The organism is Duganella sp. Dugasp78 (assembly GCF_059491455.1).
The window spans coordinates 2101549-2157380 of sequence record NZ_CP168506.1 but is presented as its reverse complement, the minus strand read 5'-3'; the positions used below and the strand labels follow the sequence as shown (position 1 = coordinate 2157380).

Annotated in this window: 54 protein-coding genes (2 of these 54 only partly in view); 16 read left to right on the top strand and 38 right to left on the bottom strand. The window is 63.8% G+C overall.

What is annotated here, in order from left to right:
• The 14 genes from hisC to ACEN9O_RS09595 all read right to left on the bottom strand — a co-directional run.
• Window positions 1–720, bottom strand: partial view of a histidinol-phosphate transaminase gene (gene hisC / locus ACEN9O_RS09660; protein WP_495617345.1) — the 5' portion only. It extends 375 nt beyond the left edge of the window; only the first 720 of its 1095 coding nucleotides appear in the window; the start codon lies at window positions 718–720; its stop codon lies off the left edge, out of view.
• Between the two features lie 13 nt (window positions 721–733).
• Window positions 734–1552 carry a DNA-methyltransferase gene (locus ACEN9O_RS09655; protein ID WP_495617344.1) on the bottom strand — a complete coding sequence of 273 codons (819 nt, stop codon included), beginning with the start codon at window positions 1550–1552 and terminating at the stop codon, window positions 734–736.
• Entirely contained in the window at window positions 1549–2865 is a 1317-nt protein-coding gene (gene hisD / locus ACEN9O_RS09650) for a histidinol dehydrogenase (protein WP_495617343.1), read from the bottom strand. The genes ACEN9O_RS09655 and hisD overlap by 4 nt, the downstream gene beginning before the upstream one ends.
• A 6-nt stretch (window positions 2866–2871) precedes the next feature.
• The gene (gene hisG, locus ACEN9O_RS09645) at window positions 2872–3534 is read right to left on the bottom strand and encodes an ATP phosphoribosyltransferase (protein WP_161095264.1); all 663 of its coding nucleotides are present in this window, start codon (window positions 3532–3534) and stop codon (window positions 2872–2874) included.
• 111 nt (window positions 3535–3645) lie between these two features.
• On the bottom strand, window positions 3646–4896 hold the full coding sequence (gene murA / locus ACEN9O_RS09640) for a UDP-N-acetylglucosamine 1-carboxyvinyltransferase (RefSeq protein WP_495617342.1): 1251 nt from the start codon (window positions 4894–4896) through the stop codon (window positions 3646–3648).
• A 2-nt stretch (window positions 4897–4898) separates the two neighbouring features.
• Window positions 4899–5135 carry a BolA family protein gene (locus ACEN9O_RS09635; RefSeq protein WP_495617341.1) on the bottom strand — a complete coding sequence of 79 codons (237 nt, stop codon included), beginning with the start codon at window positions 5133–5135 and terminating at the stop codon, window positions 4899–4901.
• 15 nt (window positions 5136–5150) lie between these two features.
• The gene (locus ACEN9O_RS09630) at window positions 5151–5918 is read right to left on the bottom strand and encodes an ABC transporter permease (protein WP_495617340.1); all 768 of its coding nucleotides are present in this window, start codon (window positions 5916–5918) and stop codon (window positions 5151–5153) included.
• The gene (locus tag ACEN9O_RS09625) at window positions 5915–6829 is read right to left on the bottom strand and encodes an ABC transporter ATP-binding protein (protein ID WP_495617339.1); all 915 of its coding nucleotides are present in this window, start codon (window positions 6827–6829) and stop codon (window positions 5915–5917) included. Before ACEN9O_RS09625 ends, ACEN9O_RS09630 begins: the two co-directional genes overlap by 4 nt.
• Window positions 6830–7003: 174 nt before the next feature.
• Window positions 7004–7429, bottom strand: coding sequence for an STAS domain-containing protein (locus ACEN9O_RS09620; RefSeq protein WP_495617338.1), 426 nt, complete (start codon window positions 7427–7429; stop codon window positions 7004–7006).
• Window positions 7430–7438: 9 nt separating this feature from the next.
• Complete coding sequence (locus tag ACEN9O_RS09615; protein ID WP_495617337.1) at window positions 7439–8083, bottom strand: MlaC/ttg2D family ABC transporter substrate-binding protein; 645 nt, start codon at window positions 8081–8083, stop codon at window positions 7439–7441.
• 31 nt (window positions 8084–8114) lie between these two features.
• On the bottom strand, window positions 8115–8966 hold the full coding sequence (locus ACEN9O_RS09610) for an MlaA family lipoprotein (RefSeq protein ID WP_495617336.1): 852 nt from the start codon (window positions 8964–8966) through the stop codon (window positions 8115–8117).
• The gene (gene mlaD, locus ACEN9O_RS09605; protein ID WP_495617335.1) at window positions 8963–9433 is read right to left on the bottom strand and encodes an outer membrane lipid asymmetry maintenance protein MlaD; all 471 of its coding nucleotides are present in this window, start codon (window positions 9431–9433) and stop codon (window positions 8963–8965) included. Before mlaD ends, ACEN9O_RS09610 begins: the two co-directional genes overlap by 4 nt.
• A gap of 37 nt (window positions 9434–9470) precedes the next feature.
• Window positions 9471–10256, bottom strand: a complete 786-nt coding sequence (mlaE, locus tag ACEN9O_RS09600; protein ID WP_495617334.1) for a lipid asymmetry maintenance ABC transporter permease subunit MlaE — start codon at window positions 10254–10256, stop codon at window positions 9471–9473.
• Window positions 10253–11071 carry an ABC transporter ATP-binding protein gene (locus ACEN9O_RS09595; protein ID WP_495617333.1) on the bottom strand — a complete coding sequence of 273 codons (819 nt, stop codon included), beginning with the start codon at window positions 11069–11071 and terminating at the stop codon, window positions 10253–10255. The genes mlaE and ACEN9O_RS09595 overlap by 4 nt, the downstream gene beginning before the upstream one ends.
• Window positions 11072–11332: 261 nt before the next feature.
• On the opposite strand from ACEN9O_RS09595, the gene ACEN9O_RS09590 reads away from it, so the two are divergent.
• Genes ACEN9O_RS09590 through ACEN9O_RS09580 form a run of 3 tightly spaced genes read left to right on the top strand, consistent with a single transcriptional unit; the run spans window position 11333 to window position 14906 of the window.
• Window positions 11333–12154: a PEP-CTERM sorting domain-containing protein gene (locus ACEN9O_RS09590; protein WP_495617332.1), complete on the top strand. Its 822-nt coding sequence runs from the start codon at window positions 11333–11335 to the stop codon at window positions 12152–12154.
• 18 nt (window positions 12155–12172) lie between these two features.
• Window positions 12173–13048 (top strand): GNAT family N-acetyltransferase, encoded by an 876-nt coding sequence (locus ACEN9O_RS09585; RefSeq protein WP_495617331.1) that lies wholly within the window; start codon window positions 12173–12175, stop codon window positions 13046–13048.
• Window positions 13032–14906 carry a tetratricopeptide repeat protein gene (locus ACEN9O_RS09580; protein ID WP_495617330.1) on the top strand — a complete coding sequence of 625 codons (1875 nt, stop codon included), beginning with the start codon at window positions 13032–13034 and terminating at the stop codon, window positions 14904–14906. Before ACEN9O_RS09585 ends, ACEN9O_RS09580 begins: the two co-directional genes overlap by 17 nt.
• A gap of 68 nt (window positions 14907–14974) precedes the next feature.
• On the opposite strand, the gene ACEN9O_RS09575 is transcribed toward ACEN9O_RS09580, so the two are convergent.
• From ACEN9O_RS09575 to ACEN9O_RS09545, 7 genes are all read right to left on the bottom strand, one after another.
• A complete protein-coding gene (locus ACEN9O_RS09575) occupies window positions 14975–16438 on the bottom strand; it encodes a glutamate synthase subunit beta (RefSeq protein WP_495617329.1) in 1464 nt (487 codons plus the stop codon).
• 114 nt (window positions 16439–16552) lie between these two features.
• Entirely contained in the window at window positions 16553–21280 is a 4728-nt protein-coding gene (locus tag ACEN9O_RS09570; RefSeq protein ID WP_495617328.1) for a glutamate synthase-related protein, read from the bottom strand.
• Window positions 21281–21473: 193 nt separating this feature from the next.
• The gene (locus ACEN9O_RS09565; protein WP_495617327.1) at window positions 21474–22175 is read right to left on the bottom strand and encodes an REP-associated tyrosine transposase; all 702 of its coding nucleotides are present in this window, start codon (window positions 22173–22175) and stop codon (window positions 21474–21476) included.
• Window positions 22176–22232: 57 nt separating this feature from the next.
• Complete coding sequence (locus ACEN9O_RS09560) at window positions 22233–23828, bottom strand: methyl-accepting chemotaxis protein (protein ID WP_495617326.1); 1596 nt, start codon at window positions 23826–23828, stop codon at window positions 22233–22235.
• 102 nt (window positions 23829–23930) lie between these two features.
• Window positions 23931–24611 carry a response regulator transcription factor gene (locus ACEN9O_RS09555; protein WP_161089562.1) on the bottom strand — a complete coding sequence of 227 codons (681 nt, stop codon included), beginning with the start codon at window positions 24609–24611 and terminating at the stop codon, window positions 23931–23933.
• A gap of 54 nt (window positions 24612–24665) precedes the next feature.
• A complete protein-coding gene (locus ACEN9O_RS09550) occupies window positions 24666–25799 on the bottom strand; it encodes a PAS domain-containing sensor histidine kinase (protein ID WP_495617325.1) in 1134 nt (377 codons plus the stop codon).
• Window positions 25800–28949 (bottom strand): DEAD/DEAH box helicase, encoded by a 3150-nt coding sequence (locus ACEN9O_RS09545; protein WP_495617324.1) that lies wholly within the window; start codon window positions 28947–28949, stop codon window positions 25800–25802.
• A gap of 226 nt (window positions 28950–29175) precedes the next feature.
• Here ACEN9O_RS09545 and ACEN9O_RS09540 point away from each other — a divergent pair, with 226 nt between their 5' ends.
• Window positions 29176–31524 carry a Tex family protein gene (locus tag ACEN9O_RS09540; protein WP_495617323.1) on the top strand — a complete coding sequence of 783 codons (2349 nt, stop codon included), beginning with the start codon at window positions 29176–29178 and terminating at the stop codon, window positions 31522–31524.
• On the opposite strand, the gene ACEN9O_RS09535 is transcribed toward ACEN9O_RS09540, so the two are convergent.
• Together ACEN9O_RS09535 and ACEN9O_RS09530 are read right to left on the bottom strand one after the other, a co-directional pair.
• Window positions 31521–32084, bottom strand: coding sequence for a DUF2812 domain-containing protein (locus ACEN9O_RS09535; RefSeq protein WP_495617322.1), 564 nt, complete (start codon window positions 32082–32084; stop codon window positions 31521–31523). The genes ACEN9O_RS09540 and ACEN9O_RS09535 overlap by 4 nt on opposite strands.
• Window positions 32085–32093: 9 nt before the next feature.
• Window positions 32094–32417, bottom strand: coding sequence for a PadR family transcriptional regulator (locus tag ACEN9O_RS09530; RefSeq protein WP_495617321.1), 324 nt, complete (start codon window positions 32415–32417; stop codon window positions 32094–32096).
• Between the two features lie 149 nt (window positions 32418–32566).
• On the opposite strand from ACEN9O_RS09530, the gene grxD reads away from it, so the two are divergent.
• Together grxD and ACEN9O_RS09520 are read left to right on the top strand one after the other, a co-directional pair.
• A complete protein-coding gene (gene grxD, locus ACEN9O_RS09525) occupies window positions 32567–32878 on the top strand; it encodes a Grx4 family monothiol glutaredoxin (protein WP_008443113.1) in 312 nt (103 codons plus the stop codon).
• The gene (locus tag ACEN9O_RS09520; protein WP_495617320.1) at window positions 32871–33482 is read left to right on the top strand and encodes a UbiX family flavin prenyltransferase; all 612 of its coding nucleotides are present in this window, start codon (window positions 32871–32873) and stop codon (window positions 33480–33482) included. Before grxD ends, ACEN9O_RS09520 begins: the two co-directional genes overlap by 8 nt.
• Window positions 33483–33510: 28 nt before the next feature.
• Here the strand turns inward: ACEN9O_RS09520 and ACEN9O_RS09515 are convergent, their stop codons facing one another.
• From ACEN9O_RS09515 to ACEN9O_RS09505, 3 genes are all read right to left on the bottom strand, one after another.
• Window positions 33511–33681, bottom strand: coding sequence for a hypothetical protein (locus ACEN9O_RS09515; RefSeq protein WP_020703835.1), 171 nt, complete (start codon window positions 33679–33681; stop codon window positions 33511–33513).
• A 247-nt stretch (window positions 33682–33928) separates the two neighbouring features.
• The gene (locus tag ACEN9O_RS09510; RefSeq protein WP_495617319.1) at window positions 33929–34336 is read right to left on the bottom strand and encodes a hypothetical protein; all 408 of its coding nucleotides are present in this window, start codon (window positions 34334–34336) and stop codon (window positions 33929–33931) included.
• A 243-nt stretch (window positions 34337–34579) separates the two neighbouring features.
• Window positions 34580–35620 carry an MBL fold metallo-hydrolase gene (locus tag ACEN9O_RS09505; RefSeq protein WP_495617318.1) on the bottom strand — a complete coding sequence of 347 codons (1041 nt, stop codon included), beginning with the start codon at window positions 35618–35620 and terminating at the stop codon, window positions 34580–34582.
• Between the two features lie 88 nt (window positions 35621–35708).
• Here ACEN9O_RS09505 and ACEN9O_RS09500 point away from each other — a divergent pair, with 88 nt between their 5' ends.
• The 6 genes from ACEN9O_RS09500 (at window position 35709) to ACEN9O_RS09475 (ending at window position 42508) form a co-directional block, all read left to right on the top strand.
• Complete coding sequence (locus tag ACEN9O_RS09500; RefSeq protein WP_495617317.1) at window positions 35709–36113, top strand: MerR family transcriptional regulator; 405 nt, start codon at window positions 35709–35711, stop codon at window positions 36111–36113.
• 184 nt (window positions 36114–36297) lie between these two features.
• On the top strand, window positions 36298–37482 hold the full coding sequence (locus tag ACEN9O_RS09495) for an isovaleryl-CoA dehydrogenase (protein ID WP_495617316.1): 1185 nt from the start codon (window positions 36298–36300) through the stop codon (window positions 37480–37482).
• Window positions 37483–37604: 122 nt separating this feature from the next.
• Entirely contained in the window at window positions 37605–39428 is a 1824-nt protein-coding gene (gene aceK / locus ACEN9O_RS09490; protein ID WP_495617315.1) for a bifunctional isocitrate dehydrogenase kinase/phosphatase, read from the top strand.
• Window positions 39421–40620 carry an acetyl-CoA C-acyltransferase gene (locus ACEN9O_RS09485; protein WP_495617314.1) on the top strand — a complete coding sequence of 400 codons (1200 nt, stop codon included), beginning with the start codon at window positions 39421–39423 and terminating at the stop codon, window positions 40618–40620. Before aceK ends, ACEN9O_RS09485 begins: the two co-directional genes overlap by 8 nt.
• A 4-nt stretch (window positions 40621–40624) precedes the next feature.
• The gene (locus tag ACEN9O_RS09480; RefSeq protein ID WP_495617313.1) at window positions 40625–41293 is read left to right on the top strand and encodes an SDR family oxidoreductase; all 669 of its coding nucleotides are present in this window, start codon (window positions 40625–40627) and stop codon (window positions 41291–41293) included.
• 87 nt (window positions 41294–41380) lie between these two features.
• The gene (locus ACEN9O_RS09475) at window positions 41381–42508 is read left to right on the top strand and encodes an acyl-CoA dehydrogenase family protein (protein ID WP_495617312.1); all 1128 of its coding nucleotides are present in this window, start codon (window positions 41381–41383) and stop codon (window positions 42506–42508) included.
• A gap of 139 nt (window positions 42509–42647) precedes the next feature.
• Here ACEN9O_RS09475 and ACEN9O_RS09470 read toward each other — a convergent pair whose 3' ends face one another.
• The 8 genes from ACEN9O_RS09470 to ACEN9O_RS09435 all read right to left on the bottom strand — a co-directional run bounded on the left by ACEN9O_RS09470 (window position 42648) and on the right by ACEN9O_RS09435 (window position 49493).
• On the bottom strand, window positions 42648–42941 hold the full coding sequence (locus ACEN9O_RS09470; protein WP_495617311.1) for a GIY-YIG nuclease family protein: 294 nt from the start codon (window positions 42939–42941) through the stop codon (window positions 42648–42650).
• Between the two features lie 150 nt (window positions 42942–43091).
• Window positions 43092–43682, bottom strand: a complete 591-nt coding sequence (locus tag ACEN9O_RS09465) for a flavin reductase family protein (RefSeq protein ID WP_495617310.1) — start codon at window positions 43680–43682, stop codon at window positions 43092–43094.
• Window positions 43683–44387 carry an arsenical resistance protein ArsH gene (gene arsH, locus ACEN9O_RS09460; RefSeq protein ID WP_495617309.1) on the bottom strand — a complete coding sequence of 235 codons (705 nt, stop codon included), beginning with the start codon at window positions 44385–44387 and terminating at the stop codon, window positions 43683–43685.
• Between the two features lie 9 nt (window positions 44388–44396).
• The gene (locus tag ACEN9O_RS09455) at window positions 44397–45677 is read right to left on the bottom strand and encodes an arsenic transporter (RefSeq protein ID WP_495617308.1); all 1281 of its coding nucleotides are present in this window, start codon (window positions 45675–45677) and stop codon (window positions 44397–44399) included.
• The gene (locus ACEN9O_RS09450) at window positions 45677–46159 is read right to left on the bottom strand and encodes an arsenate reductase ArsC (protein WP_495617307.1); all 483 of its coding nucleotides are present in this window, start codon (window positions 46157–46159) and stop codon (window positions 45677–45679) included. Before ACEN9O_RS09450 ends, ACEN9O_RS09455 begins: the two co-directional genes overlap by 1 nt.
• Window positions 46156–46470 (bottom strand): ArsR/SmtB family transcription factor, encoded by a 315-nt coding sequence (locus tag ACEN9O_RS09445; protein ID WP_495617306.1) that lies wholly within the window; start codon window positions 46468–46470, stop codon window positions 46156–46158. The genes ACEN9O_RS09450 and ACEN9O_RS09445 overlap by 4 nt, the downstream gene beginning before the upstream one ends.
• A 372-nt stretch (window positions 46471–46842) precedes the next feature.
• The gene (locus ACEN9O_RS09440; RefSeq protein ID WP_495617305.1) at window positions 46843–47760 is read right to left on the bottom strand and encodes a YihY/virulence factor BrkB family protein; all 918 of its coding nucleotides are present in this window, start codon (window positions 47758–47760) and stop codon (window positions 46843–46845) included.
• A 20-nt stretch (window positions 47761–47780) separates the two neighbouring features.
• Window positions 47781–49493, bottom strand: coding sequence for an ABC transporter substrate-binding protein (locus tag ACEN9O_RS09435; RefSeq protein ID WP_495617304.1), 1713 nt, complete (start codon window positions 49491–49493; stop codon window positions 47781–47783).
• 108 nt (window positions 49494–49601) lie between these two features.
• Between ACEN9O_RS09435 and ACEN9O_RS09430 the strand changes: the two genes are divergently transcribed.
• Together ACEN9O_RS09430 and ACEN9O_RS09425 are read left to right on the top strand one after the other, a co-directional pair.
• A complete protein-coding gene (locus ACEN9O_RS09430) occupies window positions 49602–50840 on the top strand; it encodes a nucleoside recognition domain-containing protein (protein WP_495617303.1) in 1239 nt (412 codons plus the stop codon).
• 11 nt (window positions 50841–50851) lie between these two features.
• Window positions 50852–52444 carry a D-alanyl-D-alanine carboxypeptidase/D-alanyl-D-alanine-endopeptidase gene (locus ACEN9O_RS09425; RefSeq protein ID WP_495617302.1) on the top strand — a complete coding sequence of 531 codons (1593 nt, stop codon included), beginning with the start codon at window positions 50852–50854 and terminating at the stop codon, window positions 52442–52444.
• On the opposite strand, the gene ACEN9O_RS09420 is transcribed toward ACEN9O_RS09425, so the two are convergent.
• Window positions 52411–53292 carry a LysR family transcriptional regulator gene (locus tag ACEN9O_RS09420; RefSeq protein ID WP_495617301.1) on the bottom strand — a complete coding sequence of 294 codons (882 nt, stop codon included), beginning with the start codon at window positions 53290–53292 and terminating at the stop codon, window positions 52411–52413. The genes ACEN9O_RS09425 and ACEN9O_RS09420 overlap by 34 nt on opposite strands.
• Before the next feature lie 128 nt (window positions 53293–53420).
• Between ACEN9O_RS09420 and ACEN9O_RS09415 the strand changes: the two genes are divergently transcribed.
• Window positions 53421–54398 carry an aldo/keto reductase gene (locus tag ACEN9O_RS09415; protein WP_495617300.1) on the top strand — a complete coding sequence of 326 codons (978 nt, stop codon included), beginning with the start codon at window positions 53421–53423 and terminating at the stop codon, window positions 54396–54398.
• A gap of 90 nt (window positions 54399–54488) precedes the next feature.
• Here the strand turns inward: ACEN9O_RS09415 and ACEN9O_RS09410 are convergent, their stop codons facing one another.
• Window positions 54489–54686 (bottom strand): M15 family metallopeptidase, encoded by a 198-nt coding sequence (locus tag ACEN9O_RS09410; RefSeq protein WP_495617299.1) that lies wholly within the window; start codon window positions 54684–54686, stop codon window positions 54489–54491.
• Here ACEN9O_RS09410 and ACEN9O_RS09405 point away from each other — a divergent pair.
• Entirely contained in the window at window positions 54669–54833 is a 165-nt protein-coding gene (locus tag ACEN9O_RS09405; protein ID WP_495617298.1) for a hypothetical protein, read from the top strand. The two genes, ACEN9O_RS09410 and ACEN9O_RS09405, sit on opposite strands and share 18 nt — an antisense overlap.
• Window positions 54834–54923: 90 nt before the next feature.
• On the opposite strand, the gene ACEN9O_RS09400 is transcribed toward ACEN9O_RS09405, so the two are convergent.
• Both ACEN9O_RS09400 and ACEN9O_RS09395 read right to left on the bottom strand, forming a co-directional pair.
• Entirely contained in the window at window positions 54924–55535 is a 612-nt protein-coding gene (locus ACEN9O_RS09400) for a M15 family metallopeptidase (RefSeq protein ID WP_495617297.1), read from the bottom strand.
• Window positions 55536–55552: 17 nt separating this feature from the next.
• Window positions 55553–55832: the 3' end of an N-acetylmuramoyl-L-alanine amidase gene (locus ACEN9O_RS09395; protein ID WP_495618451.1), read on the bottom strand. 602 nt of this gene lie beyond the right edge of the window; only the last 280 of its 882 coding nucleotides appear in the window; its start codon lies off the right edge, out of view; the stop codon is at window positions 55553–55555.

Genomic DNA, 55832 nt, shown 5'->3' with positions numbered 1-55832 from the left:
TTGCGGCGCCGCCGACATGTAGCCCAGGCGGATGCCGGCCAGGCCCAGCTTCGACACGGTGCGCATCACGACCAGGTTGTCGAACTCCGGCAGGCGGTGCATGAAGGTCTGCTGCGCGAACGGCTCGTAGGCTTCGTCGACCACGGCCAAACCGAAGCCGTCCAGCGCCTTGATGATGGCGACGATGTCGTCCGCCGCGAACAGGTTGCCGGTCGGGTTGTTGGGATAGGATAGGAACACCAGCGACGGCTTGTGCTCCCTGATCGCGGCCAGCATGGCCGGCAGGTCCAGCGTCAGGTCGGCCTTGAGCGGCACGCCGACGTAATCCATGCCGGCGAATTGCGCCGAGCGCTGGTACATGACGAACGACGGCGTCGGCGCCAGCACCACGGCGCGGCGCTCCTGCAGCGCGCAGCCCATGCACAGGATCGAGATCAGTTCGTCGGAGCCGTTGCCCAGCATGACGTCGTAGCCGGCCGGCACGCCCAGTTTGGCGCACACGCTTTGCTTGATGGCGGCGTAGGAGGCCACCGGGTAGCGGTTCAGCGTCACGTCCACCAGGCGGCGGGCCAGCTCCTCGCGCAGATGATGCGGCAGGTGGTAAGGGTTCTCCATCGCATCCAGTTTGATATAGCCACTCGCGTCGGCGACGTGGTAGCCATGGATGGCGCGCACGTCGGAGCGGATGGTGGTGTTGACCAGGGTGTCGATGGAAGACATCTTACTAAGGCTCCTATGAGTTGACTAAACTTCGTTTAACAGCGGGTTTTTTCTTCTTTTCGGGCGGCGCCGGCACTTCCGGCATCGCCAGGCGTTCGGCGATGATGGCGCAGTAGTCGGGATTGAGTTCGAAGCCGACGAAATTGCGGCCGCAGCGCTTGGCGGCGATGGCCGTCGTGCCGCTGCCCATGAACAGGTCCAGCACCACGCCGTCCGGCGGGCACGAGGCCTTGACCATGCGCTCGATGATCTCCAGCGGCTTCTGCGTCGGATGGTCGGCGCGCTCGGGATGCTCGCGGTGCAGGCGCGACACGCTCCACAAATCCTTGGGGTTGTAGCCTATTTCCAGCCATTTGGCGCCGACGAAGATCGAGCGCGAACGGGCTTTCTTGGTTTCGGCGTCGTACGGGATGCGCACCGCATCGAGGTCGAAGTAGTAATCCTTGCGGCGCACGAAGAAGCCGATGGTGTCGTGCACCGACGAGTAGCTGCGCACGCTGCCGCCCATCGACGGCACGCGGCGGTCCCAGATAATCTCGTTCATCATCGTCATGCGCTTTTTCAGCAGCACGAAGATCTCCGGCGAAAAGCGCCAGGTCAGGAAGATGTACAGGCTGCCGTTGGGCTTGAGCTTGGGCAGCGCGGCGTCGATCCACTGTTCGGTCCAGCGCAGGTACTCCTCCACCGTTTGCGAGTCGGAGTCGTTGCCGTAGTCCTTGCCCAGGTTGTACGGCGGGTCGGTCAGTATCAGGTCGATGGAACCATCCGGGATGCGCGCCAGGCCGGCCAGCGCATCCTCACAGAAGACCTGATTGATCCACGCTTCGCTCATTTGAGGCGCAGCTCCGCGCTGCGGGCGTGGGCCTGCAGGCCTTCGCCGTAGGCCAGTTCCGCCGCGACCTTGCCCAGCGTTTGCGCGCCGGCTTCGCTGACGTGGATGATCGACGAGCGTTTCTGGAAATCGTACACGCCCAGCGGCGACGAGAAGCGCGCGGTGCGCGACGTCGGCAGCACGTGGTTCGGACCGCAGCAGTAGTCGCCCAGCGATTCGGACGAATAACGGCCGAGGAACATGGCGCCGGCGTGGCGGATCTGGTCGGCCCACTGCTGCGGGTTCTCGGCCGAGATTTCCAGGTGCTCGGCGGCGATGCTGTTGGCGATGGCGCAGGCTTCGGCCATGTCGCGCACTTTCACCAGGGCGCCGCGGTCGGTCAGCGAGGTGCGGATCGTTTCCGCGCGCGGCATCTGGGGCAGTAATTTTTCTATGCTGGCCTCCACCTTGGCGATGTAGCCGGCGTCGGGGCACAGCAGGATGGCCTGCGCCAGCTCGTCGTGCTCGGCCTGCGAGAACAGGTCCATCGCCACCCAGTCGGGATCGGTGGTGCCGTCGCAGACGATCAGGATTTCGGAAGGGCCGGCGATCATGTCGATGCCGACGATGCCGAACACGCGGCGCTTGGCGGCTGCCACGTAGGCGTTGCCGGGGCCGACGATCTTGTCGACCGGTGCGATGGTCTCGGTGCCGTGCGCCAGCGCGGCCACAGCCTGCGCGCCGCCGATGGTGATGACGCGGGTGACGCCGGCGATCGCGGCGGCGGCCAGCACCATCTGGTTCTTCACGCCGTCCGGGGTCGGCACCACCATGATGATCTCTTTAACGCCGGCGACGTGCGCCGGAATCGCGTTCATCAGCACCGACGAAGGATAGGCCGCCTTGCCGCCGGGGACGTAGATGCCCACGCGGTCCAGCGGCGTGACCTTCTGGCCCAGCACCGTGCCGTCGGCTTCGGTGTAGGTGAAGCCGTTCAGTTCCTGCTTCTGGCGCTCGTGGAACACGCGGATGCGTTGTGCGGCGATGTGCAGTGCGTTGCGCTGCGCTTCGGGAATCGCGGCCAGCGCGGCCTGCAGTTCAGCTTCGGGGATATCGAAGGCGGCCATGCTGGCGGCGCCGCCGTTCGGAATGCGGTCGAAGCGGTTGGTGTATTCCAGCACGGCGGCGTCGCCGCGCGCCTTGACGTCGGCCAGGATGCCGGCGACGGCGCGCTCGATCGCCTCATCGGTGCTCGCTTCAAATGCCAGCAGGGCGTCCAGTGACTTTTTGAAATCGGCTTGGGTGGAATCGAGCTTGGTGATTTGAATCGGCATGATGGTTTACTTTTTAGAGGCGCGTTCGAAGGCTTCGATAATCGGTTGCAGGCGGGCGCGCTTGAGCTTCAGGGCGGCCTGGTTGACGATCAGGCGCGACGAGATGTCCATGATCGCTTCCACTTCTTTCAGGTCGTTGGCGCGCAGCGTGTTGCCGGTGCTGACCACGTCGACGATGGCGTCCGACAGGCCGACCAGCGGCGCCAGTTCCATCGATCCGTACAGCTTGATCAGGTCGACGTGCACGCCCTTCTTGGCGAAGTGCTCGCGCGCCGTCTCGACGAACTTGGTGGCCACGCGCAGGCGCGCGCCCTGGCGCACGGCGGTTTCGTAGTCGAAGCCGTTGCGCACCGCGACCGACATGCGGCAGGCCGCGATGTGCAGGTCGATAGGCTGGTACAGGCCTTCGCCGCCGTGCTCCAGCAGCACGTCCTTGCCGGCCACGCCGAAGTCCGCCGCGCCGTGCTGCACATAGGTCGGCACGTCGGTGGCACGGACGATGATGACGCGCACGTCGGGATCGTTGGTCGACAGGATCAGCTTGCGCGAGGTTTCCGGGTTTTCGGTGACGGTGATGCCGGCCGCTTCCAGCAGCGGCAGGGTGTCCTCGAAAATACGTCCCTTCGACAGCGCGAGGATCAGCTGCGGGTTGGCTTGAAATGCACTCATTATGCGGTCCGATTGCTTAGTTATCATCCTATCCGTCTCGTCATCCCCGCGAAGGCGGGGATCCATGCTTCGGATGCTCAGCATGGGCTCCCGCTTTCGCGGGAGCGACGCTTACTTGATGCGTTTGATGTTGGCGCCCACTGCGGACAGTTTTACTTCCATCTGGTCGTAGCCGCGGTCGAGGTGGTAGATGCGGTCGATCAGGGTTTCGCCGCGCGCGGCCAGCGCCGCGATCACCAGCGACGCCGAGGCGCGCAGGTCGGTCGCCATCACGGGCGCGCCCACCAGCTGCTCGACGCCCTTGATGAAGGCGGTGTTGCCGTCGGTTTCAATCGACGCGCCGAGACGGTTCATCTCCTGCACGTGCATGAAGCGGTTTTCGAAAATCGTCTCGGTGACGCGGCTGGCGCCGTCGGCGATGGTGTTCACCGCCATGAACTGGGCCTGCATGTCGGTCGGGAAGCCCGGGTATTCGGTGGTGCGGAAGGTCACCGGTGTCGGACGCTTGTCCATCTGCGCGCAGATCCAGTTGTCGCCGATGGTCATCTGCAGGCCGATCTCGCGCAGCTTGTCCAGCGCGGCGTCCATGATGTCGACGCGGGTGTTGCGGATCGTGATGTCGCCGCCGGTGGCAGCCACCGCGCACAGGAAGGTCGCCGCTTCGATGCGGTCGGAGATCACCGCGTGCCTGGCGCCGTGCAGTTCGGCCACGCCCTGGATCGTCAGGCGGTTGCTGCCGATGCCTTCGATCTTCGCGCCCATCGCCACCAGCAGGTTGGCCAGGTCGGTCACCTCGGGTTCGCAGGCGGCGTTTTCCAGCACGGTCTCGCCTTCGGCCAGCGTCGCGGCCATCAGCAGGTTCTCGGTGCCGGTGACGGTGATCATGTCGGTGACGATGCGCGCGCCCTTGAGCTTTTTGCACTTGGCGTAGATGTAGCCGCCTTCGACGGTGATGTCCGCGCCCAGCGCCTGCAGGCCCTTGATGTGCTGGTCCACCGGACGCGAGCCGATGGCGCAGCCGCCCGGCAGCGAGACCTTGGCTTCGCCGAAGCGCGCCAGCAAGGGGCCCAGCACCAGGATCGAGGCGCGCATGGTTTTCACCAGCTCATACGGGGCTTCCAGCTTGTCGATGGCGCTGCCGTTGAGCGTGACCTTGTCGCCGTCCTGCGTCACTTTCAGGCCGGTCTGGCCCAGCAGCTTGAGGATGGTGGCCACGTCGTGCAGGTGCGGCACGTTGGACAGCTCGACGTCGCCCGACGTCAGCAGGCCGGCGCACAGGATGGGCAGGGCCGCGTTCTTCGCGCCGGAGATGCTGATGTCGCCGTTCAGGCGGTTGCCGCCTTGTATGAGGAGCTTGTCCATGCTTATCCTTGGTATTCTTCAGGGGTGAGGGTTTTCATCGACAGCGCGTGGATTTCTTCGCGCATGCGGTCGCCCAGCGCGGCGTACACGAGCTGGTGGCGCTGGATCAAACGCTTGCCGGCAAACGCGGGCGAGACAATGATGGCCTGGAAGTGCTGGCCGTCGCCCTCCACTTCGAGGTGGGTGCATTCGAGGCCGGCGCTCAGGTAGCCGTGGATCAGTTCTGGAGTAGTAGTCATGATAAGTCCTTGGAATTAATGACGCAGGCGATATCCGCTGCGCAGCAAACGAATCGCCAGCAGTGCCAACGCGACGAGGAAGGCGGAGACGATGCTCACGCTGACCAGCGGGTTGACGTCCGACTGGCCGAAGAATCCGTAACGGAAGCCGTCGATCATGTAGAAGAACGGGTTCAGGTGCGAGACCGTCAGCCAGAACGGCGGCAGCGAATGGATGGAGTAGAACACGCCGGACAGGAAGGTCAGCGGCATGATCAGGAAGTTCTGGAACGCGGCCAGCTGGTCGAATTTCTCGGCCCAGATGCCGGCGATCAGGCCCATGGTGCCGAGGATGGCGGCGCCCAGCAGCGCGAACACCACGATCCACAGCGGCGCCGTGAACGACAGGTGGGCAAACCACGCCGTCACCACGAACACGCCGAAGCCGACCACGATGCCGCGCACCATGGCGGCGATCACGTAGGCCGAGAAGATCTCCCAGTGCGACAGGGGCGTGAGCAGCACGAACACCAGGTTGCCGGTGATCTTGGACTGGATCAGCGAGGACGAGGAGTTGGCGAAGGCGTTCTGCAATACGCTCATCATCACCAGGCCGGGGATCAGGAAGGCGGTGTAGCTGACGTCCGCGTACACGGTGACGCGGCCTTCGAGCACGTGGCCGAAGATCAGCAGGTACAGCATCGCCGTCAGGATGGGCGCGGCGACGGTCTGCGTGGCCACCTTCCAGAAACGCAGCGTCTCCTTGTAGACCAGGGTGCGGAAGCCGGTGGAGATGAAGTTCATACGGTGCCCTTATCCATGATCTGCAAGAAGATGTCTTCCAGGTCAGCTTGTTGCAATTGCATCTCGTCGATCACGGCGCCGGATTCGCGCAGGCGCGCCAGCAGGGTTTCGACTTCCGCGTATTCGTTGACGCGCAGGCTGTACTTCTTGCCTTGCTCCGACACTTCCGGATGCGTGACCAGGTGGCGCATGTCCTGCGGCAGGTCGCCGGCGGCCAGGTTGACCGTCAGCTGCGAGCCGGAGATGCGGCGGATCAGCGACGCCATGGTGTCGAGCGCGACCACCTTGCCGCTCTTGAGCATGGCCACGCGCTTGCACATGGCCTGCGCTTCCTCCAGGTAGTGGGTGGTCAGCACCACGGTGTGGCCTTCGCGGTTCAGGCGCGAGATGAACTTCCACAGCGTCTGGCGCAGTTCGACGTCGACGCCGGCGGTCGGCTCGTCGAGCACGATCACGGGCGGCTTGTGCACCAGCGCCTGCGCCACCAGCACGCGGCGCTTCATGCCGCCGGACAGGGCGCGCATGTTGACGTCGGCCTTGTTGGTCAGGTCGAGGTTGTGCATCACCTCGTCGATCCAGGCGTCGTTGTTGGCCAGGCCGAAGTAGCCCGACTGCAGGCGCAGCGTCTCGCGCACCGTGAAGAAGGGGTCGAACACCAGTTCCTGCGGCACCACGCCCAGCTTCTTGCGGGCGGCGCGGAAGTCGCCGGTGACGTCGTGGCCGTGGATGGTGACCTTGCCGGCGTCGGGGCGGATCAGGCCAGCGATGATGGAAATCAGGGTGGTCTTGCCGGCGCCGTTGGGGCCGAGCAGGCCGAAAAATTCACCCTCTTCGATCGAAAGGGACACGCCGCCCAGCGCCTGGAGCGACTTGTAGCGCTTCTCGACATTACTTATTTGGATCGCTGTCATGCTTGACTTATCTGTAAGGTGCGGCGGCGCGAACCGGCGCGGTGTGGCCTAAACGTGGCGGAAGGTGCTGCGGGCGCCGCGGCTCTCAGGCAGCGGCAACGTTCAATTATATTGGAAATTCGGATCGGCAGAGCCGGACTGGCTTTTTACCGAGGGAGCGGAGTGGGGCGGGGGTCAATGATGGTGGTGCGAAGACGAGTCGTCGGCGAGACCGGTCTTTTTGGTGAAGAAGGACTCCGGGGCGTCGACCGGGGCGAATTCCTCGTGGGCGGGATTGTTCGCCGCGACGCCGTCCTGATCCAGCTTGACGCTGGTCGGGAACAGCAGCGAGCATACGCCGTACAGCTTGGTCAGGCTTTGCAGCGCCGGCGGCAGGTTTTTCAGTTCCAGCTTGACGCCGGCGTCCTTGGCGGCGCGCTGCCACGCCAGCATGACCGACACCGCCACCGAATCCACCGTCAACACATGGCGCAGGTCGAACACGGTCTGGCCGGCCTTGAGGGCCGCCAGGCCGCGCTCCAGCGCCGTGGAGGCGTTGAGCACGGTCAGGGTCGTGAGCGACTGCAGGTTGTCGGTGGCTTCGGAAACGGCGGTAGACATGGCGATGGCTTATTTAGCGACGGTTTTCAGGGGTTTGTTGGCCAGCGACTTGTTCTTTTCCGTCAGCGTCTTGATCAGGCCGTCGATGCCGCCCTTGCTGATTTCGGAGGCGAACGTGCCCTTGTAGGTCTCGACCAGCCATGCGCCCAGCACGTTGATGTCGTAGATCTTCCAGCCGGCCGGGGTCTTGGCGACGCGGTAGTTCAGCGGGATCGGTTCGCCGCGGGCGACGTTGACCTGCGAACGCACTTCCACCTCGTTGTCGGACGGGTCGGAACGCATCGGCTTGAATTCGACGGTTTCGTTTTTAATCTGCGACAGCGCGCCGGAGTAGGTGTAGATCAGCAGCGTGCGGAACTGTTCCGACAGCGCTTTTTGCTGCTCGGGCGTGGCGTCGCGCCAGAAGCGGCCGGCCGCCAGCGCGGTCATGCGCTGCGAATCGACGTAAGGCAGGATCTTGCTTTCGACCAGGTCGAGCACCTTCTTCTGGTCGCCGGCCTGGATGGCCTTGTCGGACTTGGCGGTCTCGATCACTTCCTGGCTGATGCGCTTGACCAGCACGTCCGGCGCTTCGTTGGACGGCGCGGTGGCGGCATGGGCGTTGAAGGCCAGCGCGACAGTTGCTAAGGCGATAAGTTGTTTGATCAATTTCATGTTGTCGTTACCTTTGTGTGGTTCTTCGGGGTCACGGGCTGACGGAGGCCGCAGCCGGTGCGCCAGAGTTTAACTCTTTTGGCGCCGATTCGGATGACACAGGGGCAGAACTTTGTGCGGCAGTCGCCGGCGCGGCCGCCGGTTTGGCGTCGATCTCGGCCGAATCATCCTTCTTGGACTTGCGCGGCGCATCGTCGCCGTCCGGGTGGATCTGGCTTTCGCGGCGTTGCAGGAAGCCATCGCGGATGAACTCGTAACGGTCCAGCGCGGCGTCTTCCAGCAAACTGGTGGCGTTGAGCAGGTTAGCACGTTGATCGACGACGCGGAGCGCGGTACCGGTGTTGCGGATGTAGACCGGTTCCTTGTAGGCCCAGATATCGCCTTTGATGTCCAGCGGCAAGGCCACCGTGTCGCGCACGGTCGACGGGCCCAGCAGCGGCAGCATCAGGTAGGGGCCGGACGGCACGCCCCAGGTGCCCAGCGTCTGGCCGAAGTCTTCCTTGTGCTTGGGCAGGCCGGCTTCCGAGGCGATGTCGAACAGGCCGACAATGCCCAGCGTGGAGTTCAGCGCGAAGCGGGTGACGTCCGACATGCCGGCTTCGCCATGACCTTGCAGCAAGTTGTTGACGCCGGTCCAGGCGTCGGCCAGGTTGCCGAAGAAGTTGTTGACGCCGGTCTGCACGAAGTTCGGCAGCACGTTGCGGTAGGCCGTCGCGGCCGGTTTGAGCGCGTAGGTGTCGACCGTATCGTTAAAGCTGAACATGGCGCGGTTGAAACCCTCGTAGGGGTCGCGCGGGTTCGGGCCGGCGCAACCGGCCAGCAGCACGGTGACGCCCAGCGCCAGCGCGGCGCTACGGAGGTGTTTCGGGGTACGTTGCGTCATTTGCTGTCCTTTCCTTCTGCAGCTTTGCTGTAGATGAACTGGTTAATCAGGTCTTCCAGTACGGCGGCCGACTGGGTACGGGCGATCTTGTCGCCGGCGACCAGGTTGTTGGTGTCGCCGCCGGCTTCGATGCCCACGTATTGTTCGCCCAGCAGGCCGGCGGTCAGGATCTTGGCCGAGCTGTCTTTCGGGAATTTGTAGCCGTCTTCCATGTTCAAGGTTACCAGCGCCTGGTAACTCTTGTCATCAAACTTGATCTCTCCCACACGGCCTACCACCACGCCGGCCGCCTTGACCGGCGCCTGCGGACGCAGGCTGCCGATGTTGTCGAACTTGGCGGTGATCGGGTAGACCTTGCCGAAGGACATGGAACCCATGTTGCCGGCCTTCAGCGCGAGGAACATCAGCGCGGCGACGCCGACGACGATGAACAGACCGACCCAGACATCCAGAGATTTACGTTGCATAGCGATTCCTTAGTTTCTTATTTTGTACTTTTAGCGCTTACTTGCTGAACATCAGCGCCGTCATCATGAAGTCCAGCCACCAGATCATCAGCGAGGAGATCACGACCGTGCGGGTGGTGGCGCGCGCCACGTCTTCCGGGGTCGGCTGGGCTTCATAGCCCTGGTACAGCGCAATGAAGGTGATGGCGATGCCGAACACCACGCTCTTGGCAAAACCGTTGAAAATATCTTTCCAGATGTCGACGCCGCCCTGCATCTGCGACCAGAACGCGCCGTCGTCGACGCCGATCAGTTGCACGCCGACCAGGTAGCCGCCGAACACGCCGACCGCGCTGAACACCGACGCCAGCAGCGGCACCGAGATCACGCCGGCCCAGAAACGGGGCGCCAGCACGCGCTGGATCGGGTTGACGGCCATCATTTCCATCGCCGACAACTGCTCGCCGGCCTTCATCAGGCCGATTTCAGCCGTCAGCGAGGTGCCGGCGCGGCCGGCAAACAGCAGCGCGGTGATCACCGGGCCCAGTTCGCGGGTCAGGCCCAGCGCCACCAGCAGGCCCAGCGACTGCTCGGCGCCGTATTTGTTGAGCGTGTAATAGCCCTGCAAGCCCAGCACCATGCCGACGAACAGGCCGGACAGGGTGATGATCAGCATCGAATAATTGCCGATGAAGTGCAGTTGCTCGACCAGCAACGCCGGACGCCGCAGCAGGCCGGGCGACACGCCCAGCATGTTGGCGAAGGTGCGGGCGCCATAGCCTATGCTTTCAACGTAGTCGCGCAGCGGCGCGCCCAGCTTGGACAACCAGTTCTTGACGCTCATAAGACTTGCACCCCCAGGCCCAGGTCATCGGCCAGGGACTTGCCTGGATAGTGGAACGGCACCGGGCCATCGGCCTCGGCGTTGACGAACTGCTTCACGTAGGGATCGGTGGACACCATCATGTCGTCCGGCGTGCCGTGCGCGACGATCTTGCCCTGCGACAGGAAGTACACATAGTCGGCGATCGCGAAGCACTCCTTGACGTCGTGCGACACCAGCACGGTGGTCGAGCCCAGCGCGGTGTTCAGGTTGCGGATCAGGTTGGCGGTGACGCCCATCGAGATCGGGTCGAGGCCGGCGAACGGCTCGTCGTACATGATCAGTTCCGGGTCCAGCGCGATCGAGCGCGCCAGCGCCACGCGGCGCGCCATGCCGCCGGAGATCTCGCCCGGCTTGAGCTTGGCGGCGTTGCGCAGGCCCACGGCGTGCAATTTCATCAGCACCAGGTTGCGGATCAGCTCTTCCGGCAGGTCGGTATGCTCGCGCAGCGGGAAGGCGACGTTTTCAAACACGCTCAGGTCGGTGAACAGCGCGCCGTGCTGGAACAGCATGCCCATCTTGCGGCGCAGCAGATACAGGCCGGCGGTGTTCAGTTTGTGCACGATCTGGCCCTGCACCTTGACATGGCCGCGTTGCGGGCGGATCTGGCCGCCGATCAGGCGCAATACCGTGGTCTTGCCGCTGCCCGAGCCGCCCATCACTGCGATCACTTTTCCACGTGGGAAGTCCATCTGGAGGCCCGACAGGATGGCGCGCTTTCCATAGGAGAAGTGTAAATCACGGATTTCGACTAGATTAGCCACGACTGAACTCATTGTTTTTAATGCCGTATTGTAGTGCAGAAAGGTTAATCTCTGCTGGCGTCCCCTTCTTTTGTGGCAGAAGAAGGCCTCGTAAGTGGCAGATAATACAACACTACTGAACCTAAAGTCAGCAATTTACACCCGGCACCAAATGTTACATTGCTGCGCCGCACAACATGAAAAGCGCGAAATTGCCGCCAGAAACAATAAGTTGATTGACAACATATATGTAAATGCTGACAATCCTTGTTCCCTTCCCGAAACAGAGCCGCCATGCCAAATCCATCCAACATCTTGCCCAACAAAAAAATAGCCGGCGCCGCCACGCTGCTGGCCCTGACGTCGCTGGCGGCGCATGCCGATGTGATACGGGTCGACGGTCTCAACCAGTCACTGGGGCCAACCTGGTTCGGCATCGGGCAGCCCCGCCCCATCTCTGTCGCCGTGGATGTGGACCACAACGGCACGACCGACTTCTCGCTGGCGAATAATGCGACACGCTACGGTAGCAGCTACCTCGACTTAGGATTCGGCAATCTCTTCGGGTTCACTGTGTACGACCGCTCGGTCACGGTCGGCGCCCAGGGCGTGGCTGCGGGTGCGGTGGCAGCTGGCACATTGATCGGGCCGGCGTTGGCGACGTCGGGCACGACGACCCTGGACCAGACCACCAACCGGCGAGTGGGCTCCATCTTCGGCTCCTGCAACAGCGTCGGCAAAGGCAGTGGTGGCGGCACCTCGCAATGCCAGCAGTTTCCGGTGCTGGCCAGCACCATGACCGACAACAATATCGGCAACAACCTGCTGGTGCCGTTCCAGTTCTCCAGCGGCCAGCAAACGCAATACGGCTGGATAGACGTGTCCATCCAGGACCCTAACATCACCAGCACCACCGCCTCGTCCGAGTACTCGGTGACATTCAACGGTTACGGCTACGACAACACCGGCGCCGCGGTGGCGGCCGGCGCGGCCGCCTTCACCAGTCCGGTACCCGAGCCGTCGTCGCTGCTGATGCTGGCCAGCGGCCTGGCCGGCATCGCCGCCTACCGCCGCAAGGGCCGTGGCCGGCGCACCGACGCCGCGCTGCCGGCCTGACGCCAGGTAATGCCGCCGATGGCGACGGTGCATGTCGCCATGGCGCAGCCGGGCGAACTGGACCTGGCTTTCGCCCTGCTGCCCCACGTCGCCAACCATGGCGCGGCGGCCGAATCGGTGCTGGTCGCGCGCCATGCCGGCGAGCACGCGATCGTCGGCGTGGCGGCATTTTCAGCTATCCCGTGGGAAGTGCGGCGCAGTGGCTTGCGCGGCGCCATCTTCGTATTGCCGACGCAGCGCCGGCGCGGCGTCGGCGCGGCATTGCTGACGGCGCTGGGCGCGATGCTGCGGCGCTGGGACGTCGACTACCTGTACGCCTGGGGCGAATGGGACGACGCCAGCGCGCCGCCGTTCCTGGCGCGCAGCGGCTTCGCGCCGCAACGCTCGGTGCTGCATTTCGAGGTGGACACCCACAACGCCTGCCAGCAGACCAGCCTGATGCTCGAACGCCTGCGCGCCGGCCGGCGCATTCCGGCCGGCGCTTCCGTCCAGCCGCTGGCGCCACGCCACCTGCCGCAGGCCATCGTACTGTACGGCAGCTACGCGCGGCTGCCCCACGGCGCCGCCGCCGCCCGCTTCGACGCCGTGCTGGCGGACCCGGCCTGCGCCGCGCTGTCGCAGGCGGTCGAGCTCGACGGCGAGCTGATCGGCTTGTTGCTGTGCAAGCCAGGCCAGGATTTGTCCGAAGTGGACCTGTGGATCACCCAACCCGGCCATCGCCACGGCTGGCCGGCCCTGATGTTGCTGGAAGCGTCCGCCCGACAGTTGGCGCGGCAGGCACTGCCGCGCTTCCGCTTCAGCTGCAACGACACGGCCGGCGCCACCTTGCAGATGGCGCACCGCGTCGAGGCCAGGCTGCTGCACACCACCCATACCTATGCACTCGCCCTCTGACGCGCCGACCGCGCCCGCGCTGGTCATGCTGGCACTCGACGGCGCCGACTGGAGCCTGCTGCAGGAGCTGGACCAGGACGGCCTGACGCCCTTTCTTTCCAGCCTGGTCAACGCCGGCACCTGGGCGCCGCTCGACTTTCCGCTGCCGGCCTGCGCCGACAGCGGCTGGACCAGCGCCGCCACCGGCATGCAGCCGGACCGCCACGGCATTCTGCACCCGCTGACGGCGATCGACGGTTCGCTGTTCATGCAGGCGCCCGGCGCGGCCGCACTGCGCACGGTCGCCGCCTGGCACGCCGCCGATGCCGCCGGCCGCCACGCGGCCGTCATCGGCTGGCCGGCCACGCGTGGCCTGCGGCTGCGGCATGGCACCGTGATCGCACCCGGAGTCAGTACCGCGCCGGCCGACGACGAACAAGCCTGGCCGCTGGACCCGCAGGCGGTCTGGCCGCCCGAGGCGCGCGAGCTGGTGCATGCGGCGCGCCTGGCGCCCGGCGACATCCAGGCACCAGACCTGCACTTCCTACTGAGCCCGCTGGACGCGACTGCCCGGCGCCGGCTGGCGGGCACGGCGGCGACGGCACTGGCCGAATGCGCGACCTTGCACGCGTTGGGCACGGCCGCCATTGAAGAGCGCGGCGCCGATATGCTGGTGTTACGCCTGCCGTTTATCGGCGTCATGGCCGCGGCGCTGGCCAGCGTGCCGGACCGGCTGGCAGCGCGTACCTGCCTGGCCCGCTGCCACCAGTTTCTCGATCTGCTGTGCGGCCGCTACCAAAACCTTGCCGGCCGCGACGCCTGTTTCGCGATCCTGTCGAACGGCACGCGCGATGCCGGCTTCATGCTGCTGTGCGGCCCGGGCATCGCGCGCGACCACACCGTCGCGCCGGTGGCCGCCTGCGATATATGGCCGACCGTGGCGGCGGTGCTGGACTTGCCGGCCGGCGCAGACCCCGACGGCCGCGTGATCGACGAGGCCTTGACCAGCGCACCGATCCGCATGCAAGCACATGCGGCGAACGCCTCGGTGGCGCCGCTGGCGCCGGCCGATATCCGCGTCACGCCAGGCGCGCCGGCACTGTCGGCGGCGGACGTGGCCATGTTCGAGCGTGAAGGTTTGGTGCCGCCCGATTTCACACCGCAGATTACGTTTGCCCGCCATATCGAATGCGAGACGCGCCTGGCGCTGGCAAGCATGACGGCGTTGCGCGGTAACCGCCCGGCGGCGCTGGAGCAGCTGCGCGCATTGACGCAGCGCTTCGACGGCGACCTGAACGTGCGCATTGCGCTGGCCGAACAGTTGCTGCTGGCCGGCGAATTCGATGCATGCCTGGCCATCGCTCGCGATTTTCCGCTGGTGCGGACGGGAGGCGCCTGGGCCGAAGCGACCGAAGGCATGGTTGCCTTTGCCAGCGGGGACTGGCCCCGGGCCGAGGCACGCCTGGGCGCATTGGCGCAGCTCCAGGCCGGCTCAGCGGACGCCGCCACGCCACCAGTCAACGCCGCCATGTGGCTGGGCCGGGCCCACCTTGCGCAGCGCGAGTGGGAATTGGCGATCGCCAGCTTCGGCGCCGCGATCGCGCATGACCGGCACGACTATTTCGCCTGGTCCGGACTGGGAACGGCCGAGCGCATGCTGGGACGGTGGCGGCAGGCGGCCAACGCCTATGGCCGCGCGGTCAGCCTGGGGCCGCGTTCAGCGGAAGCGCTGCTCGATCTCGCCATGGCATGTGAGCGCTGCGGCGACATGGAAGCGGCAGCCCAGGCGCGCGCGCGGGCGATGCGGATCGATCCGGCGGCGGTCGCCAGGGATGCGGCGCGTGCGCAGGCCACCGCCGGGATTGCCGCCGCAGAATAAAAAAAACCGGCAGGAACGGGGATCACCCATTCACTACCGGCGGAGACAGGCTGCTTCGGCCGCGGGGATTAGCGCGGAAGTTCCGAAGAGCCCATCAAAAACTCATCGACCGCGCGCGCGCACTGGCGGCCTTCGCGGATCGCCCACACCACCAGCGACTGGCCGCGGCGCACGTCGCCGGCGGCAAACACGTTGGGGGCGGAAGTCTTGTAGCAGCCTTCGCCGTCCGTGCTGGCCTTGGCGTTGCCGCGTGCATCTTTCTCGATGCCGAAGGCGTCCAGCACGTTGGCCACCGGCGACACGAAGCCCATGGCCAGCAGCACCAGGTCGGCCTTCATTTCGAATTCCGAGTTAGGCACTTCGGCCATCTTGCCGTCTTTCCACTCGACGCGGCAGGCGACCAGCTTCTCGACCTTGCCGTTCTTGCCTTCCAGGCGCTTGGTGGCCACCGCCCAATCGCGCTCGCAGCCTTCCTCGTGCGACGAGGAGGTGCGCAGCTTGGTCGGCCAGTACGGCCACACCAGCGGCTTGTTTTCCTGCTCCGGCGGCATCGGCATCAGTTCGAACTGGGTCACCGAGGCGGCGCCGTGGCGGTTCGAGGTGCCGACGCAGTCGGAACCGGTGTCGCCGCCGCCGATCACCACCACGTGCTTGCCGGTGGCTTTCAGCTGGTCCTTGACCTTGTCGCCGGCGTTGACCTTGTTTTGCTGCGGCAGGAAGTCCATGGCGAAGTGCACGCCCTTGAGCTCGCGGCCGGGCACCGGCAGGTCGCGCGGCTGCTCGGCGCCGCCAGCCAGGACGACGGCGTCGAATTCCTTGGCCAGGTCTTCCGGGAAGATGGTTTCCTTGGCCCAGTTGTTGACGTTGGCAGGGAAGTCCTTGCCGACCAACACGCTGGTGCGGAATACCACGCCTTCGGCTTCCATCTGCTTGATACGGCGGTCGATGTGCGACTTTTCCATCTTGAAGTCTGGAATGCCGTAACGCAGCAGGCCGCCGACGCGGTCGCTCTTTTCAAACACGGTGACGGCGTGGCCGGCGCGCGCCAGCTGCTGCGCCGCCGCCAGGCCGGCAGGACCGGAACCGACCACGGCCACCTTCCTGCCGGTTTGCTGCGCGGCCGGCTGCGGCACGACCCAACCGTGTTCCCAGCCTTCGTCGATGATCTTGTGCTCGATCGACTTGATGCCGACCGGATCGTTGTTGATGCCCAGCGTGCAGGCGGCCTCGCACGGCGCAGGGCAGATGCGGCCGGTGAACTCCGGGAAGTTGTTGGTCGAGTGCAGGGTGTCCAGCGCCTCGCGGTAATTGCCGCGATAGACCAGGTCGTTCCAGTCCGGGATGATGTTGTTGACCGGGCAGCCGGTGTTGCAGAACGGGATGCCGCAATCCATGCAGCGCGCGCCCTGCACCTTGGCCTGTTCATTGGTCAGGGTGATGACAAATTCGGAATAGTTTTTCAAACGCGTAGCAGGCGGCAGATAGCTCTCGTCCTGACGCTTGAATTCCATGAAGCCGGTGATTTTACCCACGATAAGTCCTTTAGTTATCCGTTGCTCCGTCGTCCCCGCGCACGCGGGGACCCATGCTGAGCTGGCGTTCCATGGATTCCCGCTTGCGCGGGAATGACGCTGTTCTTGTCTGTCTTATGCTGCGATCGGCTGGGCGGACGCTGCTTCGTTCGCCACGTCCTCGGCCATTTCGGCCAGGGCGCGCTTGTATTCGCTTGGGAATACCTTGACGAATTTGCCGCGGCCCTCGGCCCAGTTGTCCAGCAACAGGCGGGCACGGGTGCTGCCGGTGTGCTTGAAGTGACGCTCGATCAGGCGCTTCAGGATCACCTCGTCCGCCTCGCGGCCGTGGTCCTTGTGCTGCACGTGCCAGGTTTCGCTCTGGGCTTCCTGTTCCTTGACGGTCAGCACCGGCTCCAGCGTCACCATCGAGGTGTTGCAGCGCGCCTCGAAATCGCCGTCCGGGTCGTACACGTAGGCGATACCGCCCGACATGCCCGCCGCGAAGTTGCGGCCGGTGGCGCCCAGCACCACCACGGTGCCGCCGGTCATATATTCGCAACCGTGGTCGCCGGTGCCCTCGACGATGGCGGTGGCGCCCGAGTTACGCACGGCGAAACGCTCGCCGGCCACGCCGTTGAAGAAGGCTTCGCCGCTGATCGCGCCGTACAACACGGTGTTACCGATGATGATGTTGTTCACCGCCCAGCCGCGGAACTCGGTGTTCGGACGCACGATGATGCGGCCGCCCGACAAGCCCTTGCCGACATAGTCGTTGCCTTCGCCGACCAGGTCGATGGTGATGCCGTGCGCCAGGAAGGCGCAGGCCGACTGGCCAGCCGTGCCTTGCAGCTGGATGTGGATGGTGTCGTCCGGCAGGCCGGCGTGGCCGTAGCGCTTGGCCACTTCGCCCGACAGCATGGTGCCGACGGTGCGGTTGACGTTGCGTACCGGCGAGATGAACGAGACGCGTTCGCCTTTTTCCAGCGCGGCCTTGGCTTGCGCGATCAGCTTGTGATCGAGCGCCTTGTCCAGGCAGTGATCCTGTTCCATCGTGTGATAGATGGAGTCGCCGTTCGGCACTTCCGGCGAGTAGAAGATGTTGCTGAAGTCCAGGCCCTTGGCCTTCCAGTGCGTGATCGCCTTGGACTTGTCCAGCAGGTCGACGCGGCCGATCAGCTCGTCGTAGGTGCGGATGCCCAGTTGCGCCATCAGCTGGCGGGCTTCCTCGGCGACGAAGAAGAAGTAGTTGACCACGTACTCGGGCTTGCCGGAGAACTTGGCGCGCAGCACAGGATCCTGCGTGGCGACGCCGACCGGGCAAGTGTTCAGGTGGCATTTGCGCATCATGATGCAGCCCTCGACCACCAGCGGCGCGGTGGCGAAGCCGATTTCGTCGGCGCCCAGCATGGCGGCGATGACGACGTCGCGGCCGGTACGCATCTGGCCGTCGGCCTGGACGCGGATGCGGCTGCGCAGGCCGTTCAGCACCAGGGTCTGCTGCGTTTCCGCCAGACCCAGCTCCCACGGCGTACCCGCGTGCTTGACCGACGACAGCGGCGAAGCGCCGGTGCCGCCGTCATGGCCGGCGACAACCACGTGATCGGCCTTGGCCTTGGTCACGCCGGCGGCCACGGTGCCGATACCGACTTCCGACACCAGCTTGACCGAGATCGAAGCGCGCGGGTTGGCGTTCTTCAGGTCGTGGATCAGCTGGGCCAGATCTTCGATCGAGTAAATATCGTGGTGCGGCGGCGGCGAGATCAGGCCCACGCCTGGCACCGAGAAGCGCAAGGTCGCGATGTATTCCGACACCTTATGGCCCGGCAGCTGGCCGCCTTCGCCCGGCTTGGCGCCCTGCGCCATCTTGATCTGGATCTGGTCGGCCGAGTTCAGGTAGGCCACGGTCACGCCGAAACGGCCCGATGCCACCTGCTTGATGCGCGAGCGCAGTGAATCGCCTTCCTGCAGCGGAATGTCGACCACCATCTGCTCTTTGCCCATGACCGAAGCCATGGTCTCGCCCTGCTTGATCTTGATGCCCTTCAGTTCCATCGTGTAGCGCGATGGATCTTCGCCGCCTTCGCCGGTGTTGGACTTGCCGCCGATGCGGTTCATCGCCACCGCCAGCGTGGCGTGGGCTTCGGTCGAGATCGAACCCATCGACATCGCGCCGGTCGCGAAGCGCTTGACGATTTCCTTGGCCGGCTCGACTTCGTCCAGCGGGATCGCCTTGGTCGGATCGAGCTTGAACTCGAACAGGCCGCGCAGAGTCAGGTGGCGCTTGCTCTGGTCGTTGATGATCTGGGCGTACTCTTTATAGCTGGAGAAGTTGTTGCTGCGGGTCGAATGCTGCAGTTTCGCGATCGCATCCGGGGTCCACAGGTGGTCTTCGCCGCGCACGCGGTAAGCGTACTCGCCGCCGGCGTCCAGGTGGTTTTCCAGCACGGGATCGTTGCCGAAGGCCAGGTTGTGCAGGCGCAGCGCTTCTTCTGCCACTTCAAACACGCCGATGCCTTCCACGTTGGAGGCCGTGCCCTTGAAGTACTTGTCGACCAGCGACTTGTTCAGGCCGACAGCTTCGAAGATCTGCGCGCCACAGTAGGACATGTAGGTCGAGATGCCCATCTTGGACATGACCTTCATCAGGCCCTTGCCGATGGCCTTGGTGTAGTTGTAGACCGCCTTGTCGCCGGACATGTCGCCCGGCATGCCCAGCGCCATCTCGACCAGCGTTTCCATCGCCAGGTAAGGGTGGATCGCTTCGGCGCCGTAGCCTGCCAGCAGCGCGAAGTGGTGGGTCTCGCGGGCCGAGCCGGTCTCGACGACCAGGCCGGTGGACGCGCGCAGGCCCTTGCTGACCAGGTGCTGGTGCACGGTCGAGGTGGCCAGCAGCGCAGGAATCGCCACGCGGTCCGGGCCGACCGAGCGGTCCGACACGATCAGGATGTTGTGGCCGGACTTGACCGCATCGACCGCCTCGGCGCACAGCGACGCCAGGCAGGCTTCGACGCCGTCCTTGCCCCATGCCAGCGGATAGCAGATGTTAAGCTCATAAGACTTGAACTTGCCGCCGGTATGCGCGCTAATGCCGCGCAGGCGGGCCATGTCGTCGAAGCCCAGGATGGGCTGCGACACTTCAAGGCGCATCGGCGGGTTGACGTTGTTGGTGTCCAGCAGGTTCGGTTTCGGGCCGATGAAGGAGACCAGCGACATCACCATCGCTTCGCGGATCGGGTCGATCGGCGGGTTGGTCACTTGCGCGAACAACTGCTTGAAGTAGTTGTACAGCGGCTTGAGTTTGTTGGACATGACGGCCAGCGGCGAGTCATTGCCCATCGAGCCGGTGGCTTCTTCGCCGGCGGCGGCCATCGGCGCCATCAGGAATTTCAGGTCTTCCTGGGTGTAGCCGAAGGCTTGCTGGCGGTCCAGCAGCGACGGCGTGGCTTTTTCGCCCTGGGCCGGCGCGACGTCCTTGGCGCGGTTGTGCGCCAGCTGGCTTTCGCTCAGCTTGATTTCGTTGAGCTTGATGCGCACCGCGTTGATCCATGCCTTGTACGGCTTGGCGTTGGCATAGGTGTCTTTCAGCTCTTTATCGTCGATGATGCGGCCAGCTTCCAGGTCGATCAGGAACATCTTGCCCGGTTGCAGACGCCATTTCTGGATGATTTTCGATTCGGGAATCGGCAGCACGCCCGATTCCGACGCCATCACCACCAGGTCGTCGTCGGTGACGATGTAGCGGGCAGGACGCAGGCCATTGCGGTCCAGCGTGCCGCCGATGTAACGGCCGTCGGTGAAGGCCATGGCGGCCGGGCCGTCCCATGGTTCCATCATGGCTGCGTGATATTCGTAGAACGCGCGGCGATTGTCGTCCATCGTGCCGTGATTTTCCCAGGCTTCCGGGATCATCATCATCATCGCCTGGGCGATCGGATAGCCTGCCATCAGCAGCAGTTCCAGCGCGTTGTCGAAGCAGGCGGTGTCCGACTGGCCTTCGTAGATCAGCGGGAACAGTTTCTGCAGGTCGTCGCCCAGCACGGCGGATTTCATCACGCCTTCACGGGCGCGCATCCAGTTGAAGTTGCCTTTGACGGTGTTGATCTCGCCGTTGTGGGCGATCAGGCGGTACGGGTGGGCCAGCGGCCATTCCGGGAAGGTGTTGGTCGAGAAGCGCTGGTGCACCAGCGCCAGCGCGGAAATGCAGCGCGCGTCTTGCAGGTCTTTGTAGTACACGCCGACCTGGTCGGCCAGCAGCAGGCCCTTGTAGACGATGGTGCGGGCCGACAGCGAGGCCACGAAGAATTCTTTGCCGTGGATCAGTTTCAAGGCCTGGATGGCGTGGCCGGACGATTTGCGGATCACGTACAGCTTGCGCTCCAGCGCGTCGGTGACCATGATGTCGGCGCCGCGGCCGATGAAGATCTGGCGGATCACCGGCTCTTTGGCGCGCACGGTAGGGGACATCGGCATGTCGCAGTCGACCGGCACGTTGCGCCAGCCCAGCACGACCTGGCCTTCGGCGCGCACGGCGCGCTCGATTTCCTGTTCGCAAGCGATGCGGGAGGCGTTTTCCTTCGGCAGGAACACCATGCCGACGCCGTACTCGCCTGGCGGCGGCAGTTCCACGCCTTGCTTGGCCATTTCATCGCGATAGTACTGGTCGGGAATCTGGATCAGGATACCGGCGCCATCGCCCATCAGCGCGTCGGCGCCGACGGCGCCCCGGTGATCGAGGTTTTTCAGGATCAACAGACCCTGTTCCACGATGGAATGGCTCTTGTTGCCCTTGATGTGGGCGACGAAACCGACGCCGCAGGCATCGTGTTCATTGGACGGATCGTACAGACCTTGGGCTTTCATGGGGGCTCTCCACTGCAATTTTGAGTAACGAAAAGCTAGAGTAGTGCAATGCAGCGTAAACTTCAACAATAACAATTAGGGTCGGAGTCAAATTAAATTTTTACAAGCCGCCGAAAAAATTAATTAGGGACAGAGTGATGGCGGCGCTAAAAAAACCGCAGGAACGGCAATTCCTGCGGTTTCAGCGTGCTGCTCAGGCGGCTTCGGCCTTGATTTTAAAGGGTCTGCCGCGCTTGGCGGGCAAGACCTGGCGCTTGACCTTGTGCTGCAGCGCCGTCTTGAATTGCTCCGTGCCCAACGGCCAGCCCTTGAGCAGCGCCTGGCTGATGCTGGCCACCTCGTCCCCACTCAGCGCCGGCTCGGCCAGCGCGATGTAGGCCGCTTCGCGCTGGAACGGCGTGTTGCCCAGCTCCCAGAACTTGGGATGGTCGACAATCAGGCCGTCCGAACGCAAGCCCGCGTGATGCGCATAGCTGGACCACGGATAATCCTCGGCCCGCCCCACCATGCCGTTGCGCACCGGATTAAACTCGATATAACGGCTGCACGACATGAAGTATTGCTCGGCGTCGATCAGCGAGGTTTTGTAGCGTCCGTTCCACAAAGTGCCGCTGCGGCCGTATTTTTGGTTGAAATAGGGCACGTAGTAGCGGCCTATCCACTGCATCATCTGGCCCAGGCCGTCCGCATCGGCCGGCGTGACCAGCAAATGCAGGTGATTCGGCATCAAAACATAGGCGTGCACCGCCACTTTGTAGTTCTTGGCGGCAGTGCGCAGCCAGCCCAGGAAGGTTTGATAATCTTCCGTGTCCTGGAAGATCGATTGGTTGTTGTTACCGGTCTGAATAACGTGGTGCGGCTGGCCGGGGACGATCAAGCGGGGTAGACGTGCCATAAATTTGTGCAAAATGTATCGGATACGGCCATTCTACACCACTCTGTCCCCGATTATTCAAACACCCAGCAAAATCGGCGTGACTCTGTCCCTCTTTTTCCCCATATTGCCGGAAAGCTGGAACACGCTGACCACGCGGGCCAGCGCGCCGCTCTGGTCCTGCAGGGCGGCCGAGGCGGCGGCCGCTTCCTCGACCAGCGCCGCGTTCTGCTGCGTCACCTGGTCCATCTGCGCGATGGCGCGGTTGATCTGTTCGATGCCGTTGGTCTGTTCGGCGCTGGCAGCGGTGATTTCGCCGATGATGTCGGTCACCCGCCGCACGTTGACGACGATTTCCCGCATCGTGCTGCCGGCCTGGGCCACCAGGCGCGCCCCGCTTTCCACCTTGTCGACCGAATTGTTGATCAGTTCCTTGATTTCCTTCGCCGCGCTGGCGCTGCGCTGGGCCAGATTGCGCACTTCACTCGCCACCACGGCAAAGCCGCGCCCCTGGTCGCCGGCGCGGGCCGCCTCCACCGCCGCGTTCAAGGCCAGGATGTTGGTCTGGAAGGCGATGCCGTCGATCACGGCGATGATGTCGACAATCTTGTGTGCCGACGTGCTGATCTCGCTCATGGTGTCGACCACTTCGTCGACCACGTTGCCGCCCTTGACCGCCACTTCCGAGGCCGACAGCGCCAGCGTGTGCGCCTGGCGCGAGTTGTCGCCGTTCTGCTTGACGGTGGCGGTCAGTTCCTCCATCGACGAGGCGGTCTGTTGCAGCGAACTGGCCTGCTGTTCGGTGCGGGCCGACAAATCAAGGTTGCCGTTGGCGATCTGACCCGAGGCGGTGGCGATGGTGTCGGTGCCGCTGCGGACCTGGCCGACAATGTGCACCAGGCTGGCGTTCATATCCTTCAACGCTTGCAGCAGCATGCCGGTTTCATCCTTGGTTCGCACGTCGATCTTGCTGCTCAAATCGCCGGCCGCGACGGTCTGCGCCACCCGCACCGCCTTGTGGATGGGGCCGGTGATCGAGATCCCGATGATGTAGGCGAACCAGGCGCCCAGCACCAGCGCCCCGGCCGTCAGCCCCAGCAGGAAGCGCTGGCCGGAATGGTATTGTGTCTGCACCTCTTCCCCCAGCGCGCGGCCGACCCCGGCTTCGTAGTCGCCGATCTTTTGCACGCTTTGCAGGTAGGCATCGAATTGCGGTTCCAGCTTGCTATCGGCCAGGGCGCGGGCGCCGGCGATGTCGCCGCTTTTCTTGAGCTTGAACAAGGCGTCACGACTGGCCGCATAACCCTTGCGCACCGACGTCACCGTCTCCAGCAAGGCTTTTTCCTCATCGCTGGAGAGCAGGGGTTCGAGCTGCTTCTGGATGGCGTTGACGCGCGCGCGGGTGGCGGCGGCTTTTTCAGAAATGGCAGGAGATTCGGCGGTCTCGGTGTTGCGGGCAAAGGCCAGCACACCGACGCCGCTGATGCCGATCTGGTTGCGCCACTCGGCGGTCAGGCGCTCCTTGACGCTGGCGCTGCCGACCATCTGTTCCGTCAGGTCGCCCACCGCCTGCAAACGCCACATGCCGGCCACGGCCATGCCGACCACCAACAACATCACCAGGCCGAAGCCGCCAGCCAGGCGTATCCCTATTTTCCAGTCGCTGTAGCGCATTGCAATTCTCCCCAACTTGACAAGTGGAAATTCATGCTACGACAAAGCTGCGGCTAGGAAACTCTCACATTTCCACAGTACAGAAATACTATTGAGTTTGACTCAAGATAAGTTAAAGCTGGCGGAGAGGCTGTAGCCCTCGCCATAGGCGCTGCGCAGCGGCAAGTCCTGACCCAGGCCGGTGCGGGCTTTTTTGCGTAAACGATACACCAGCATGTCGACCCGGCGGCCGGCGTCCGGATCGTCGCCGCCGATACCGGCCACGATGACCTGGCGCGGCACGGGACGGGTGTTAATCGTCAGCAAGTGAAGGAAATTGCATTCTTTCTCGGTCAGCGTGATCGCCATGCCCTGCAGCTCCAGCTGGCGGGCGCTGACCCGCAGCGTCCACTTGCTCGGCGCCGGGATGGTTTCCTGCGGACCGACGCGGCGGTCCAGCGCCTCGATGTGGGCGGCCAGTTCCGGGAATTTGATCGGCTTGGTCAGATAGTGGTCGGCGCCCAGGCGCAGGCCGAGAATGCGGTTGTCGAAGGCGACCCGGCCGGTCAGCACCAGCAGGCCGATCTGCGGATACAGCTGGCGCATCCGGGGGATCACATTGAAACCGTCTTCGTCCGGCAGGCCCAGATCGAGCACCACCACCCCGACATTGCCCTGGCTCAGGGCCGACCACATTTCGCTGGCGTTATTAGTGATGTGCACTTCGTGTTCAAGCTCAGTCAAGAACTCTGCCATTTCTTCGGCATAGTCCAGATTGTCTTCCACGATGAGTATTTGCGTCATTGATGCGCCATTCGATCGATTATTGAGCAACGGTGCCCAGTCCTGCCTTGCAGCTCAGCTTGAGTCCAAGGAATTATCACTGCTGCCACCCGCCCGCGCAAGGCTTTTCCCGGCGCTGGCCGCCAGCGGCAGCCAAATCCGAAATTCCGTGCCGCTTTCAGAAACATTTGTTGCCGTCAGCGTTCCCCCGTGTACATCCACCACCGCGCGCGCCATGTACAGGCCCAGCCCCGATCCGGCGATGCCGGCGGCGTTGCTGCCGCGGAAGGATTTGTCGAACACCCGCGCCAATTCCGCCGCCGGCAAACCGACCCCGTGATCGCGCACCAGGAACTCGACACCGCCCTCGCTTGCCATTTTGCCTATCAATTCTATCGGAGTATTGGCATCCGTGTACTTAATTGCATTGTCGAGCAAAATTTCCAGGCATAAGCGCACTCCGGCGGGGTCGCAGCGCAGCCATTGCGGCAGCGATGCGATGCGCACGCTCAGCGCCGGACGGCGGCTGCGGGCCTGCTCGGCCACCGCTTCGAGCAGCGTGGCGGGGCAGATTTCATTGGGTTGGCGCTCGCGGCCGATGCTGGCCATGCGCTCCGGCGACAGGTACTCGTCGAGCATCGCCAGCATGCGGTCGACCGCGGTCTGGATCTTGCGGTAGCGCTTGCGGGTGCCTTCGTCATGGTGGGCGCCGGTCATTTCCAGGCGCTGCACGGCGCCGTCAATGGTCGACAGCGGCGTGCGGAATTCGTGCGACAGCATGGAGGCGAACTTTTTCTGCTGCGCGGCCAGTTCGCGCCGCGCGCTCAGGTCGCGCACCACGCCGACCACGCTGACGGCCACGCCATGCTCGTCGACAATCAGGGTCGATTCGATTTCCACCGGCAGCAGGCGGCCGTCCGCGTGGGGCAGTTCGGTTTCACGCAGCAGGCGAAGGCGGCTCAGGTCGCCGCCGGCGTGGCGTGCCAGCCTGGCAGGCAATTGCTGCAACAGGCCGGCCGCCAGCGCCTGCGCCGACTCCAGCGTGTAGCCGAACTGGCGCCCGGCTGCCGGACTGAGCCAGGACAGGCGCAGGCTGGCGCAGTCGGCCATCCAGCTGACCTCACCGCTGTGCTGGAGCAGCAGGCGATAGCGCTCGGCCTCCGCCTGCGACTGGCGCAAGGCCGCTTGCAGTTCGGCGACGGTCGCCACTTATTCCGCCAGCGGGGCGAAGATCTGCTGCAAGTCTTCCTGGGTGAGCGCCATTTTCTGCGACTCGCCTTCGGCCAGGATGGACTGCGCCAGATCGGATTTTTTCTGCTGCAACAGCTGGATTTTTTCTTCCAGCGTGCCCTTGGCGATCAGCTTGTAGACGAACACCGGCTTGTCCTGGCCGATGCGCCAGGCGCGGTCGGTGGCCTGGTTTTCCGCCGCCGGATTCCACCACGGATCGTAGTGGATCACGGTGTCGGCCGCCGTCAGGTTGAGGCCGACGCCGCCCGCTTTCAGGCTGATCAGGAAGATCGGCACCGCGCCCTGCTGGAAGGCCGCCACTTGCGCGCTGCGGTCCTTGGTCTCGCCGGTCAGCAGCGCATACGGGATATCGCGCGCGTCCAGCTCCTGCTCGATCAGCTCGAGCATGCTGGTGAACTGCGAGAACACCAGGATCTTGCGGTTTTCTTCCAGCAAATCCTCGACCATCTGCATCAGGTCGATCAGCTTGGCCGAGCCGGCCGTCTGCTTCTTCGACGGCAGCGACTTGACCAGGCGCGGATCGCAACACACCTGGCGCAGCTTCAGCAGCGCCTCCAGGATCACGATCTGGCTGCGCGCCACGCCCTTGCGGTCGATCTCCTCGCGCACCTTCTGGTCCATGGCCAGGCGCACCGTCTCGTACAGGTCGCGCTGGGCGCCGGTCAGCTCGACCTTGCGCACCATCTCTGTCTTCGGCGGCAATTCCTTGGCCACGTTGTCCTTGGTCCGGCGCAGCAGGAAAGGCTTGATGCGGCGGTTCAGCAGCGCGCGCCGCAGCGGGTCGTCCTGGCGCTCGATCGGATGACGGAACACGGTGTTGAAGCCCTTCTCGTCGCCCAGCAGGCCCGGCAGCAGGAAGTGGAATTGCGACCACAGCTCGCCCAGGTGGTTTTCCAGCGGCGTGCCGGACAGGCACAGCCGGTGGCGCGCGCGCAACAGGCCGGCGCTCTGCGCGGCCTTGCTGCGGGTGTTCTTGATGTAGTGCGATTCGTCCAGGATGACCAGGTGGAAATCATGCTCGCGCAGCTTTTCCTCGTCGCGCGGCAGCAGCGCGTAGGTGGTCAGCACCAGGTCGGCCTCGGCGATCTGGTCGAACTGGCCCATGCGGTCCTTGCCCTGCAACAGCAACACGCGCAGGCCGGGGGCGAAACGCGCCGCCTCTTCCTGCCAGTTGCCCATCAGGCTGGTCGGCGCGATCACCAGCGCCGGCGCGGTCAGGCGGCCGGCTTCCTTCTCGACCAGGATGTGGGCCAGGGTCTGCACGGTCTTGCCCAGGCCCATGTCATCGGCCAGGATGCCGGCGAAGCCGTACTCGCGCAGGAACTGCATCCACGACAGGCCGTCGGTCTGGTAGTCGCGCAGCGTCGCTTGCAGACCGGCCGGGGTGGCGATGCGCTTGACCGAACCGAACTGGTTCAGGCGCGCGCCCATTTCGCGCAGCTCGACGCCGCCGGTCCAGTTGAGTTCGACGTTGCGGGCCAGGTCGTCCAGGCGCGCGGCGTCCAGCGTGGCCATGCGCAGCGAGGTCTTGATCTTGTCGCTGAAATACAGCTCGCCCAGCGTCGCCAGGATGGGCTTGACGCGCGCCCACGGCAGGGCGACGCGGCTGCCGTCCGGCAAGGTCGCCAGCATCTGGTCTTCATCGCCGTGCAGGGCGATGGTCTTGGGATTGAAGTCGTTCGGCGCGCTGCGTATCATCTGCACCAGCACCGGCAACAGCGGCACGCGGTCCTGGTCGACCATGATGCCCAGCTCCAGCTCGAACCAGGCGTGGCCGCCGTCGGCCGGATCTTCCACCACGTCGGCATACCAGTCGCCGACATCGCTGACGTCGTAGCGGTACTTGACGGTTTTTTCCACTTTCCAGCCAGCCTGCTTCAGCGCCTCGATGCCGTCACGGGCAAAGCGCAGCCATTCGGCCTGGCTGGGCAGCAACAGGCCGCCCTTGACGCTGCTCAGCGGCAAGGTGGTCGGTGGCAGGAACTGGCGTTCGGTCAGCAGCGACAAGGCCAGCTCTTCGGCGGCGCTGTCGCGCTGGATGATTTCGGTGACGTCGCCCTTCTGGCGCACCACGCGCTGCGACGGGTCGAAGGAGACGCGCTCGCCGTCGTAGTCGAAGGACAACACGGCGAAGTCGTGCCAGCGTTGCAGCGAGCCGTCGGCCAGCATGGCGGCGTCCAGGGTCAGCACCGGACGCGGCTTGACGTCGTCGCGCACGCGCTGCGGCAAGGGTTGCGGCAGCGGCATCAGCTGTTGCAGGCCGTGGGCCAGCAGCAGTTGCGACACACGCATCTTGTCGTTATTGGTCAGCAGCGGGGCTTGCGCCACCAGCGCCTGCAGGTCGGCCAGCGGGATCGAGGCGCCGCCCTGGTTCAGCTGCAGCACGCCGCAGGACAGGTTGTCGATGTACCACGGCGGATCGGTCGGCAGCATGTAATCGACCTGGTCGGCGCCGACATGCTTGGCGTTCGGCGGCGCCTGCACCTGCCAGCCCAGACGCAGGCCCTTGCCTTCTTCGCGCCAGGCCAGGTTGGCTTCGCGCATCACGCCGCCCTTGAGCGGGTAGACCAGGCCGTTGCCGACGTCGGCCCAGGAATTTGCCCAAAGCAATTTATCCTGTTCGGCCAGCATGTTCAGCAGGGCCGCGCCGATCTTGCCGCGCGGCTCGGTGGCGGAGCCGGTCTGGGAATTCTGTCCGCTGCGCATGGCAACGAAGAAACGGATCAGGTCCTCGTCGCCGGCCGCGAGGAAGCTCGGCGGCGCCGACAGCAGCGAAAACACTTCGCTCACCGGGCTGGCCGCGGCGACGTCGCCGTTCGAGCGCAGGCGCGCCTTGTACAGGCACAGCGCCACATGACGGCCGCCGCTGGTGGGCGCCATCACGTAGATCAGCTTGTATTGGGTTTGCTGCTTGGGGTCGGCATCGACCGGCGGCGCGTTCAGTTTGGCTTTGGGATGCGCTGCGGCATCCACACGCTGCAGCCAGGTGGCTACGGCGTACGACAATTGATTCGCGGGCGGCGCAAGGCGGGCGGGAGATGCCGGGGCGGCCGGTGCGGCTGGCTTGGCGGGGACATCGTCGGTGGCGTCGTCGCGGGTAAAATCCATAGGTCGCATTGTTGGTCAGGATGGTTCAAAAACGGCAACAGGCGATATTATCCGCCATACACGCGTTCGTGTTTGCGGATTCTTCATAAAACCCGCATGTAAACGTGTTACTCGCGTGTTACTTGCGTGTTCCTCGGGCCGTGCACAGTCCTTTTGGACTGTCAAGACTGGCACATTCGCGCCGATTGCGTATGATTCCGGGCTTGACTGCTTAGGAATCGCCCACATGTTGCCTTCAATCGAACAACGTCTTGCCCTGGAACTGACTTGCAAACCGGCACAGGTTGCCGCCGCCATCGCCCTGCTGGACGAAGGCGCCACGGTGCCCTTCATCGCCCGCTACCGGAAAGAAGCCACCGGCGGCCTGGACGACATTCAACTGCGTCTGCTCGAAGAACGCCTGCGTTACCTGCGCGAGCTGGAAGACCGCCGCGCCGCGATCGTGGCATCGATCACCGAGCAGAATAAAATGACGCCGGAACTGTTAGATGCTGTCATGCACGCAGAAGACAAGACCCGTCTTGAAGACTTATACCTTCCATACAAGCAAAAACGCCGCACCAAGGCGCAAATCGCCATCGAAGCGGGCCTGGCGCCGCTGGCAGACGGCCTGCTGGACAACCCGGAACTGAACCCGGAAATGGAAGCCAATAAATACCTGCGCGAAGCCTTTACCACCGCCGAGGGCAACAATCCGGGCGTGGCCGACATCAAGGCCGCGCTGGACGGCGCCCGCCAGATCCTGATGGAACGCTTTGCCGAAGATGCAACGTTGCTGCAATCCTTGCGCGAATACGTGCTGGATCACGGCATTGTTGAATCCAAGGTCGTTGAAGGCAAGCAAGACGAAGGCGAAAAATTCGCCGATTACTTTGATTATTCCGAAACCATCGGCACCGTGCCCTCGCACCGCGCGCTGGCCTTGCTGCGCGGCCGCCGCGAAGGCATCCTCGATGTCACGCTGCGGCTGGACACCGAAGCCGAGAAACCGAAGTGGGACGCGCCGCACAATCCGTGCGAAGGCCGCATCGCTGCCCGTTTCGGCATCAGGAACCAGGGCCGTCCGGCCGACAAATGGCTGAACGACACCGCCCGCTGGACCTGGCGCGTGAAGAGCTTCATGCACCTGGAAACCGAACTGATGGGCGCGCTGCGCGAGCGTTCCGAGCTGGACGCGATCAACGTCTTCGCCACCAACCTGAAGGCGCTGCTGCTGGCCGCGCCGGCTGGCCAGCGCGCCACCATGGGCCTGGACCCTGGCCTGCGCACCGGCGTCAAGGTGGCGGTGGTGGACGCCACCGGCAAGGTGGTCGATACCGCCGTGATCTACCCGCACCAGCCGAAAAACGATTGGGACGGCTCGCTGCACACCCTGGGCAAGCTGGCCGCCAAGCACAATGTGTCCTTGATTTCGATCGGCAACGGCACTGCCTCGCGCGAGACCGACAAGTTGGCGCAGGACTTGATCAAGCAATTCCCTGAGCAGAAAATGAGCAAGATCGTCGTCTCGGAAGCGGGCGCGTCGGTGTACTCGGCATCGGAATTCGCCTCGCGCGAGTTGCCGGACATGGACGTGTCGCTGCGCGGCGCGGTGTCGATTGCCCGCCGCCTGCAGGATCCGCTGGCCGAGCTGGTCAAGATCGATCCGAAATCGATCGGCGTCGGCCAGTACCAGCACGACGTCTCGCAGACCCAGCTGGCCCGCTCGCTGGACGCGGTGGTCGAGGATTGCGTGAACGCGGTCGGCGTGGACGTGAACACCGCCTCGGCGCCGCTGCTGGCACGCGTGTCGGGCCTGTCGGCTTCGGTGGCGCAGGCCATCGTTTCCTACCGCGACGTCAAGGGCGCGTTCACCTCGCGCGCGGCGCTCAAATCGGTGCCGCGCCTGGGCGACAAGACTTTCGAACAGGCAGCCGGCTTCCTGCGCGTGATGGGCGGCGAGAACCCGCTGGACGCGTCGGCGGTGCACCCGGAATCGTATCCGCTGGTGGAAAAAATCCTCGGCGACATCAAGAAGGACATCAAGGCCGTGATCGGCGAAACCGCGCTGATCAAGACGCTCAATCCGGCCAAGTACGCCGACGACAAGTTCGGCGTGCCGACCATCTCCGACATCCTGAAGGAGCTGGAGAAGCCGGGCCGCGATCCGCGTCCCGAGTTCACCACCGCCACCTTCAAGGAAGGCGTGGAGGAAATCCGCGACCTGCGCCCTGACATGATTTTGGAAGGCGTGGTCACCAACGTGGCCGCGTTCGGCGCGTTTGTCGACATCGGCGTGCATCAGGACGGCCTGGTGCACATCTCGGCCTTGTCGAACACCTTCGTCAAGGACCCGCACACGGTGGTCAAGGCTGGCCAGGTGGTCAAGGTCAAGGTGTTGGAAGTGGACGAGAAGCGCAAGCGCATCGCCCTGACCATGCGCCTGAGCGACAGCGCGCCGCAAGCCGGCTCGCAGCCGCAGCAGCGCGGCGACCGCAACGACCGCAAGAGCATGGGCCAGCACCAGAAGCAGAGCGCCAAGTCCGAGCCGATCGGCGGCAGCATGGCGGCCGCCTTCGCCAAGCTGCGCGGTTAAGCGCCGCCAGGCTCCGCGCGTTTCACGTCCCGGATGCGCATGATGAGCCTGGCAACGCCGTAACATGCCAACGATGTCACTGCCAAGCAGACTGCGGCAATGGGGCGGTCCCCGGATCCGCTCTGCGGCGTCAGCAGCTCTTGCCAGTGCCGTGAAATCAGCAATATTCCCATCAGCAATTGTGCTGCCGCGGCAGGGGCCAGGAACATCAGCACGCGCTGGTATTTACGCATCCGGTCGGCGTTGTCGGTAAAGATTTCCGTCACGACGCCTGCCCTGCGCGTTTTGCGCCAGCAATGCCAACCCGAGGTGGATGTCACGTATTCCCAGCCAGCATCCCGGAACAATTGCTGGTACTGAGGGTCATGCTGTTGGTTACCCACGTCCCAACGGTAAGCCACGTCCGCCGGTGCCCCACGCACAAAACTGTGCAGGCCGATGGCGTTGGTATTGCGTAGGTGCAGCCCTTGAGCTGCCATGCGCTCCAGCCATTGCTCATGTGCTTCATCCTGCCATACCAGCCACATCTTGAACTTACGAACTACAGTACCGTTTTCCACGCTGCCTCCTCAAGCGGTTCGCAGCAACGCACGGGCGTTGCCAACCATGATTTCCAGCCGGCGCACCTGCTCGGCCAGCACCGTTCGCCCCAACTCCGTCAGCGCATACACCTTGCGCCGTTCTTCTTCCGCCACCTTGACTATCAATGCCTGCTTTTCCAGCGTGCCGAACACGCCGTACAAGGTGCCCGGTCCCAGGGTGACGCTGCCGCCACTCATCGTTTCCACTTTCTGCATGATGGCGTAGCCGTGCAGGGGCTCGTTCAGCGCCAGCATCACGTAAAACGTTGCTTCGGACAGCGGCAGATACTTCGAGTAATGGATATCGTCCATTGCGCTCCTCTGTATCGTTAAACGATATATCGAGAGTCGATATATCGATGAGCGCTATACTACCAATGTTTTTCGGCTTGTCAAGCACGCGGCGGCCGCATTTCTTATAAAATGTCGGCATCTAATTACATCTTTTCACTGAGGCAGCTATGAGCGACGTACAAACCTGGATCAAAGAAACCGTGACCAACACCCCGGTGGTGCTGTTCATGAAGGGCACCGCCCAGTTCCCACAATGCGGCTTTTCGGGTCGCGCCATCCAGATCCTGAAAGCTTGCGGCGTTGAGAATATCGCCACCGTGAACGTGCTGGAAGATCCTGAAGTCCGCCAGGGCATCAAGGACTACTCGAACTGGCCGACCATTCCGCAGCTCTACGTCAAGGGCGAGTTCATCGGCGGTTCGGACATCATGAACGAGATGTTCGAGTCCGGCGAACTGAAGGCCCTGCTGGATGCCTGATCGCCCGCAGCCGTTCGCGGCCCGGCGGATAATCATCGCCATCACCGGCGCCACCGGCGCGGTGTATGGCATGCGTCTGCTGCAACAGCTGCAACATACCCCAGGCATCGAGACGCACCTGATCGTCTCGGACGCCGCAGTCCTCACGCTGCACCAGGAAACCGGCTTGCAGCGGCGCGAAGTCGAAGCGCTGGCCCACGTGGTGCACAAGGTGCGCGACGTTGGCGCCTCGATCGCCAGCGGTTCTTTCCAATCGGATGGGATGATCATCGCGCCATGCTCGATGAAGACGCTGGCGTCGGTGGCGCATGGCCTGTCGGACAACCTGATCGCGCGCGCGGCCGACGTGGTGCTCAAGGAGCGCCGCCGGCTGGTGCTGATGGTGAGGGAAACGCCGTTCAACCTGGCGCACTTGCGCAATATGACGGCGGTGACGGAAATGGGCGGGATCATCTTCCCGCCGCTGCCCAGCTTTTATCACAACCCGCAAAGCATTGCGGAGATGGTCGACCACACGGTCGGCCGGGTCATTGATTTGTTCGGCATTGAGCACACGCTGGCCCCGCGCTGGAACGGCATGAAGCCGACCAGCGAGTCCAACTAAGACCTGCCGTACCGCACCTGCCCCCAGCCTAGCGTTTATCGAACTGCGATCCGCTGGCTTTCTTCAGATCCCGCGCTTCCTCGACCATTCGGCGGTGGGCAATGCGCTTGCGCATTACCTCCGCGTGCTGGGCGGCGGTCATCGGGGGGACGGTCATCAAATCTTTTAGCTGCGCGACGTTGCTGTAGTTACTTTTCATAAGACGGCTCAAAAGCTTGGCTCCCGAAGTAAATGCTGCGGTCAGCGATGGCTGATTGCCTATTGTGCCTCAAATCCGTGTCGAAACTATGACAATTCGTAAAGCCGCCCAAAATAAAAAGGGCGCCACCTCAGGGACGCCCTATCCGAACAATAACCGGCCAAACCGTGAAACCAGTTTCACACGGAAACACTTTCAGCCTTAGCCACAAACGGTCAAAATAACTCCGTAGTAGTACTTAAAATGATTACTTTTGGTAGTTGACACGCACCAACATGCGTATAAATTCGCGTGCGATTTGGCGGTGATGCTCGTCCAGGCGTTGCAAATCGGCGATCAGCTTGACGTCGGCCGACTCAAAGCGCGACAGGCCGTTGCCGCCTTCGCCAGCCGGGGCGTCCGCTTCGGCGCCGCCAAAGCGCAGCCATTCGGCCGGCACGCCCAGCCACTGGGCAATCATGCGCAGCTTTTCCTGGGTCGGAATCGCCTCGCCTACCAGCCACTTGCGCGCGGCGTGGACGGTGATCGGCCGGCCATCGAATCGAATATTGAATTCCCGCGCCAACCGGGTTGGACTATCGGGGGAGTAGTGGGCGTTTTTGAGAGCCTGTTGCAAGCGCTGGCTAAAGCTTTCGCGTTCATTAGAAGAATTCATAATTGCACTATTTCACGTTGCGTCATGAAAGTCAGTCTCTTGTTTTTAAGATCTGATTGTGACGTGATGGGATTTTATAATTAACACTTTATCCTCTGTAAGTGCAAGTACGGGCAGGAACCCGCACTGAACTTTATTCGGTTTCCAGCTGCAAAACGGCCCAAAGCCTCGGAGCCGCTTTCAGTGGAAATAGTGAAGTTATTACAATAACACCACTACTAGTTTGAGGCCACATTTTCGGCGTTACGCGACGCGGAAACGTATGATGCCGTCCACCCCTGTTTCACGGCGCACGATACCGTCGTGCCATAATTTGTGCAGATGCGCCAGCGCCTCCCCCAGCGCAAAGCTAAGCTGGTGGGCGTCCAGCGGCCGTTTGAACATCATCGGCACGATGTCGGTAGCGGATTGCCAGTCACGGCAGGCGTCCATCACCTCGGCCAGCCGCTCGACGTGATGCTGGCGCAACTGGGCGATGCGGATGTGCAGCCCCCGGAACGGTTTGCCGTGCGAAGGCAGTACCAATACATCATTCGGCAAGTCAACAAACTTGCCCAACGAATCAAGATACAGCGTCAGCGGGTTGGCCTCCGGCTCCACCGCGAAAACCGACACATTGGTGGAGATGCGCGGCAAGACCATATCGCCGGCGATCAGCACGTTCAATTCCGCGCAATACAGCGAAGCGTGCTCCGGGGCGTGGCCGAAGCCGGTGATCACCCGCCAGCGATAGCCGCCAATAGCAAGCACCTGTTCATCCTGGATGCGGGTGTAGGCGGCCGGCACCGACGGCACCAGGGTCGGATAATAATTTTTCCGGCTTGCCATTTTTTCCAGCATTTCCGGGTCGCGCAAGCCGTGGCGCTGGAAGTGCGGCATCGCCGCCGGACCGTCCACGCCCGGCAGGGCCGCCGACATCATGCGCGCGAAGGCGTATTCGCCGGTGGTGGTCCACAGCGGCGCGTCCCAGCGGCGGCACAGCCAGTCGGCCAGGCCGATGTGGTCGGGGTGGCAATGCGTGGCGAACACGCGGCGGATCGGCAAGCCGTCCAGGCCGTTTTCGAAAATGGCCTCCCATGCCGCGCGGGTGGCGTCGGCGGCGACGCCGCTGTCGACCACGCTCCAGCCCTCGCCGTCGCGCAGCAGCCACAGGTTGATATGATCCAGCGCGAAAGGCAGCGGCATCCGCAGCCAGCGCAGGCCGGGGACGATGTCATGCACGGCGCCGGTGGCCGGGATGGTGTCGCCCAGCGGGTACTCCAGTTGCGATTCGAGCGGATTCATTTTTTCTTCTTTCAGAAAGTCAGGCGCGCTACAATGTGCTTGACGTTGACGTAAACGGAAATTGTACGACTTTACCGCAAACCTAGAGATGCCCACCTATACCATTACCGAACTGGCCCGTGAATTCGACATCACGGCGCGCGCCATCCGCTTTTACGAAGACCAGGGCCTGCTGAGCCCGTCCCGCGAAGGCGCGGGCGGCCGCAACCGCGTCTACACGCCGCGCGACCGCACCCGCCTCAAGCTGACCCTGCGCGGCAAGCGCCTGGGGCTGTCGCTGTCGGAGATCAAGAGCCTGGTCGATATGTACGAATCGCCCAAGGATACCAGCGCCCAGATGAACCGCTTCCTGGGCGTGCTGGCGCAGCACCGCGAAACGCTGGAACAGCAGCGCGAGGACATCGAAATGTCGCTGGCGGAAATCACCGCCCACGAGGACGAATGCAAGCGCCTGCTGGCCGCCATCGGCGAGGGCAGTCCCGCCGCCGCCTGATCCCGTCATTTCCCCCATTGGGGGAAATGACTTCCCGCGAAAGCGGGAATCCATGCTGAAGTGGCTAAGCCAGCGTTCTATGGATTCCCGCCTGCGCGGGAATGACTATTCTGCTTTACGTTTACGTTAACGTCACACCGGCGTATGATTGACGCTTCCATCAAAACACAAGAATGAGGACGACATGCTCCATCTCCCAGGCCTGACCTTTGACCACGGCGAAGACATCGCCGCCCTGCGCGAAGCCGTGCAACAGTTCGCCGCCGCGGAAATCGCACCGCGCGCCGCCGAGATCGACCGCAGCGACCAGTTCCCGATGGACCTGTGGCGCAAGATGGGCGAGCTGGGCGTGCTCGGCATCACCGTCGGCGAGGAATACGGCGGCGCCAACATGGGCTACCTGGCCCACATCGTGGCGATCGAAGAAATCTCGCGCGCCTCGGCCTCGGTCGGCCTGTCGTACGGCGCCCACTCGAACCTGTGCGTCAACCAGATCAAGCGCAACGGCACCGAAGAGCAAAAACAAAAATACCTGCCCAAGCTGATCTCCGGCGAACACGTGGGCGCGCTGGCGATGTCCGAGCCGAACGCCGGTTCCGACGTGGTCAGCATGAAGCTGCGCGCCGACTTCAAGGGCGACCGCTGGGTGCTCAACGGCACCAAGATGTGGATCACCAACGGCCCCGACGCCGACGTGCTGGTGGTCTACGCCAAGAGCGACCTGGAAGCCGGCCCGAAAGGCATGACCGCCTTCCTGATCGAAAAAGATTTCAAAGGTTTCTCCGTGGCCCAGAAGCTCGACAAGCTGGGCATGCGCGGCTCGCACACCGGCGAGCTGGTGTTCGACAACTGCGAAGTGCCGGCCGAGAACGTGCTGGGCGGCCTGGGCAAGGGCGTCAACGTGCTGATGTCCGGCCTGGACTTCGAGCGCACCGTGCTGTCCGGCGGCCCGCTGGGCATCATGCAGGCGTGCATGGACGCGGTGGTGCCCTACATCCACGACCGCAAGCAATTCGGCCAGCCGATCGGCGAGTTCCAGCTGATGCAGGGTAAGATTGCGGATATGTACTCGACCATGATGGCGTGCAAGGCATATGTGTACGCCGTCGGTCAGGCCTGCGACCGGGCCAAAACCCCGGAAGCGGTCCGCCAGTTGCGCAAGGATGCAGCGGGAGCCATTTTGTATAGCGCAGAAAAAGCGACCTGGATGGCCGGCGAGGCGATCCAGACGCTGGGCGGCAACGGCTACATCAACGAGTATCCGGTCGGCCGCCTGTGGCGCGACGCCAAACTGTATGAGATTGGCGCCGGCACCAGCGAAATCCGCCGCATGCTGATCGGCCGCGAACTGTTCGCGGAAACCAAGTAAGCATCGACGTCAGCGTCGTCGTTCCCGCGCACGCGGGAACCCATGCTGAGCTGGATTAGCCGGCGTCGTATGGGTTCCCGCCTGCGCGGGAACGACGGATAACCTGACCGCGAAAACTGTCCATGATCCAGGCTGCTTTCCCCAAACTGCTGCGCTCGCAGATCGCGTTCGACATCGCCCGCACCATCCGCGACGGTTTCGACAAGCACTACCGCCTGTTCCGGCTCACCAGCCAGCAGGCCAAGCAGCATTTCGAGCAGGGCGCCTGGCGCACCGCGCAGCAGGCCGCGCGCGAACGCATCGGCTTCTACGACCGCCGCGTGCAGGAATGCGTGCAGATGCTGGAAGACGAGTACGACCCGGCCGAACTGACCGACGAAGTGTGGCGCGAACTCAAGCTGCACTACATCGGCATGCTGTCCGACCACAAGCAACCGGAGCTGGCCGAAACCTTTTTCAACTCGGTCTGCTGCAAGATCCTGCACCGCCGCTACTTCCACAACGAATTCATCTTCGTGCGCCCGGTGGTCTCCACCGAGTACATCGAAACCGCGGAAATGGCGCCGACCTACCGCGTCTACTACCCCGGCACCGACGGCCTGCACTACACGCTCAAGCGCATCATCACCAACTTCCAGCTGACGACCAAGTTCGCCAACCTGACGCGCGACGTGGCGCAGATCGAAGGCCGGCTGCGCACGCTGTTCGGCGGCATCAAGCTGGAGCCCAACCACCAGATCCATGTGCTGTCGAGCCTGTTCTTCCGTAACAAGGGCGCCTACATCGTCGGCAAGGGTATCAACGGCAACAAGGAATATCCCTTCGTCGTGCCCATCCTGCACAACAAGCACGGCGAGCTGATACTCGATACCGTGCTGTTCGACCATGAACAGATCACCATCCTGTTCTCGTTCACGCGCGCCTACTTCCTGGTCGACATGGAAGTGCCGTCGGCCTACGTGCAGTTCCTGCGCACGCTGCTGCCGCGCAAGCCGCGCAGCGAGATCTACACCATCCTCGGCCTGCAAAAGCAGGGCAAGACGCTGTTCTACCGCGACTACCTGCAGCACCTGAAGCACTCGTCCGACCTGTTCGACATCGCGCCCGGCATCCGCGGCCTGGTGATGCTGGTGTTCGCGCTGCCGTCGTTCCCGTATGTGTTCAAGGTCATCAAGGATTTCTTCCCGGCGCCCAAGGAAACCACGCGCGCGCTGATCAAGGAAAAATACCTGCTGGTGAAACACCACGACCGCGTCGGCCGCATGGCCGACACGCTGGAATACTCCAACGTCGCCTTCCCGCGCCACCGTTTCAGCGAAGAGCTGATCGCCGAGCTCAAGCATTTCGTGCCGTCGCTGCTGGAGGAGGAAGGCGACCAGCTCGTCATCAAGCACCTGTACATCGAGCGCCGCATGGTGCCGCTGAACATGTGGCTGACCAACGCCGACAACGACAACGATGACCTGCAGATCGAGCACGGCGTGCTGGAGTACGGCAACGCCATCAAGGAACTGGTGGCCGCCAACATCTTCCCCGGCGATATGCTGTACAAGAACTTCGGCGTCACGCGTCACCAGCGCGTGGTGTTTTACGATTACGACGAAATCGAATACGTCACCGACTGCAATTTCCGCGTGATCCCGGAAGCGCGCACGGAGGAAGAGGAAATGGCCTCCGAGCCGTGGTACCCGATCGGCAAGTACGACGTCTTCCCCGAGCAGTTCGGTCGCTTCCTGCTGGGGAACGCCAAGATCCGAAAATATTTTATGAAGCACCACAGCGAGCTGCTGACGCAAGCCTGGTGGCAGGCGCGCAAGCAGCGCATCCTGGACGGCTACGTGGAAGACGTGTTCCCGTATCCGCAGCACATCCGTTTTTGTAATCAACACACCACCCCACCGGCGGTGATCCAACCGCCATTTATGGAGACTCTAGAAAATGAATGATCCTATCGTAATCGTCGGTGCAGCCCGCACTCCCATGGGCGCCTTCCAGGGCGACTTCTCCAGCAAGGTCGCGCACGACCTGGGCGCCGTGGCGATCCAGGCCGCCGTCGAACGCTCCGGCATCGACGGCAAGCTGGTCGAACACGTCTACTTCGGCAACTGCCTGATGGCGGGCCAGGGCCAGGCGCCCGCGCGCCAGGCGCTGTTGAAAGCCGGCCTGCCGACGTCCACCGGCGCCGTCACGCTGTCGAAGATGTGCGGCTCGGCCATGCAGGCCGCGATCTTCGCGCACGACCAGCTGGTCGCAGGCAGCGCCGAAGTGGTGATCGCCGGCGGCATGGAATCGATGACCAACGCGCCCTACCTGGTGCCGAAGGCGCGCGGCGGCTACCGCATCGGCCACGGCATGCTGTTCGACCACATGATGTACGACGGCCTGGAAGACGCCTACTCGCGCAACGAGAAAACCGGCGAAGGCCGCTCAATGGGCACCTTCGCCGAAGAGTGCTCGGCCAAGTACGAGTTCACCCGCGAAGCGCAGGACAACTTTGCCATCGAATCGGTCAAGCGCGCGCAGGTCGCCACCAATGAAGGCTACTTCAAGTGGGAAATCGCGCCCGTCACCGTGAGCAGCCGCGCCGGCGACACCGTCATCGACAAGGATGAAGGCCCGCTCAAGGCCAAGGTCGAAAAGATCCCGACCCTGCGCGCCGCGTTCAAGAAGGATGGCACCATCACCGCCGCCTCGTCGTCGTCGATCAACGACGGCGCCGCCGCGCTGGTGATGATGCGCGAATCGACCGCCAGGAAACTGGGCGCCACCATCATCGCCAAGATCCATGGCCACGCCACCTTCGCGCAGGAGCCTAACCTGTTCACCACCGCACCGATCGGCGCGGTTGAAAAGCTGTACAAGAAAATCGGCTGGGGCACCAATGACGTCGACCTGTTCGAGATCAACGAAGCATTCGCCGCCGTGCCGATGGCCGCCATGCGCGACCTCGACATCCCGCACGACAAGGTCAACATCCATGGCGGCGCCTGCGCGCTGGGCCACCCGATCGGCGCATCCGGCGCGCGCATCATCGTCACCCTGATCGGCGCGCTGAAGCGCACCGGCGGCAAGAAGGGCGTGGCGGCGCTGTGCATCGGCGGCGGCGAAGCAACCGCGATGGCCATCGAACTGGCGTAAGCGGATGGCGACGGCACTGATCATCGGCGCCTCGCGCGGCATCGGCCTGGAACTGGCGCGCCAGTACCTGGCCGACGGCTGGCGCGTGATCGCCACCGCGCGCAAGCCGGAAGACGTGGACGCATTGGCCGGCATGGGCGCCGAGGCGCACGGGCTGGACGTGACCAACGTCGAGGCCGTTGCCGGCCTGGGCTGGAAGCTGGATGGCGAGGAGCTCAACGTGGCCATCCTCAACGCCGGCGTGTACGGCCCGCGCCACGACGGCTTCCCGCTGCAATCGGACTTCGACAATGTGATGCACACCAACGTGCTGGCGGCGATGCGGCTGCTGCCCATCATCGCGCCGATGGTGGGCGCGGTGCGCGGCAAGCTGGCGGTGCTGTCGTCGAAGATGGGTTCGCTCAGCGAGCGGGCCAATCCGAGCGGCTCGCTGTACCGCGCCAGCAAGGCGGCGCTGAACTCGGTGCTGATCGACACCGCGCTCAGCTTCGGCAAGCAGGGCGTCACGTGCGTGGCCCTGCATCCGGGCTGGGTGCGCACGGACATGGGCGGCAGCGGCGCCGACATCTCGGTGGAGGAAAGCGCGGCAGGCATACGCGCGACGCTGGCGGCGCTACCCGCGTCCGACCAAGCGGTGTATCGCAACTACGATGGCACAAGCATCGGCTGGTAAACCCCGCACAGCCAGACAGGGGTCTGACCCCGTACGGGGTCAGACCCCAGCGACGGTTTGCGGGTTAACAATAAAACGAGACAAGACATGATACTGAGCGAAGAACACGAAATGATACGCGACGCCCTGCGCACATTTGCACAGGAGCGCCTGGCCCCCAACGCGGCCCGCTGGGACAAGGAGCACCACTTCCCGAAAGAGGAGCTGAAGGAGCTGGCGGCGCTGGGTGCGTTCGGCGTGGCGGTGCCGGAGGCACTGGGCGGCGCCGGCATGGATTACGTGTCGCTCGCGCTGGTACTGGAAGAAATCGCGGCCGGCGACGGCGGCACCTCCACCATCATCTCGGTCAACAACTGCCCGGTGTGCAGCATCGCCATGATGTACGCCAACGAGAAGCAGAAGCAACAGTGGCTGCGTCCGCTGGCGCAGGGCGAGATGCTGGGCGCCTTCTGCCTGACCGAACCGCACACCGGCAGCGACGCCGCCGCCCTGCGCACCACCGCCACGCGCGATGGCGGCGAGTACGTGCTCAACGGCGTGAAGCAGTTCATCACCAGCGGCAAGTACGCGGACGTGGCGATCGTCATGGCGGTCACCGACAAGGCGGCCGGCAAGAAGGGCATCAGCGCGTTCTGGGTGCCGACCTCGACGCCGGGCTACATCGTGGCCGGGCTGGAGCAGAAGATGGGCCAGCATTCGTCGGACACGGCGCAGATTCTGTTCGAGAACTGCCGCATTCCTGCGGAGAATTTGATCGGCGAGGAAGGCCAGGGCTACAAGATCGCCCTGTCCGGGCTGGAGGGCGGGCGCATCGGCATCGCCTCACAGGCGGTGGGCATGGCGCGCGCGGCGTACGAGGCGGCGCTGGCCTACGCGCGCGATCGCGAAAGCTTCGGCAAGCCGATCTTCGAGCACCAGGCGGTGCAGTTCCGTTTGTCGGACATGGCGACGCAGATCGAAGCAGCACGCCAGTTGATCCGCCATGCGGCCTCGATGAAGGACGCCGGCTTGCCATGCCTGAAGGAAGCGGCGATGGCCAAGCTGTTCGCCTCCGAGATGGCGGAGAAGGTGTGCTCCGACGCCATCCAGGTGCACGGCGGTTATGGTTACGTATCCGACTTCCCGGTGGAGCGCATCTACCGCGACGTGCGCGTCTGCCAGATCTACGAGGGCACCAGCGACATCCAGAAACTGCTGATCGCCCGCGCGCTGTAAGCGTCGTCATTCCCCCCACTGGGGGGAATGACTTCCCGCGCACGCGGGAATCCATACTGAGTTCGCTCCTAAGACTTCCTATGGTTGGAACCCATAGTGTGTATGGGTTCCCGCCTACGCGGGAACGACTGAGCTGACTTTATCCGGTGAAATCCTCGAACAGATCGCGCCACATCGGATTGGATCTCTGTATCAATTCGATCTTCCAATCGCGGCGCCATTTTTTGATCTGTTTCTCTCGTGTGATTGCGGCCAGGATCTCAGTGTGTTGTTCGTACCAGACCAGGCGTTTTACAGCGTATTCCTTGGTGAAGCCTTCTGCAAGACCTTCACGGTGCTGCCATACACGTTGGATCAAATTTGAAGTCACGCCGATATATAACGTGCCGTAACGACTGCTGGCGAGGATGTAGACATAGCTTGCTTTGCCCATGACTTTCTCGACTCGGTTATTGAGAAAATAGGGTCTCCTACCTTTGCTGGTTTTGAGCTGATCTGCCACAGATACAATGCTCTATGGATTCCCGCTTTCGCGGGAATGACGAGGCAACACCGTCATTCCCGCGCAGGCGGGAATCCATAGTCAGCTAGCTTTACCAGCCGGCGCCAAAGCAACCTTTTCGCCGATGGCGTAGAAGGTACCGCCTGCGATGTAGTGCAGGCTGCGCCATTCCGGGCCGGCGGACTCGAATTCCCAGTGGCCGTTGCCGAACACACGGGCATCGGCAAACGCTGCCACCACTTCGCCGATGAACAAGTCGTACGTCTGCTGGTTGTGCGGCTCAGGCACCAGCTTGCAGATCAGCCACCCCGAGCAGCCCGCCACCAACGGCGTCTCGTGACCTTCGGCATGGAACAGCCGCACGCCGCATTTGGCCAGCTTGTCCGGCGTGTCGGCCAGGCTCATGCTGCCGACCGCGTAGGTCAGTTCGAGCTGCGCCATATTCGGCACCTGGATCGCAAAATACCCGCTCTTCTCGACCAGCCCGCGCGTGCTGGTCGACTTATCCAGCACCACCGTGATCTTCGGCGGCATGAAGTCCAGCGCGCACGACCAGGCCGCAGCCATCACATCCGTCACGCCCTCGTGCGTGGCCGAGACCAGCACCGTCGGGCCGTGGTTCAACAGGCGATAGGCTTTTTCCAGTTCGACTGGCAGCACATGTAAGTCCAATTAAATCTTCCCCAGTTGTCGATTAATCGCCTTCACCGAGCGCTCGTTGCGCTCGCTGTAACGGTCGGTCAGGTAGTCGGTCCTGCCGCGCAGCAGCAGGGTCATCTTGAACAGCTCTTCCATCACGTCGACCACCCGCTCGTAGTATCCCGAGGGACGCATGCGGCCGGCGTCGTCGAATTCCTTATAGGCCATCGGCACCGACGACTGGTTGGGGATGGTGAACATGCGCATCCAGCGCCCCAGCAGCCGCAACGTGTTGACCACGTTGAACGACTGCGAGCCGCCGCATACCTGCATCACGGCCAGCGTGCGGCCCTGGCTGGGACGCAACCCTCCGTGCTCCAGCGGTATCCAGTCGATCTGGTTCTTCATCACGGCCGTGATCGCGCCGTGCCGCTCCGGACTACACCATACCTGGCCCTCCGACCACAGCGACAGGGCGCGCAGTTCCTGCACCTTGGGATGGTCTTCCGACACGCTGCCCGCCATCGGCAACTCGGTCGGATCGAAGATCTTCACCTCGGCGCCGAAATGTTCGAGGATGCGCGCCGCCTCTTCGGTCAAAAAGCGGCTGAACGAACGCTCGCGCAGCGAGCCATACAGCATCAGGATGCGCGGCGGATGATCGAAGTTGCCGATCGGCGCCAGCTGGTCCAGGGTCGGCGTATCCAGCAGCGCTGGATTGATGTTGGGCAGATCCATATTTCCCTCTCAGTTCAAACGCACAGCAAGCGCCGCCAGCGTGACCAGCAGCACCGGCAAGGTCAGGCAGATGCCGACGCGGAAGTAGTAGCCCCACGAAATCTTGATGCCCTTGTTCTCCAGCACATGCAGCCACAACAGCGTGGCCAGGCTGCCGATCGGCGTGATCTTCGGCCCCAGGTCGCTGCCGATGACGTTGGCGTAGACCATGGCCTCGCGCGCCACGCCCTGCGCAGTCGAAGCATCGATCGACAGCGCACCGATCAGCACCGTCGGCAGATTGTTCATGATCGACGACAGAATGGCGGTGATGACACCGGTCCCCATTGCCGCACCCCACACGCCGTACTGCGCGCAGGCGTTGAGCGCTGCCGTCAGGTAGTCGGTCAGGCCGGCGTTGCGCAGGCCGTACACCACCAGGTACATGCCCAACGAGAACACCACGATCTGCCACGGCGCATTGCCGATCACCTCGCGCGTCGAGATGCGATGGCCGCGCGCCGCCACCACCAGCAACATGACCGCGCCGACGGCGGAGGTGGCGCTGATCGGCACGCCCACGTCCTCCAGCCAGAAGAAACCGATCAACAACAAGCCCAGCACCCACCAGCCGGTCACGAAAGTGGCGCGGTCGTGGATCGCATCTTCAGGCCGCTTGACCTGCGCCAGGTCGTAGTCCGCCGGAATATCGCGGCGGAAGAACCACAGCAGCACCGCCAGCGTGGCGGCCACGGCGACAAAGTTCACCGGCACCATCACCGCCGCATAGCGCGCGAAGCTGACGTTGAAATAATCCGCCGAGACGATGTTGACCAGGTTGGACACCACCAGCGGCAAGCTGGCCGTGTCGGCGACAAAGCCTGCCGCCATCACAAACGCCAGCATGGCCTTGCCCGAGAATTTCAGCTCGCGCAGCATGGCGATGACGATGGGAGTGAGGATCAGCGCCGCGCCGTCATTGGCGAACAGCGCCGACACTGCCGCCCCCAGCAGCACAAACATCGCAAACAGCAGCTTGCCGCTGCCGCGCCCCCAGCGCGCCACGTGCAGCGCGGCCCACTCGAAGAAGCCGGCCTTGTCCAGCAACAGACTGATGACGATGATCGCCACGAAGGTGCCGGTGGCGTTCCAGACGATGTGCCACACCACAGGGATATCGCCGACGTGGATCACGCCGGCCAGCAGCGCAACGCAGGCGCCGGCCACCGCGCTCCAGCCTATGCCCAGGCCGCGCGGCTGCCAGATGACCAGGGTCAGCGTCGCCAGGAAGATCAGGAAGGCGATCAGCATCAGGCCACGCTCAGGCCGCCGATGCGGTCCAGCTCCAGCTTGAATGCGGCCTTGTCCGTCGCCAGCTGCGCCAGCGGCAACGCCAGGAACGCCTCGATGCGCGCGCGAATGATGCGGTAAGCCAGCTCGAAGGCCGTCTCGATTTCCTCTTCGCTGCCGACCACATGGCTGGGATCGTCCACGCCCCAATGCGCGCGCAGCACCTGGCCAAGGTAAGCGGGGCAAGTCTCGCCGGCCGCGCTGCCGCAGACGGTGATGACGATATCCGGCGTGACCGGCAAATCGTTCCACGACTTGCTGTAATAACCCTCGGTGGAAATGCCCTTGCGGGTGAGCAGCGCCACCGCGCGCGGATGCAACGCGCCGGCCGGCTGGCTGCCTGCGCTGATCGCGCGCCAGCCCTGCGGCGCCAGATGGTTGAACACGCCTTCGCTCAACACCGAGCGGCAGGAATTACCGGTACACAGAAACAGAATATTCATGGGGAGCATTCAGAGGCGCCGCAGGGCAGGCCGCCGCAGCAGTTTTCGGTCAGGAAGCCGATCAGGCCATTCATAGCGCCCACATCGGCCGTGTAGATGACGTAGCGGCCATCCTGGCGCGAGCCGACCATGCCAGCATGGCTCAGCTCCTTCAAGTGGAAAGACAGCGACGACGGCGATATATCGAGCCGTTCGGCGATTTTGCTGGCCGCCATGCCTTCCGGCCCAGCCTGCACGAGCAGGCGAAACACCGCCAGCCGGCTATCCTGGGCCAGCGACGACAGGGCCGCCAGAGCTTGTTTAGTATCCATGTGCACATGCTAGCGCAAACGATTCGATATTTCAAATAATATTGAAATGATTGGGCAATAAAAAAAAGCCCGCATCTCAGCGGGCTTCGTTCCAATGTATTACCAATGCTTTAATCGTATGCCGGAGTCCAGTGCTATCTGCAAAGTGACTCCAGAGTCTCGGACGCCCATGCTATCTGCGTGGTGCCTCCAACGTGTAAATCGACCATCGTATCCGGAATTACAATTCCAGGTTTCGCGTCAACTGCGGTTCGGTCTTACACATATCGAACTGCGGCGCTCTATCTGGACGTGGGACTGTTTGCCGGGATTCCTCCCTTACAACCTCAACCACGAACGTAGTGTAACACAGTTCTTTGTGCGGCGCACAAATTATTTTACTTCTGTAGTTTGGGTGGTCATCGGCGTTGCTGCGCGCAGCGAACGGTGGCGGCCCGCCCGCTCGAACTCGGAAATAACTTGGGCGCCAAACAGCAGCAAGGTGGCGCCAATTTCCAGGCTGAACATGACGACGATGGCGGTGGTCATCGAGCCGTACACCACGTTCACCTGCGACAAGGTTGAAAAATACCAAACCAGGATGCGGCGCGCCAGTTCCCACAGCAACGCCGCCGTCACCCCGCCGATCAGCGCGTGCGACAGCGACAGCCGGCCCACCGGCATCACCAGGTAGATCGACGTCAGCACCAGCACCTCGCCACCCAGGCCCAGCAGGTATAGCAAGATGCCGGAAACACCGTGCAGCGACCAGCTGTAACCGAGAAATTGCAGATTTTCCTCGCCCAGCACCTGCAGGCTGCCCGCCACCAGGGTCACCAGCAGCATGCCGACGCCCAGCGACAGGATGTAGCAGTAGGGCATGATCGCCGAGATCATGAAATGCCGGCGCCGTATCTCGACCCGGTGCTTGAAGATGACGCACATGGCGTTCTCCAGCACCGTGAACGCCAGCGAGCTGAAGAAAATCATGCTGACCACCAGCACGCCGCCGATCAGGTCGCGGTGGTCGAGAAAATGTCCGACCTCGGTCACGATGGCCCTGGCCTGTCCCGGCACCAGCCAGTTCAGGTAGCGACCGAGCGTGGCCAGCAATTCATCCTGCGCGATGAAATGCGACAGCGCCACCACCACCAGCATCACCAGCGGCACGATCGACAACAGCGAGTAATAGGCGACCGCACCCGCCAGCAGCAAGCCTTGATTGGCGCGGAAGCCCTTCAGGCATTGCAACAGGAAAGCCATCGGATGCGCGCTGACATGCAGCAGCGCCCTGCGGTTAAATAGTCTCATGCGCCCATTGTACGCATGGATCAGCGCGAGTTATGTGCGTCCACGTCCAGATAGCGCCAGTTGGTCAGTTCCACCGGATGACGCTGGTAGTGCTTCAGCCACGGCTGCTGCAAGTCGGCGGAAATCGGATGCGTCAGCAGCACCCACGGCGTGTAGGCGTGGATGAGCTGCGCCATCTCGTCGTACAGCGCGGTGCGCTGCGGCGAGTCGCCCATGCTGCGGCTCTGCTCGTAGCGCTGGTTGTAGGCCGGCAGGTTGAAGCGCGCATAGTTGGCGCGGCCGCTGTTGGGGCCGTACAGCAGCTGGTAGAAATTCTCGCCGTCGGGGAAGTCGGCGACCCAGTTGGTTTCAAACATCATCACCGAGCCCAGGCGCGAGGCCTTGATGATCTCGGTTTTTTTGTCGCTCTTGAAAGTCACTTTCAGGCCGATGGCGTTCAGGTTCTTGCGCCACAGCTCGTCGCGCAGGCGGCCGACGGTGGACGATTCGCTGTGCATCACCAGCGTCAGCGGCTTGCCGTCGGGCTGGGTGCGGAAACCGTCGGCGGCCTTGCGGTAGCCGTAGCGCTCCAGCAGCGCGTTGGCCAGCGCGGGATTGTAGGCGACCGGGCTGCGGTAGGCCGGATCGTAGCCCAGCACGTTCGGCGGCAGCGGCGTGACGGCGGGCAGCGCCAGGCCCTTCTTCATCAGCGCCACGTCCTCGCCGCTGTTGTAGCCCATGGCGATGGCGCGCCGCAGGGCCAGCTTCTCCTTGCTGTAGCCGCCGATCAGCGGGTCGTCCATGTTCATCCACATGTAGTACGTTTGCAGCACGGGGAAGGGCGACAGCACCATGCCCTGTTTGGCCAGCGCCGGCTTCAGGGTCGGCTTGGCGTCGGCGGTCAGCACCATGTCCTTCATCGATTCCGGCAGCTGTTCGAGGAAATCGAATTCGCCGTTCAGAAAGCCGAGCACGCGCGACTGGTATTCCTCGACGATCTTGATGTCGACCTGGTCCAGCAACGGCAGGCGCCGGCCCTGAAACATCGTCGGCCGGAAATCGCGGTTGGCCAGCAGCGTGATCTGGTCGCTGTGCTTCCATCGGCCCATCAGAAAGGGGCCGGTGCCGACCGGATGGTTGCCAGCCTGCGCGCCGTAGGCCTCCATCACCTCGCGCGCGACCACGCCGGTGGACGGCGTCGCCAGGTAGAACAGGAAGTTGGGATCGGCGGCGTTGAGCTTGATGCGCAGGGTGAACTTGTCCAGCGCCTGCAGGCCGGCGATGTTGCTGTCGTAGCTGAAGCTGGTCTTCAGCGCCTCGTCGCCGGCGATCTTGCCCTCCAACAGAAACAGCCACGGCGACTTCAGCGTCGGATCGTACAGGCGCTTCAGGCTGTAGACGTAGTCCTGCGCGGTCACCTGGCGATGCGCGCCCTTGAACGCCGGATCGGGCGTGAAGTAGATGTCCTGCCGCAGGTGGAAGGTGTAGCTCAGGCCGTTGTCTTCCACGGCCGGCATGGCGCTCAGCGTGTTGGCTTGCAGTTTGACGGGGCGGGCCAGATAGTCGTAGCGCAGCAGCGGATCGAACAGGTTTTCCAGCAGGCTGAGGCTGGCGATATCGGACGCCACGGCTGGATCAAGACCGGTCTCGCCGGTGCTCAGGAAGGCGTGCAGGACCTTGGGCGCCGGCTCGGCGGCGGCAAGGCCGGTAGATAACGCCAGCGCCAGCAGCGCTGCGGCATAACTTTTGGGCATCAGGTCCATTCCACATCGCATACGTAAAGCGGCAGCTTATAACTTTTTTGGCAGGCTTACCCGCTATACTTCGCAAATCGCCCACTGCTTTCAGGAAAATTTCTAGATATGTCGCTCAATTACATCTGGTCCGGCTTCTTCCTGATCGGCTTTGCGGCCGCGCTGGTGCAGTTCCTCCTGACGGGCGACACCGAAATTTTCAAGCGCATCATCGACGGCACCTTCGACTCCGCCAAGGCCTCGGTGATGGACATCGCGCTGCCGCTGGCCGGCGTGATGACGCTGTGGCTGGGCATCATGAACATCGGCGAAAAGGCCGGCGCCATCGACCTGCTGGCGCGGCTGATCGCGCCGTTCTTCTCGCGCATCTTCCCCGGCGTGCCGAAGAACCACCCGGCCACCGGCCACATGGTGATGAACTTCTCGGCCAACCTGCTGGGCCTGGACAACGCCGCCACGCCGTTCGGCCTGAAGGCCATGGAAAGCCTGCAAACGCTCAACCCCAGCAAGGACGAGCCGACCGACGCCCAGATCATGTTCCTGGTGCTGCACACCTCCGGCCTGACCCTGATCCCGCTGGCCATCATGGCGCAGCGCTCGATCCTGGGCGCGGCCGATCCGTCCGACATCTTCATCCCCTGCATGATCGCGACCTACGTGGCCACCGTCACCGGCATCATCGCCGTCGCCATCCGCCAGCGCATCAACCTGTTCAACGGCGTGGTGCTGAGCTGGCTGGGCGGCATGACGGCCGCCATCGCCGGCCTGGTTTTTTACTTCACGCACTACCTGACCAAGCTTGAAATCGAACTGTTCTCCAAGGTCTTCAGCAACCTGGTGCTGATGGTGGTGATCGCCGGCTTCATCATCGGCGCGCTGCGGCGCAAGGTCAACGTCTACGAGGCGTTTATCGAAGGCGCCAAGGGCGGCATCCAGACCTCGATCACCGTGATTCCCTACCTGGTCGGCATGCTGGTGGCGATCAGCGTGATCCGCAACGCCGGCGTGTTCGCCTACGTGATGGACGGCTTCAGCTGGCTGTTCGGCCACCTCGGCGTCAACACCGATTTCGTGCCGTCGCTGCCGACCGCGCTGATGAAGCCGCTCAGCGGCAGCGCCGCCAAGGCCATGATGATCGACACCATGCGCACCTACGGCGTGGATTCGTTCGTCGGCCGCCTGGCCTGCGTGTTCAACGGTTCGGCCGACACCACCTTCTACATCGTCGCGCTGTACTTCGGCTCGGTGGGCATACGCAAGACGCGCTACGCGATTTCCTGCGGCCTGATCGCCGACCTGGCCGGTGTCATCGCCGCCATTTTTGTCTCCTACATCTTCTTCCATTGAACAAGGTCGCCATGTTCCGTCGCCTCATCCTCGCCGCGCTGATTTCCGCCGGCGCCGTCCATGCCGCCGACCTGCCGGAGCCGATCAGCGCGCTGCTGCAGGCGGCCCATATTCCGCCGGAGGGCGCCGGCATCGTCGTGCTGCGCGGCGACACCACGCTGGTCTCGCACAACGCGCAGCAGAGCATGCAGCCGGCGTCCACCATGAAGCTGTTCACCACCATGACGGCGTTGGAGCAACTGGGCCCGGCCTTCCGTGGCCGCACCGAATTCCGCAGCAGCGCCGAGGTGGTCAACGGCGTGCTGCAGGGCGACCTGATCCTGCGCGGCGGCGGCGATGTCGATCTCAACGAGGACGTGCTGCAGCACATGCTGCAGGCGCTGCGCAACCAGGGCATCCGCAAGATCAAGGGCGACGTGATCCTTGACCGTCAACTGTTCCAGCCGGCGCGGCCGGACGTGGGCCAGCCGCCGTTCGACGAATTCCCGTGGGCCTACTACAACGTGATCCCCGATGCGCTGCTCACCAACACCAACCTGCTGAAAGTGGAAATGCGCTCGACCGGCAACAAGGTCGGCCTGGTGATGATGCCGGAGATGGACAAGGTCAGCATCCGCTCGGACATGAAGCTCAGCGATGCGCCGTGCGCGGCGTGGGAGCAGGGTTGGCGTTCGCCGGACGTCGCGCGCAGCGGCGACAAGATCGAGGTGGTGCTGCATGGCAGCTACCCCAAGAACTGCAACAAGTCGACCAGCGTCGATGTGCTGGACCATCACGACTATCTGGAGCGCTTGCTGCGCGCCAGCTGGCGCAAGCTGGGCGGCAGCATCGGCGGCGAAGTGCGCGAGGCCAGCGTGCCAACGGCTGCGGACACGCCAAGCGCCACCGTCACCACCTCGGCCACCGAGAGCGAGATCGCTGCGGCGCCAGAATCCGCCACCGCGCCGGCACCGGCCGCAGCCCCGGCCCCGGCCCTCCGCCTGCTGGCCGAACACGTCTCCCGCCCGCTGCCGGAAATGCTACGCGACATCAACAAGTTCTCCGACAACACCCTGGCCCGCACGGTCTTCCTGATGCTGGGCAGCCTGCAGGCCGACCCCGTGCTGGGCAGCCGCCCGATCGCGCCCGACGGCAGCCAGGCCAGCACGCCGATGCGCGCCGAAACCGCGATCCGCGCCTGGCTGCAAAACCAGCACATCGACGCCAACGGCCTGGTGTTCGACAACGGCTCCGGCCTGTCGCGCATCGAGCGCGCCACGCCGGCGCAACTGGCGGGCGTGCTGCAAGCGGGCCTGAAAAGCCTGTGGATGCCGGAGTTCCTATCCAGCCTGCCGATCGCCGCCACCGACGGCACCATGCGCAAGCGCCTCAAGGACAGCCCGGCCGCGCTGCGCGCCCGCATCAAGACCGGCAGCCTGAAAAGCGTGATCGCCATCGCCGGCTACGTCACCGACGCCGGCGGCCAGCCCTGCATCGTGGTCGCCATCCTGAACGACGAGCACGTCGCCAACGGCGCCGGCCGCACCGTGCTGGATGGTGTGATCGACTGGGTGGCCCGCAGCGGCGCCACCTATGTTCCCGCCAACCCTTCCTCAACCAGATAATCGATGAACACCCGCACCTTCAACGCCAGGTGCGGGCCGGGCATGTAGACCGCGTGCACGGTGCCGGCGTACGGCTCGTCGAAAATCCATTCCGGCAGCACCTGCCTCACCCGCCGCTGCGCCAGCGCCGGGCGCGCCGTGAAGTCCGGCACCAGGCCGATGCCGCCGCCTGCTTCCACCACCGCCATCAAGGCCGCGCTGTTGTTGATCGTCAGCCGCGACGGCACGCGGATGCTGGCCGTCTCGCTGCCGCGCCGCATACTCCACACGTCGCCGAAGCGCGCGTAGCCCAGGTAGCTGCACTGATGTGCCGGCAGCTCGTGCGGCGATTGCGGCTCGCCATGCACGTCCAGATACTGCTGCGACGCCACCAGCACATAGCTCACCGGCCCCAGCGTGCGCGCCGCCAGCCCCGGCGCCAGCTCGGTCGCGATGCGGATCGCCAGGTCCATGCCTTCCTCGATCAGGTCGATCTTGCGGTCCATCAGTTGCAGCTCGACATTGACCTCCGGATAGCGCGCCAGGAAGCCCGGCAGCTTGGGCGCCAGCCACACCTGGCCCAGCACGATGGGCGCGCTGACGCGTATCGTGCCGTTCGGCCGCGCACTGTAGCTGCCGGCCAGCGCATGCACCTCGCGCGCCGTGCTGACCATGCGCACGCAGGCCGCATAGACCTGCTGCCCCAGCTCGGTCAGCGACAGCGAGCGCGTGGTCCGGTGCAGCAGCCGTCCGCCCATGTGCGCCTCCAGCCGCGACACGTGGCGGCTGACTGCCGACGTGGTCAGCTCCAGCTGCCGCGCCGCCGAGGAGAAACCGCCGCTATCGACCACCTGTGCAAAGATAGCCATTTCCTTCAACATTTCCATCGCATCGCTCCACCGTTGCAGCTGCATCAACAATGCTTTGCATTGTAAGCGGATTGTGTATTTTTTGTGCAGCACCGATACTGAAAGCACCACATCACGCAGGAGTCATCATGAAACGACGTACTTTAGGCAGCCAGGGTCTGACGGTATCGGAGCAGGGTTTGGGCTGCATGGGCATGAGCAATACCTACGGGCCGGCCGACCAGACCGAGGCGGTCGCCACGCTGCACCGCGCACTGGAGCTGGGCGTCAACTTCTTCGACACGGCCGAGCAGTACGGCCCCTACGACAATGAAGCGCTGCTGGGCCGCGCCTTTGCCGGCCGCCGCAGCGAGGTCATCCTCGCCACCAAGTTCGGCTTCGATATCCGCGACCGCAAGATCGTCGGCGTGACCAGCGACCCGGCCCATATCCGCGAAAAGGTGGAAGGCTCGCTGCGCCGTCTGAACACCGACTATATCGACCTGCTGTACCAGCACCGCATCGATCCGCTGGTGCCGATCGAGGAGGTGGTGGGCGTGATGGCCGATCTGGTCCGCGAAGGCAAGGTGCGCTACCTCGGCCTGTCCGAGGCCGGCGTGGCCAACATCCGCCGCGCCCACGCGGTGCATCCGATCAGCGTGCTGCAAAGCGAGTATTCGCTGTGGGAGCGCAACCTGGAGGCCGACGTGCTGCCGGCGCTGCGCGAGCTGGGCATCGGCCTGGTGGCGTTCAGCCCGCTGGGACGGGGCTTCCTGGCCGGCACCGCCAAGCGAGCGGAAGAGTATCCGCCCAACGATTTCCGCCATCTGGACCCGCGTCTGCAAGGCGAGAACTTCGACCGCAACATGGAAGCGGCCGCCATCGTGCGCGAGCTGGCCGATCATCGCCTGGTGACGCCGGGGCAGATCGCGCTGGCGTGGGCCATGCACAAGGGCGACGATATCGTGACCATCCCCGGCACGCGCCGTCGCACTTTCCTGGAGCAGAACGTGGCGGCGGCGGAGATCGCATTGGATGCGACCGAGATGGCGGTACTGGATAACGCGCTCAAGCAGGTCGCCGGTCCGCGTTACAGCAAGGAGCGCATGGCGATGGTGGATCGCTAGCTCGTCATTCCCGCGCAGGCGGGAATCCATGCCGCGCCAGTCAGGATGCGGCGTATGGGTCCCCGCTTTCGCGAGGACGACCGGGGCACTCTACAGCACGCGGAGGTAGTCGCGCCGCACCAGCAAGCGGTCGCCGCAATCGAAGTGCCACCATTCGCTGTTGATGCCGACCCAGCCGGCCTGAAACATCGCGTCGCGCAGCAGCTGGCGGTTGGCGATCTGCTGCGCGGTCAACTCGCCGCGCGCCAGCATCGCGGCCTCCAGCGCAGGATGCGAACGTTCGGACAAATCATCGAAACCGGTTCCCATGAGCAGAACGTGGCGGCGGCGGAGATCACGCTGGATGCGACCGAGATGGCGGTACTGGATAACGCGCTCAAGCAGGTCGCCGGTCCGCGTTACAGCAAGGAGCGCATGGCGATGGTGGATCGCTAGCTCGTCATTCCCGCGCAGGCGGGAATCCATGCCGCGCCAGTCAGGATGCGGCGTATGGGTCCCCGCTTTCGCGAGGACGACCGGGGCGCTCTACAGCACGCGGAGGTAGTCGCGCCGCACCAGCAAGCGGTCGCCGCAATCGAAGTGCCACCATTCGCTGTTGATGCCGACCCAGCCGGCCTGAAACATCGCGTCGCGCAGCAGCTGGCGGTTGGCGATCTGCTGCGCGGTCAACTCGCCGCGCGCCAGCATCGCGGCCTCCAGCGCAGGATGCGAACGTTCGGACAAATCATCGAAACCGGTGCCCATGTCCAGCTCGCGGCCTTGCGCATCCAGCAAGGTCAGGTCCAGCGCCATGCCGAACGAGTGGATCGAGCCGCGCGCCGGATCGGCGATGTAGCCCAGCAGCTCCGTGCCCTGCAGCGCCAGCCACAGCTGCTCCTGCACGCGCTGCGGACGCAGGGCGTCCAGCACCAGCACCTTGCAGTCGGGACGCCGCTCGGCCAGCCATGCCACGACTTTCTCCAGCGCCGCCGCCGCATGGTGGTGCAGCCAGGCGCAATCGAGCGGCGAATACAAATCGCGGCCGACAAAGTTATCCGGCGTGGCGTAGCGCAGATCGACAGCGATGCCGGCGATGCTGTCGAGGCGCCGGAAGTCGGGGTGGCCGGCGATTTCTTCACAGCGGATGGTGACAGCCATGCGGCACTCCCGGCAAATTATTCAGTCGGCACCGTGCCTGGCGCCGGTTGCGGCGGCGGCATCACCGTCGGCGGGATCGCCATCTGCATGGCCGGCAGCGGGCTGGTCAGCACATCGAGGATGGCCGCCGTCTCCGCATCCGGCACGCCGTCATACAGCGCCTGCCGATACTTGGACTGGAACACCACCATCACATTGCGGGTGGCCTGGTCCAGCTCGCCCGTCTGCGGCACCGCATAGCCGTGCTGGGCCAGCTTGCGCTGGAACCAGGCCACGTCCGGCAACTGCTCCAGGAAG

Excerpts from the sequence above, each read along its gene's own strand:
- ACEN9O_RS09540 (WP_495617323.1), top strand. The coding sequence starts at position 29,176 with ATGTTGCCTTCAATCGAACAACGTCTTGCCCTGGAACTGACTTGCAAA.
- ACEN9O_RS09470 (WP_495617311.1), bottom strand. The coding sequence starts at position 42,941 with ATGGGCAAAGCAAGCTATGTCTACATCCTCGCCAGCAGTCGTTACGGC.
- ACEN9O_RS09655 (WP_495617344.1), bottom strand. The coding sequence starts at position 1,552 with ATGAGCGAAGCGTGGATCAATCAGGTCTTCTGTGAGGATGCGCTGGCC.
- ACEN9O_RS09405 (WP_495617298.1), top strand. The coding sequence starts at position 54,669 with ATGCGAACGTTCGGACAAATCATCGAAACCGGTTCCCATGAGCAGAAC.
- ACEN9O_RS09485 (WP_495617314.1), top strand. The coding sequence starts at position 39,421 with ATGAATGATCCTATCGTAATCGTCGGTGCAGCCCGCACTCCCATGGGC.
- ACEN9O_RS09425 (WP_495617302.1), top strand. The coding sequence starts at position 50,852 with ATGTTCCGTCGCCTCATCCTCGCCGCGCTGATTTCCGCCGGCGCCGTC.
- hisG (WP_161095264.1), bottom strand. The coding sequence starts at position 3,534 with ATGAGTGCATTTCAAGCCAACCCGCAGCTGATCCTCGCGCTGTCGAAG.
- grxD (WP_008443113.1), top strand. The coding sequence starts at position 32,567 with ATGAGCGACGTACAAACCTGGATCAAAGAAACCGTGACCAACACCCCG.
- murA (WP_495617342.1), bottom strand. The coding sequence starts at position 4,896 with ATGGACAAGCTCCTCATACAAGGCGGCAACCGCCTGAACGGCGACATC.
- ACEN9O_RS09495 (WP_495617316.1), top strand. The coding sequence starts at position 36,298 with ATGCTCCATCTCCCAGGCCTGACCTTTGACCACGGCGAAGACATCGCC.
- hisD (WP_495617343.1), bottom strand. The coding sequence starts at position 2,865 with ATGCCGATTCAAATCACCAAGCTCGATTCCACCCAAGCCGATTTCAAA.
- ACEN9O_RS09555 (WP_161089562.1), bottom strand. The coding sequence starts at position 24,611 with ATGACGCAAATACTCATCGTGGAAGACAATCTGGACTATGCCGAAGAA.
- ACEN9O_RS09445 (WP_495617306.1), bottom strand. The coding sequence starts at position 46,470 with ATGGATACTAAACAAGCTCTGGCGGCCCTGTCGTCGCTGGCCCAGGAT.
- mlaE (WP_495617334.1), bottom strand. The coding sequence starts at position 10,256 with ATGAGCGTCAAGAACTGGTTGTCCAAGCTGGGCGCGCCGCTGCGCGAC.
- ACEN9O_RS09440 (WP_495617305.1), bottom strand. The coding sequence starts at position 47,760 with ATGAGACTATTTAACCGCAGGGCGCTGCTGCATGTCAGCGCGCATCCG.
- ACEN9O_RS09530 (WP_495617321.1), bottom strand. The coding sequence starts at position 32,417 with ATGGACGATATCCATTACTCGAAGTATCTGCCGCTGTCCGAAGCAACG.
- ACEN9O_RS09565 (WP_495617327.1), bottom strand. The coding sequence starts at position 22,175 with ATGGCACGTCTACCCCGCTTGATCGTCCCCGGCCAGCCGCACCACGTT.
- aceK (WP_495617315.1), top strand. The coding sequence starts at position 37,605 with ATGATCCAGGCTGCTTTCCCCAAACTGCTGCGCTCGCAGATCGCGTTC.
- ACEN9O_RS09545 (WP_495617324.1), bottom strand. The coding sequence starts at position 28,949 with ATGGATTTTACCCGCGACGACGCCACCGACGATGTCCCCGCCAAGCCA.
- ACEN9O_RS09505 (WP_495617318.1), bottom strand. The coding sequence starts at position 35,620 with ATGAATCCGCTCGAATCGCAACTGGAGTACCCGCTGGGCGACACCATC.
- ACEN9O_RS09455 (WP_495617308.1), bottom strand. The coding sequence starts at position 45,677 with ATGCTGATCGCCTTCCTGATCTTCCTGGCGACGCTGACCCTGGTCATC.
- ACEN9O_RS09630 (WP_495617340.1), bottom strand. The coding sequence starts at position 5,918 with ATGAACTTCATCTCCACCGGCTTCCGCACCCTGGTCTACAAGGAGACG.
- ACEN9O_RS09570 (WP_495617328.1), bottom strand. The coding sequence starts at position 21,280 with ATGAAAGCCCAAGGTCTGTACGATCCGTCCAATGAACACGATGCCTGC.
- ACEN9O_RS09610 (WP_495617336.1), bottom strand. The coding sequence starts at position 8,966 with ATGACGCAACGTACCCCGAAACACCTCCGTAGCGCCGCGCTGGCGCTG.
- ACEN9O_RS09450 (WP_495617307.1), bottom strand. The coding sequence starts at position 46,159 with ATGAATATTCTGTTTCTGTGTACCGGTAATTCCTGCCGCTCGGTGTTG.
- ACEN9O_RS09430 (WP_495617303.1), top strand. The coding sequence starts at position 49,602 with ATGTCGCTCAATTACATCTGGTCCGGCTTCTTCCTGATCGGCTTTGCG.
- ACEN9O_RS09510 (WP_495617319.1), bottom strand. The coding sequence starts at position 34,336 with ATGAATTCTTCTAATGAACGCGAAAGCTTTAGCCAGCGCTTGCAACAG.
- ACEN9O_RS09500 (WP_495617317.1), top strand. The coding sequence starts at position 35,709 with ATGCCCACCTATACCATTACCGAACTGGCCCGTGAATTCGACATCACG.
- ACEN9O_RS09580 (WP_495617330.1), top strand. The coding sequence starts at position 13,032 with ATGCACTCGCCCTCTGACGCGCCGACCGCGCCCGCGCTGGTCATGCTG.
- ACEN9O_RS09420 (WP_495617301.1), bottom strand. The coding sequence starts at position 53,292 with ATGGCTATCTTTGCACAGGTGGTCGATAGCGGCGGTTTCTCCTCGGCG.
- ACEN9O_RS09515 (WP_020703835.1), bottom strand. The coding sequence starts at position 33,681 with ATGAAAAGTAACTACAGCAACGTCGCGCAGCTAAAAGATTTGATGACC.
- ACEN9O_RS09560 (WP_495617326.1), bottom strand. The coding sequence starts at position 23,828 with ATGCGCTACAGCGACTGGAAAATAGGGATACGCCTGGCTGGCGGCTTC.
- ACEN9O_RS09585 (WP_495617331.1), top strand. The coding sequence starts at position 12,173 with ATGGCGACGGTGCATGTCGCCATGGCGCAGCCGGGCGAACTGGACCTG.
- ACEN9O_RS09635 (WP_495617341.1), bottom strand. The coding sequence starts at position 5,135 with ATGACTACTACTCCAGAACTGATCCACGGCTACCTGAGCGCCGGCCTC.
- ACEN9O_RS09590 (WP_495617332.1), top strand. The coding sequence starts at position 11,333 with ATGCCAAATCCATCCAACATCTTGCCCAACAAAAAAATAGCCGGCGCC.
- ACEN9O_RS09480 (WP_495617313.1), top strand. The coding sequence starts at position 40,625 with ATGGCGACGGCACTGATCATCGGCGCCTCGCGCGGCATCGGCCTGGAA.
- mlaD (WP_495617335.1), bottom strand. The coding sequence starts at position 9,433 with ATGCAACGTAAATCTCTGGATGTCTGGGTCGGTCTGTTCATCGTCGTC.
- ACEN9O_RS09520 (WP_495617320.1), top strand. The coding sequence starts at position 32,871 with ATGCCTGATCGCCCGCAGCCGTTCGCGGCCCGGCGGATAATCATCGCC.
- ACEN9O_RS09435 (WP_495617304.1), bottom strand. The coding sequence starts at position 49,493 with ATGCCCAAAAGTTATGCCGCAGCGCTGCTGGCGCTGGCGTTATCTACC.
- ACEN9O_RS09615 (WP_495617337.1), bottom strand. The coding sequence starts at position 8,083 with ATGAAATTGATCAAACAACTTATCGCCTTAGCAACTGTCGCGCTGGCC.
- ACEN9O_RS09595 (WP_495617333.1), bottom strand. The coding sequence starts at position 11,071 with ATGAGTTCAGTCGTGGCTAATCTAGTCGAAATCCGTGATTTACACTTC.
- ACEN9O_RS09625 (WP_495617339.1), bottom strand. The coding sequence starts at position 6,829 with ATGACAGCGATCCAAATAAGTAATGTCGAGAAGCGCTACAAGTCGCTC.
- ACEN9O_RS09400 (WP_495617297.1), bottom strand. The coding sequence starts at position 55,535 with ATGGCTGTCACCATCCGCTGTGAAGAAATCGCCGGCCACCCCGACTTC.
- ACEN9O_RS09620 (WP_495617338.1), bottom strand. The coding sequence starts at position 7,429 with ATGTCTACCGCCGTTTCCGAAGCCACCGACAACCTGCAGTCGCTCACG.
- arsH (WP_495617309.1), bottom strand. The coding sequence starts at position 44,387 with ATGGATCTGCCCAACATCAATCCAGCGCTGCTGGATACGCCGACCCTG.
- ACEN9O_RS09415 (WP_495617300.1), top strand. The coding sequence starts at position 53,421 with ATGAAACGACGTACTTTAGGCAGCCAGGGTCTGACGGTATCGGAGCAG.
- ACEN9O_RS09475 (WP_495617312.1), top strand. The coding sequence starts at position 41,381 with ATGATACTGAGCGAAGAACACGAAATGATACGCGACGCCCTGCGCACA.